Below are 56,876 nucleotides of genomic sequence, written 5' to 3'. Positions count from 1 at the left end.
GAGCGCGGACATCGTCGACGACCGCAACCTGTCGCTCGAGGTGTACTCGGCGGCCATGGACAAGACGGTGCACCTGGACGTGCTGCGCCCCGGCGACACCTCGAAGCCGCGGCCCACCCTGTACCTGTTCAACGGCACCGACGCCGGCTACGGCGTGAAGAACTGGAAGACCCAGGTGCCGGAGGTCTTCGACTTCCTCGGCGCCAAGGACGTCAATGTCGTGGTCCCCACCGGCGGCCTCGCCAGCTACTACACCGACTGGCGCGCACCGGATCCGCAGCTGGGCCTCAACAAGTGGAAGACCTTCTTCACCGAGGAACTGCCCCCGCTGATCGACGCGGGCCTGCGCACCAACGGCCGCAATGCCATTGCGGCGGTGTCGATGTCGGCGACCCCGGCGCTGAATCTCGCCCTCGCCAAGCCGGGCCTGTTCCGGGCCGCGGCCACCTACAGCGGCTGTGTGCAGACCAGCGACCCGATCGGCCAGGCCTTCGCCCGGATCGTCGTCGCCAGTGAGGGCGGCGACGCCGACAATATGTACGGCCCGTCCGGCGACCCGATGTGGGCGGACAACGACCCGTACCTGCACGCCGAGCGGCTGCGCGGCATGGAGCTCTACCTGTCCGCGGGCAACGGCCTGCCCGGGCAGTACGACGTGGTCGACGGCAAGTACGTCATCTTCCCGGGCGCGCTCGGCTTCATGGTGCACATGATCTACGACGGCACCATCGAGGCCGCCACCGGTTACTGCACCCGCAACCTCGCCGCCAAGCTCACCGAACTCGGTATTCCGGCCACCGTGGACCTGCCGGCCAACGGCACCCACTCCTGGGGCGTGTTCCGCGACGAGCTGCTGAAGTCCTGGCCGGTGCTGGCCAAGGGACTGGACCTGCCCGCCTGATCAGGACTGGTGCGCGGCACCGTCCTTCGCGGCGAGCAGGTCGGATTCGGCTGCGACGGCAGCGCGTTCGACGGTCATCAGACTCTCGGAGTGGTGCTCGGCGTAGTACTTGGCCGCGCCGCCGTTCAGGCCGAACAGGGACTTGCTCCACAGCAGCCAGATCACCGCGGCCAGGTTCACCAGCAGCGCGGCCACCCGCAGGAAGGTGACCTTCTCGGTCAACTCGTACACCTCGAGCGGCAGGAACAGGCTGGTGGCCACCACCGCGAAGTACTCGCCCCAGCGCTTGACCAGCCACAGGCCCACGGCCTCGACGAGCTGGATGGTGGCATAGGCGAACAGCGCGACCGCGATCCAGATCAGAATCGTCGGCGAGAGCGTGAACGCCGTGTCGATGCCCCGGATGATCTTGGAATGGTCGGGGTTGAAACCGATCTGGTCGGCCAGCTGGCGAATGAGCGGAAGATCCTTGTCCCAGCTGGCCTTCCAGTGCTCGCGCGAACCGCGCAGCTTCAGCACGCCCGCGCCGAGCAGGATCAGCACCAGCGCGCGGCCGACCCGCTCGGCCGCCAGCAGCCGCATGATGATGCGATCGCGCAGCAGATGCCCGCGCGGCACCTCCGGCGCGTCGTCGGCGGGACCGCTGCGGCGCGGCTCGCCCGGCACGAAATCGCCACAGCGCAGACAGCGCCAGGATTCGCCCGCCGGGGTGGCGACGTGGAGTCGTGCCTTCAGCTCGGGCTCGGTCGGGGCGTAGGTCTCGTGCCCTCGGGCAGCGCAGGTCCAGAGACTGAAGTCCATGCGCTGGAGCGTACCCAGGCCCCGCGGCGGCCGCCGTGGAACACGGCCGGGGCGCGCGGTCAGCCGGCGAGCGAGCGCAGCTGGTCGAGATAGGTTCTGGTGCGCGGATCTCCGGGGAAACGCGCGACCATCTCCCGGGCGGCCTCGCCCGCGATCCACATGAGCGAGGGCAGCGACCGCCGTTTACCCGCGAAGGCGCGCATGCCCTCGTCCACCGCGAGCTCCAGATTGCGATCGCGCACCGCGACCACGGCCAGGGTCAGATGCGCCTCGGAGACCCGCATGGGTTTGCGGATGCTGCCGTCGGGGCGGGTGGAGGTCGCGATCACCTGGCGGGCATAGGTTTCCGCGAGCCGGTCGTCCCCGGCGACCCGGCAGCAGTCCATGGCGTAGAAGTCGAACTTCTGCGGATCCACCACGAAGTGGTTCTCCAGATTGGCCGGGTGCTCGATCGCCTCGAGGATCGAACGGCCCTGGGTGAGCGCCTTTTCCACCTCGTGGCGGTCGCCCAGGCGGGCCCAGGCCTTGGCGCGCTGGGCGGCCAGCTGGACGCCCACTCCCAGGCGGCCGGTGGTGGCGTGTGCGGCCTCCGCGGCATCGATGGCGCCCCGGTAGTTGCCCTGGGTGAGGGCGAACCACGCGGCCATTTCCGCTCCCCAGCCGATGATTTCGGCGTGGTCGGCCTCCTGGCCCAGCGACAGTGCGGCGCGGCGGGTGGCCTCGGCGGCGGTACGCCAGCCCAGGTCGTAGTCGACACAGCCGACCAGCAGGGCGACCCATCCGGCCAGCACCAGCACCTCACGATGTTGGGCCAGTGTGAGTCTGCCGTCCAGCAGCGAGGTGATGCGGCGCAGCCAGGCGGTGCCCTCGGCGTGCAGGTCGTGCGGATCGGCGCACGGGTAGTCCGAGCAGAGCCGGTCGGCGGTGATGCGGATGGCGTCCAGTGTGGAAGCCGACACATCGGACATTCGTAGCCGCCCAATGAATTCCAGGGTGTCCAGTCCGGTTGCCGAGAGCATCTCGTCGTCCCGATTGGGCCGGGTCTTGGGGAAGAACGCCGCCGTCACGGTGTCGAAAGACGCCGCGATGATCGGGGCGTAGAAATCGTCGGGCCGCGATTCCCCGGATTCCCAACGCCGCCAGTTCCGTAACAGTGTGCTGTCGGTGGGGAGATTGTGGCTCGACTTGGCGCGCATCGCGCGCACCGCGTCGGCTTGTGACCACCCCCGAGCATCACGTTCGGCACGCATTCGGACAGCCCAGACAGGTCGATCGTCACCGGCGGACACGAGTTGTAGTATCTCACCAGTTAACGGCGGATGGACCCGGATAGGGCATCTGGATGTCAGTGGGTTGACATCTGCAATTGCATTCGCAAAAACGCCAAACTGTTTACCAGGGCACACGTCAGGACAGCGATCCCCAATCCAACGGAGGTTCGGGTGGAAGCGTTGATCTATGGGTACGTGCGTGACGATTTGGCCGACGGCCGCAGCGACGAGCTGGAGAACGCCATGTGCGGGCTCGCTCAGTCCGCGGGCCTCTGCTTCGCCGCCACCTTCCATGAATCGACCGCCGGCGATGGCACCGCGTTCGCGGAGCTGACCGCGGAACTCAAGCGCGCCGACGCCCATCACGTGGTGGTGCCGTCGCTCGAACACCTTGCGGGCCAGACCATTCCGCGCGACCTATTGATCGCGAAACTGGCTCACGAGGCTTCCGCTCAGGTCTGGACCGTCGAGCGCTAGCTCGACACGCCGCCCGAAACGCCGCCGCACCCACGTCGAGAACGCGGGTGCGGCAATGATTTTCGAGCTACTTCGGGACATTCACCCCGAAGCGGACCATTCAGCCTGAAACGGGCACGGTGGGATGCGGGGGTCAGAGGCCGAAGCCACCCCGACCACGACGGCGCAGGTACTTCTCGAACTCGGCGGCGATGGCATCGCCGTCGATCTTGGCCATGGCGTCGTTGATATCGACCTCGGCGTCGCCGCGCTCCTCGAGCGAGCGCACGTACTCCGCGATCTCCTCGTCGCCCGCGGTCATCTCGTTGACCGCGACCTCCCACTCCTCGGACTGCTCGGGCAGCGCGCCCAGCGGCACCTCCACATCGAGCACATCCTCGACCCGGTGCAGCAGAGCGATGATGGCCTTGGGGTTGGGCGGCTGCGACACGTAGTGCGGCACCGCGGCCCAGAAGGAGATGGCCGGCACACCCGCGCGCACGCACGCGTCCTGCAGCACTCCGGTGATACCGGTCGGTCCCTCGTAGCGGGTCTGCTCGAGGTTGAAGCGCTCCGCGGCTTCCTTGTTATAGGCGGTACCCGTGACGGGAACCGGGCGCGTGTGCGGGGTATCGGCCAGTAACGCACCGAGGATCACCACCGTGGACACCCCGAGCTGTTCCACGAACTCGAGAATGTCATTGCAGAAGCTGCGCCACCGCATATTCGGTTCCACCCCGCGCAGCAGCACCACGTCCCGGTCGCTGCCGGGGGGAGAGCAGACCGAGAGCATGGCCGAGGGCCAGACGATCTCGCGCGTCACACCGTCGACCTGACGCACGGTCGGGCGGTTGACCTGATAGTCGTAGTAGTCCTCGGAGTCGAGCTCGGCCAGCGGCTGGGAGTCCCAGATCAGTTCCAGATGTTCGACCGCGCCACTGGCGGCGTCGGCGGCATCGTTCCAGCCTTCGAAGGCGGCCACGAGCACCGGATCCCGCAGCGTGGGCAGGTCCGATTCGGGTGGCACCGGGGATTCACTGGCGTTCACCCGGTCAGCCTACGGTGTACGCAACCCCCGTGTGCATGCGACGCGCAATCGCACAATGAGCGCCGTGTGCATGATCGCCCGGTGGTTCGCGGCCCGTCTCGTTCTGGACCGAGTGGAGCGGGGGAGCGAAGCGGAGGAGCGGAGGGAGGGAAGAACGAGACCTTCAGGGCCGCGAACCCGCCGGAGCGGAGCGGAGGCAGTCAAATTCAGCTTGTCGCAGCTTCCCACTACTCTTGAGTACATGTCTGTACGCAGCCGCGCCGAATTCGACACCACCTTCTTGGACACGCTCAGACGGCGTGTCGTTATCGGGGACGGTGCGATGGGCACGATGCTACAGGCCGCGGATCTCACCCTCGACGATTTCCGCGGCCTCGAGGGTTGCAACGAGATTCTCAACGAAACCCGCCCCGACGTGCTGCGACACATCCACCGCGCCTACTTCGAGGCCGGTGCCGACGCCGTCGAGACGAACACCTTCGGCTGCAATCTGCCCAACCTCGCCGACTACGACATCGCCGACCGGATCCGCGATCTGTCCGAGCGCGGCACCCGCCTGGCCCGCGAGGTCGCCGACGAGATGGGCCGCTCCGTCGACGGCACCCCGCGCTACGTGCTGGGCTCGATGGGCCCGGGCACCAAGCTGCCCACCCTGGGCCACGCGCCCTACGTCTCGCTGCGCGACGCCTACACCGAGGCCGCGCTCGGCATGCTCGACGGCGGCGCCGACGCCATCCTCATCGAGACCTGCCAGGACCTGCTGCAGGTCAAGGCCGCGGTCACAGGCAGCCACAACGCCATGCTGAAGGCGGGCCGCCGGATCCCGATCATCACGCACGTGACGATGGAGACCACCGGCACCATGCTGGTCGGCTCCGAGATCGGCGCCGCGCTGACCGCGCTCGAGAAGCTCGGCATCGACATGATCGGGCTGAACTGCGCCACCGGCCCCGACGAGATGAGCGAGCACCTGCGCCATCTGTCCAAGCACGCGCAGCTGCCGGTGTCGGTGATGCCGAACGCGGGTCTGCCGGTGCTGGGCGCCAAGGGCGCGGAGTACCCGCTCTCGGCCGAGGATCTGGCGGTCTCGATGACCCAGTTCGTGTCCGAGTTCGGATTGTCGCTGGTGGGTGGCTGCTGCGGCACCACGCCCGAGCACATCCGGCAGATGGCCGAGGCGGTGCGCGAGGTCGAGCAGGCCAAGCGCAATCCCGTGCACGAGCCCAGCGTCTCGTCGATCTACTCGGCGGTGCCGTTCGAGCAGGACGCCTCGATCCTGATGATCGGTGAGCGCACCAATGCCAACGGCTCCAAGGCTTTCCGTGACGCCATGCTGGCCGGCGATTGGCAGAAGTGCCTCGATATCGCCAAGGACCAGACCCGCGACGGCGCGCACATGCTCGACCTGTGCGTGGACTACGTGGGCCGCGACGGCGCCGTCGACATGCGCGAGCTGGCCTCGCGGCTGGCGACCTCCTCGACGCTGCCGATCATGCTGGACTCCACCGAAACCCCGGTGCTGAAGGCCGGTCTGGAGCAGCTGGGCGGGCGTTGCGCCATCAACTCGGTCAACTACGAGGACGGCGCGGGACCGGATTCGCGGTTCCAGCAGACCATGGCGCTGGTCGCCGAACACGGCGCGGCCGTGGTCGCGCTGACCATCGACGAGGAGGGCCAGGCGCGTACCGCCGAGCACAAGGTGGCCATCGCCGAGCGGCTCATCGAGGACATCACGCACAACTGGGGTCTCGAAGAGTCCGACATCATCATCGACACGCTGACCTTCACCCTGGGCACCGGCCAGGAGGAGTCGCGCCGCGACGGCATCGAAACCATCGAGGCCATCCGCGAACTCAAGAAGCGGCACCCGGAAGTGCAGACCACGCTGGGTCTTTCGAACATCTCCTTCGGCCTGAACCCGGCCGCGCGGCAGGTGCTCAACTCGGTGTTCATGCACGAATGCGTCCAGGCCGGTCTGGATTCGGCGATCGTGCACGCGTCGAAGATCCTGCCCATGGCCCGGATTCCGGAGGAACAGCGCCAGGTCGCGTTGGATCTGGTCTACGACCGGCGCACCGAGGAGTACGACCCGCTGCAGAAGCTGATGGCGCTGTTCGAGGGCGTCTCGACCGCCTCCTCGAAGGCTTCCCGCGCCGAGGAGCTGGCGGCGCTGCCGCTGTTCGAGCGGCTCGCGCGGCGCATCGTCGACGGCGAGAAGGCCGGGATGGAAGCCGATCTCGACGAGGCCATGCAGCAGGTGCCGCCGCTGCAGATCATCAACGAGACGCTGCTGTCGGGCATGAAGACCGTCGGTGAGCTGTTCGGTTCGGGCCAGATGCAGCTGCCGTTCGTGCTGCAGTCGGCGGAGACCATGAAGACCGCGGTCGCCTACCTGGAACCGCACATGGAGGCCACCGACGATTCGGGCAAGGGTCGCATCGTGCTCGCCACCGTCAAGGGCGACGTGCACGACATCGGCAAGAACCTGGTCGACATCATCCTGTCCAACAACGGCTACGAGGTCGTCAATCTCGGTATCAAGCAGCCGATCTCGACCATCCTCGACGCCGCCGTGGACAAGAAGGCCGACGTGATCGGCATGTCCGGGCTGCTGGTGAAGTCCACCGTGGTGATGAAGGAGAACCTCGAGGAACTCAACTCGCGCGGGGTCGCCGAGCAGTTCCCGGTGCTCCTCGGTGGCGCGGCGCTGACCCGCGCCTACGTGGAGAACGATCTCACCGAGGTCTACGCCGGCGACGTGCACTACGCGCGTGACGCCTTCGAGGGCCTGCACCTGATGGACGAGATCATGACCCGCAAGCGCGGCGGCGGACTGGATCCCAACTCGCCCGAGGCCATCGCCGAACGGGAGAAGGCCGCCGAACGCAAGGTGCGCCACGAGCGTTCCAAGCGCATCGCCGCCGAACGCAAGGCGGCCGAGGCCCCGGTCGTGGTGCCCGAGCGCTCCGATGTGGCCGCGGACCTGCCGGTGCCGACGCCGCCGTTCTGGGGTTCGCGCATCATCAAGGGTCTGTCGCTGAGCGAGTACTCCGGGCTGCTCGACGAGCGGGCGCTGTTCCTGGGGCAGTGGGGCCTGCGCGGTCAGCGCGGCGTCGAGGGCCAGTCCTACGAGGACCTGGTCGAGACCGAAGGTCGTCCGCGCCTGCGGTATTGGCTGGACCGGCTGATCGCCGAGGGTGTGCTGCAGCATGCCGCGGTGGTGTACGGGTACTTCCCGGCGGTGTCCGAGGGCGACGATGTGATTGTTCTCACCGAGCCGAAACCCGATGCACCGGAACGCTTCCGGTTCACATTCCCGCGTCAGCAGCGCGACCGGTTCCTCTGCATCGCCGACTTCATCCGCTCGCGTGAGCGCGCGCTGGAGACCGGTCAGGTGGATGTGATGCCGTTCCAGCTGGTCACCATGGGCCAGCCCATCGCGGACTTCGCCAACGTCCTGTTCAAGGAGGACAACTACCGCGACTACCTCGAGGTGCACGGCATCGGCGTGCAGCTCACCGAGGCGCTCGCGGAGTTTTGGCACCGCCGCATCCGGGAAGAACTGACTCTGGACGGACATTCCGTCGCCGACGAGGACCCCGCCGATGTGCTCGACTACTTCAAACTCGGCTACCGTGGCGCACGGTACTCGTTCGGTTACGGGGCCTGCCCGGAACTGGAGGATCGGGCCAAGCTCGTGGAGTTGTTGGACGCCAACCGAATCGGCGTGATTCTCTCCGAGGAGCTGCAGCTACATCCGGAGCAGTCGACCGACGCGTTCGTGCTGCTGCACCCGGAAGCCAAGTACTTCAACGCTTAATATCTTCACCAGGTTTCGGGCTTTCGCGCAGGGTGGCAGGGCGCCCGGCGCGAAAGCCAGCAGGAGGGGTACAACCACATGAGCTCAGACCGGCTGATTGCGGGGCGGTACCGCCTGACGGATCCGATCGGCACCGGTGCGATGGGGGTCGTGTGGCGCGCGACCGACGTTCGGCTGCGACGCACCGTCGCGGTCAAGCAGCTGCTGCTGACGCCGGGCCTGACCCGGTCGCAGGCCGTGGAGGCCAGGATGCGGGCGATGCGTGAGGGGCGCATCGCCGCGCGCCTGCACCATCCCAATGCCGTCACCGTGTTCGACGTGGCGGAGGAGGACGGCCAGCCCTGGCTGGTCATGGAGTACGTGAACGCGGTCAGCCTGGCCGCGCTCATGCGGGAGAAGGGGCGGCTGCCGCCGGTCGAGGTGGCGCGGATCGGGGCCAAGGTCGCCGAGGCGCTGGCCGCGGCTCACAAGGCCGGTATCGTGCACCGCGATGTGAAGCCCGCCAATATCCTGGTCGCCGACGACGGGACGGTGAAGATCACCGACTTCGGCATCTCCCGGGCCACCGGCGACGTGACCGTCACCTCGACGGGGTTCCTGGCGGGCACTCCCGCCTACCTCTCGCCCGAGGTGGCGCGCGGCGAGAACCCGGAACCGACCTCCGACGTCTTCGCTCTGGGCTCGACGCTGTACGCGGCCGTGGAAGGCAAGCCGCCCTTCGGGGAGGGCGACAACCCGCTGGCCGTACTGCATTCGGTGGCGCGCGCACAGGTGCCGCGGCCCGCGCACGCCGCGACCCTCGCGCCGGTGCTGATGGATCTGCTCGCCGCCGAGGGGGCGGACCGGCCCACCATGGAACAGGCCGCCGAACGGCTGCACGCGGTGGCCGAGGGGCGGGCTCCGGCCGTGCCGGTCCAGCCGACCAAGGTGCTGCCGCCGGTGAATGCCGTTGCCGCCGTGGACGCCGCGGCGGCCACGACCGTGCTGCCGGGGTCGCGGACGGGTGCGCCGAGCAATGCGGCCGATCCCACCATGCACGTCGACATGTCGACCGGCGGGCGTGGTGCCGTGCCGCCGCCGGGAATCGGCTCGGGTGTGAGAACCGGTGGCGGGGAACGCAATCCGCGTCAGCTGGTGCTGGTGGCGGTCGGCGTCGTCGGCGCGATCGTGCTGGCCGTCGTGATCACCCTGGCGGTCAACGGCAACAACGGTGGCGGCGGGACCCCGCGGGCGGACAAGGGCGGTTCGGCCCCGGCGTCGATCCCGGCCACCTCGCCGGAGAACCTGGGCCCGGCCGACGGCGGGCAGCAGCCCACGCGCAACAGCGGCGCGGGCGCGGCCACCCAGGCCCCGACCACCACGCCCGCCCCGTCCTCGTCGGCGGCCCCGAGTTCCTCGGCGCATCCGACGACGACCCCGCCCACCACGACGCCGGCCGGTCCGCCGTCCGCCGCCTCGGTCACCTCGTTCGTCCAGGGCTACTACGGCATGCTGCCCGGCAATGTCAGCGGCGCGTGGTCGATGCTGTCGCCCGGCTATCAGGCGTCGACCGGCGGCTACAACAGTTACGCGCAGTTCTGGGGCAGCATCCGCTCGGTGAGTGTGGGCGCGGTGACGCCGCAGGGCGACAATCGCGCGGTGGTCGCGCTCACCTATGTGTCCAAGTCGGGGCAGGTGTCCTCCGAGAACCGCTGGATCCAGACCGACTCCTCGGGCGGGCGGCTGGTGATCGCGGCGTCGGGCCTGTAGACCGCGGGCCCGGGGCCGGTGACCGCGCCCCGATAGGCTGGACCGGCTCCGCGCGCGGCGGGGCCGGTGCGCCGCGTTCCGCGACGCTCCTGGATGAGGGTGTGTGGAAGGAGCTCGGGTCGGTGGCGCGGTTGGACGCGGTGTTGTGGGATATGGACGGGACGCTGCTGGATTCGGAGAAGCTCTGGGACATGGCACTGCGGGAGCTGGCGGGGGAGTACGGGCGCGAGCTGACCGACACGGTGCGGCACGCGCTGATCGGGGCGTCCGGGCCGAACGCGTATCGCATCTTGTTCGAGGGCCTCGACATCGAGCACACCCCCGAGGCGGTCGAGCGGGCCTCGGAGTGGATGGAAGCGCGGGTGACCGAGCTGTTCCAGGGGCCGGTGCCGTGGCGGCCGGGCGCGCGGGAAGCACTCGATCTGCTGCGGGCGGCCGGGGTACCGATGGCGCTGGTGACCAATACCAAGCGGTCGCTGGCCGAGTACGGGCTCGACACCATCGGGCGTGAGTACTTCGGGGCCACCGTGTGCGCCGACGAGGTGCCACACGGCAAACCCGCGCCGGACGTGTACCTGCCGGCCGCGCAACTGCTCGGTGCCGCACCGGAATTCAGCGTGGCCATCGAGGATTCACCGACCGGCTCGATCGCGGCGCAGGAAGCCGGATGCGCCCTGCTGGTCGTGCCGTGCGAGGTCCCGGTGCCGGACGCGCCCGGACGCACCTTCCGCGACAGTCTGGTCGGGCTCGAACTCGCGCACCTGAAGGACCTCGTGCGCGCGAATTCCTGACCCCGTTCCCATTCGTCCAAGGCGAGCCGGTCCGGGTCGCCTACCCTGCGGGTATGGACAGGGTGCTGGAATCGCTGCGCGGCGTGTGCGCCGGGCTGCCCGAGGTGAGCGAACGCGTCAGCCACGGCGAACCCGCGTGGTTCGCGGGCGGGAAGAAGATGTTCGTCATGTTCGCCGACCACCACCACGACGAACGGGTCGGATTCTGGTGCGCGGCACCGGCCGGGGCGCAGGAGGAACTGGTGTCGGCCGAACCCGGGCGGTTCTACCGGCCGCCGTACGTGGGGCATCGCGGGTGGCTCGGGGTGTATCTGGATGTCGACGTGGACTGGGACGAGATCACCGAGATCGTCGAGGACGCCTACCGGATGGTGGCGGCGAAACGCCTGATCGCGGAACTGGATCGGCGCATCGCCGCCACCTGACCGGGCTCAGCGCAGGGGACCGAAGAAGGCCTGGAGATCGGTGGCCAGGCCGGCCGGGTCCTCCATGGCCGGGAAGTGCAGGCCGCGTTCGAATTCCGACCAGTGGGCATCGGCCGGGGCCGGGACGACCCGGCGCACGGTCTCGTCCGCGCCGAAGATGGCGAACCCCTCGGCTCTGTGAGCAGGCCGATCAGGCCCAGGAATTCGGCGACCGAGCTGGGGAATCCGTGGGTGATCAGCAGTGGCCGTGCGTCCGGTCGCGGCGAGCGGACGTGCAGGTCGTCGATCTCGGACTGGGGGATGTCGAGGTGGACCAGCGCGCCGTCACCACCGCCGGCTGACTCAACCCCCGCGAAAATGCGCGTCCAGCACCGGAACCGGATCCAACTCCGACACCAGATGCCCCGCATTGCAGTGATCGGTCAGATCCTTCCCGTCCCGCGCCTGCACCACCCGGACCTGGGCTACCGCATCGACCAGCGACTCCGCCACGCGCGCCGCATGCCGATACCCCGGTGCGTCCCGATCCGCCACCACCCATACCCGCCGCGCGCCCCGCAGCCACTCCGCGTGCTCGGAATACCACCCGCTCGCGCCCCCGGCATTGCAGGTGGCCGTCAACCCGGCCCGCGTCGCCGTCAGCACATCCGCCTCGCCCTCGCACACGAAGATGTCGCGCCCCTCCGCCACCGCCTCGATCACCTCCGGCAGGTGGAACGGCACCCGCGCGAAACCCCCGGATTCCCAGCCGTTCTCGGTCAGCCGCCGCTGATAGAACGACTTCACATACCCCTGCCGATGCAACGTCCGCACCCGCACCACACACCCGGCCGCGCCCCCGTCCGGCCACCGGTACACGTACGCCGCCATTCGCCGCGGCCTCCCGATCCGCGGCCCGACATCCTTCCGATGCACCGAAAGCGCCAGTCCCGCCGCGAGAATCGCCCGATCCGCCACCGCCGGCTCCGGCGCGTTCCGCCGGTGTCCCGTCCTCGGCTCCGGGGGCGCGTCGAACAGATCCCGCACCCGCAATCCGATGCGCTCCAACACCTCCACATCCGAGCATCCGGCGAAACACCGCACCACGGTCCGCTGCCGCGACAGGTTGTAGACCACCCCCAGCGAGGCCCGATGCCGGCGGCCATCCGCCTCGTGCACCGGACACAGATAGGTCGTCCACTCGGTCCCGCGCCTCCCCGGCCCGGACACCCGATTCAGTGCCCGGTTGACGGTCTCCCACGATCCGTGACTGCCCATCCGACCGGTCCTCTCACTACCGGTGTACACCTCTGAACGCGGCTGTCAAACGGCGTGCGACACGTTGCGCCGCGGTGCTAATACCACATCAAAACTGGTGGGGCGCAGGAAAAGTGGCAATTCACAATCGGGGGGCTTTTCGGGCGTGTCGGGCGGTCGGTTCGTAAGAATGGGCCTATGGTTGCGGTTGGGCAGGGGAGCGTACCGGGGGTCGATGTCGGGCGGTATCCACTGGATTCGCCGGGGAGTGACGGGTGGCTGCGGGCGGTGGCGGGGGCGCGGGCCGAGCTGGCGGCGGGGGGATGTTGCGTCCTGCGCGGGTTCATCCGGCCCGAGCTGGTGGAGACGCTGCGGAGCGAGGGGGAGGAGCTGGCTCCGCGAGCCCACTACACCGTCGAGAACGTCAACGCGTACAACATTCCCTTCGACGCGGGGCTGCCCACCGATCACCCGGGGCGGATCGTGCTGCAGCGTGGAAACGCTTTCGTCGCACGGGATCTCATTCCGCGCGAGGCGCTGATCCACCGGCTCTACATCGACACCCGGTTCCAGCGGTTCGTGGCCGACTGCTTCGGGCTCGCCGAACTGCACGAGTACAGCGATCCGCTGGCCGGACTGTGCCTCAATGTGGTCGCGCCGGGGCAGTCGCATCCCTGGCACTTCGACACCAACGAATTCACCGTCAGCATGCTCACCCAGGAGCCGGAAGACGGTGGGGTGTTCGAGTATTGCCCGGGCATCCGGTCCCGGACGGCGGAGAACTTCGCCGACGTGCGCGCCGTGCTCACCGGCGCCGGGGAACGGTTCATCCGCCGGCTGGCCCTGCGGCCCGGCGACCTGCAGTTGTTCCAGGGAAGGTTCTCGTTGCACCGGGTCGCACCGGTACACGGTGCGGTGCAACGGCATTCGGCGATCTTCGCCTACAGCGACAGTCCGGGACTGATCGGCACCGCCGAACGGACCCGGCAGCTGTTCGGGCGGGTGACGCCGGATCATCTGGCGGTCGGCGAGATCCGCGGCGACCGATTGCTCGACTGAGAGGGGACCAGCGCGTGCCGGTTTCGTTGCACAGTTCCACCGGAAAAGCCTCCTTCGACGACATCTACGATCGGCCCGATCCCCGCCAGTACTACGCCCGTATGGCCGAATTGGACTACCAGATACCGGAATTGGCGAAGCCGCACTTCCAGAAACTGCTCGACGAATACCGGTCCGCCACCGGCATCGCCACCCCCGCGGTCCTCGACCTCGGCTGCTCCTACGGCGTCAACGCGGCCCTGCTGCGCCTCGACACCACCATGACCGAACTCTCCGGGCACTACCGCGGCCGCGACGCTGACGACACCGCCGCCCTGCTCGACCGCGACCGCGCCCTGCTGCGCTCCGGCGACCGGCTGCCCGGAGTCCGCTTCATCGGTATGGACGCCTCCCGCCCCGCCCTCGACTACGGCCACGCCGCGGGCTTCCTCGACGAGGTCGTGCACGCCGACCTGGAATCGGCCGAACCCACCGAAGCCCAGCGGCAGACGCTGGCCGGGGCCGACCTGATCATCTCCACCGGCTGCGTCGGCTACATCACCGAACACACCCTGCTGCGGGTGGCCCGCGCACACGGCGGGAAACTGCCGTGGATGGCGCATTTCGTGCTCCGCATGTTCGCCTTCGACCCCATCGCCGCGCACCTCGAGACCCTCGGCTATCACACCGAACGCGCTCCGGGCGTCTACCGGCAGCGCCGCTTCGCCTCCCCGGACGAACAGGCGCGGGTGCTGAACGCCCTGGCGGGCAAGGAAATCGACACCGCCGACGCCGAATCCGACGGCTGGCTCTACGCGCAGCTGTACCTGTCGCGCCCGAAACCCGGTACCGAGCGCGAACACTGATCCCGCGGACGCGGAAATCGCGGGATTCACCTCGAAGCGGGCGCTACGAGCTACGGTGAAGTCGTGGCACCAGCGAAGATCGTGATCATCGGCGGTGGATTCGCGGGCGTGGAATGCGCCCGCTATCTGGAGCGACGCCTCCGCCCCGAGGAGGCGTTCATCCAACTCGTCTCCCCGGACGCCGGACTGTTGTATCTGCCGCTGCTGCCGCAGGTCGCCTCCGGCACCCTCAACCCGCGCTCGGTGTCGGTGCCGCTGCGCCGGCTGCTGCGCCGCACCGAAGTGGTGCCCGGCATGGCCGTCGGCGTGGAGCCCGGCACCCGGCGGGTGGTGGTGCGCCGCACCCGCACCTCCGGCCGCGAAACCGCCCTCGAATACGACCAGCTCGTCCTGGCGCCCGGCTCCATCACCCGCGTCATGGACGTTCCGGGCTTGCAGGAGCACGGATTCGGCATGAAGACCCTGGCCGAGGCCATGTACCTGCGCGATCACGTGCTGCGGCAGCTGGATATCGCCGCCGTGCGCGGCGGCCTCGACGAGGACCGGGAACGGCTGAACTTCGTCACCATCGGCGCGGGCTACGCCGGAACCGAGACCGCCGCCGTCCTCAACAAGGTCTGCCGCGCCGCCGCCGGACGGTTCTTCCCCGAAGTCGAGTCCGGCATGGTGCGCTGGCACCTGGTCACCCGCGGCGACCGCATCATGCCCGAACTCGGCGACAAGCTCGGTGCCGAGGCGAAAAGGATTCTGGCCGAACGCGGCATCGAACTCATCACCGGCGCCTCCGCCGCGGAGGTCACCGCCAACGGCGTGAAACTGACCAACGGTCGATTCATCCCGTCGCGCACGGTGCTGTGGACCGCCGGGGTCGCCCCCAGCCCCCTGGCAGCGCATCTGGGCGCGGAAACCGACAAGGGGCGCATCATCGCCCAGGCCGACCTGTCGGTCCCGGGCCTGCCCGGCGTGTGGGCCATGGGCGACGCGGCCGCGGTCCCCGACACCGCCGAGGGCGATGGCCAGGTCTGCGCGCCCACCGCGCAGCACGCCATGCGTCAAGGACGGCACCTGGGCAAGAACCTGGTCGCGACGCTGCGCGGCGAAACGCCCGCGCCCTACCGGCATCCGGACCTGGGCATGGTGGTCGACCTGGGCGGGCGGGACGCGCTGGCCCGGCCGCTCGGCGTCGGATTGCGGGGCGTGCCCGCGCAATTCGTGGCTCGCGGCTACCACCTCATGGCTCTGCGCACGATCGTGGCCCGCGCCCGGGTGGCCTTCGACTGGGCCGTGCACGGCCTGGCCGGTGACGACTTCCTGCGCATCGGGTACGCCGACCACAAGGTCCACACCATCGGCGGCTTCGAACAATCCGGCTGCTACCTGCCCGCCGACGAGGTGCCGCGGGTGGTGAAGGAACTCGGCGACCCGGAGTGAACAAAACCGGTCGGTTCGGGGCAAACCGGATAGCCGCATGAAAACTGTTGTCGCGCAGTAAAACCACATCCTGGTCGGTCCGTGGCGGTTTCGCGCGAAAATGTGGCGCCCGGACGGCAACGATGGCAAGAATGGTGGCGTGACCGCCGGGGGACGGTGACACGTGTGCACAGCCAGGCTGCCCCAACCCCATCGACCATGAGGACACCCCTTGAGCGACAGCACCTTCGCCTTCGACGAGCAGCTGCCCCGCGTCCCGCTGCCCACCCTGGAGGAGAGCTGCACCCGCTTCCTGCACTGGTGCGCGCCGCTGCTGACCTCCGACGAGTACGCGGCCACCGCCGCCACCGTGGAGGACCTGCTGCGCCCCGAGGGCCCCGCCCGCACCCTGCACGCGGACCTGGAGCGCTTCGACGCCACCCCGGGCGTCGGCAGCTGGCTCGACGAGTTCTGGCCCTCCCGCTACCTGGGCCGCCGCGACCGAATCGCGTTGAACGCCAACTTCTTCTTCCTGTTCCGCGATGACACCGCCCTGGCCGGCTCCACCGGCTCCGACCAGAGCGAGCGCGCCGCGGCCCTGATCTCGGCGGCGGTGAACTACAAGCTGCGCCTGGACGCCGAGGAGATCCCGCCCGCCACCCAGCGCGGCACGCGACTCAATATGGCGCAGAACAAGTTCCTGTTCTCCGAGACGCGCATTCCCGGCGCGCCGCAGGACACCGTGCGCGTGCCCTACAGCGACGAATGGCCCGGGCACTCCGAAGCCCGGCACATCGTGGTCTTCTACCGCGGCAACATGTTCCGGATGGACGTCATCGGCGCCGGCGGCGCCCCGCACACCCCCGAGGACCTCACCGACGGCCTGCGCGCGGTCATGAAGGCCGGGACGCGCCGGGCCGCCACCAACTCCGCCGCCGGGCACCTCACCACCATGGCTCGCGCCGACTGGGCCCCGCTCTACGCCGCCCTGCGGCCCGCCAACGCCGCCGCCTTCGAGACCATCGAGACCGCGCTGTTCTGCGTCTGCCTCGAGGACTTCGCGCCCCGCGACACCCTGCACGCCTGCGACCAGCTGCTGCACGGCGACAGCGGCAACCGCTGGTTCGACAAGGCGGTGTCGTTCGTCGTGTTCGCCGACGGCGAGGCCGGCATCAATGTCGAGCACTGCGGTCTGGACGGCACCACCATCCTGTCCTTCGTCGACACCCTGCTCGAAGCGCCGGTCGGCGACCACGCGGCGCAGTCCGGCGCGCAGGCGCAGGGCCTGCCCGCCGTCGAACCCGTCGAGTTCACCTTCGGTCCCGAGGCCCGCACCGAGATCGCCACGGCCGCCGCCTCGTTCGCCCAGTTCGCCGCCGACACCGCCACCTCCACGGTGTCGTTCGACTTCGGCACCCAGCGTGCCAAGAAGCTCGGCATCTCCCCGGACGCGCTGGCCCAGCTGAGCTACCAGCTCGCGCACCGCCGCAGCAAGGGCCTCAACGGGGCGACCTACGAATCCATCGCCACCCGCCAGTTCCGCAACGGCCGCACCGAGGCCATGCGCGTCATCACCCACGAGATGCTGGATTTCGTTGCCGCCATGGAGGATCCGGCCGTGGACCGGGACCGCAAACTGGTGGCCCTGCGCACCGCCGCCGAGGCGCACGTGCGCCGCGCCCAGGAATGCCAGCGCGGCGAGGCTCCCGAACAGCATCTGTGGGAGCTGCAGTGGATCCAGCGCCGCCGCGGCGAACAGCTCGGCGCGACCGAGGCGATGCCGTTCTTCGACAGCCCCGGCTGGACCATCAGCCGCGACGACTATCTGAGCACGAGCTCCGCGCCGTCGGTGAACATCCAGTACTTCGGGTTCGGCTCCACCAGCCCCAAGTGCATCGGCATCGCCTACGTGCTGCTGCCCGACCGCTGGAACCTCTACCTGGCCACGCCCAAGCACGTCGCGCGGCAGATGCACGAGTTCGCCGACCAGCTGCGGGTGGCCGTGGCCGAACTCACCGAACTGCTCACCGTATAACCGATTGCGGGGAGTGTGCGCCCGTCTGAGAGAATCACTCCCCGTGAAATCTTTCGAAGCCCTGTTCGCCGAGCTGCAGGATCGTGCCGCCAACCGCCCCGAGGGGTCGGGCACCGTCGCCGCCCTGGACGCCGGCGTGCATGCGCAGGGCAAGAAGGTGCTCGAGGAAGCCGGCGAGGTCTGGATCGCGGCCGAGTACCAGAGCGACGACGAGCTCTCCGAGGAGATCTCGCAGCTGCTGTATTGGGTGCAGGTGCTGATGGTGGGCCGCGGGCTGCGGCTCGAGGACGTGTACCGACATCTGTGACGCACCGGTCGCTCCGCACACACCGTGCGGAGCGACCGTTCGTCCCCCCGTCGGCCACGTCTTCCCTTCCCATTCCGAAAGGACCTCCCATGCTTCGCGTCGCAGTCCCGAACAAGGGCGCCCTGTCCGAGTCCGCCGTCGGCATCCTCACCGAGGCGGGCTATCGCAAGCGCACCGACTCCCGTGAACTGAGCGTGCTCGACCCGGTCAACCAGGTCGAGTTCTACTTCCTGCGGCCCAAGGACATCGCCATCTACGTCGGCTCCGGCGAGCTCGACCTCGGCATCACCGGCCGCGACCTGGCCCTGGATTCGGGTGCGCCGGTGCAGGAACGGCTCGCCCTGGGCTTCGGCCGCTCCACCTTCCGCTACGCCGCCCCCGCCGGGCGCGAATGGAAGGTCGAGGACCTGCAGGGCAAGCGGATCGCCGCCTCCTACCCGAACCTGGTCCGGGGCGACCTCAAGGCGCGCGGCCTCGAGGCCGAGGTCATCCGCCTCGACGGCGCGGTCGAGATCTCCATCCAGCTGGGTGTCGCCGACGCCATCGCCGACGTGGTCGGCTCCGGCCGCACCCTGCGCCAGCACAATCTGGTCGCCTTCGGCGAGTCGCTGTGCGACTCCGAGGGTGTGCTCATCGAGGCCAAGGGCGCGGACCAGAACGACAAGGCCCGCAACCAGCTCGTCGCCCGCATCCAGGGCGTGGTCTTCGCTCAGCAGTACCTGATGCTGGACTACGACTGCCCCAAGGCGCTGCTGGACCGGGCCGTCGAGATCACCCCCGGCCTGGAGTCGCCGACCGTGTCCCCGCTCACCGATCCCGACTGGGTCGCGGTGCGCGCGCTGGTGCCGCGCAAGAACGGCAACGAGCTCATGGACCGGCTCGCCGACCTGGGCGCCAAGGCCATCCTGGCCACCGACATCCGGTCCTGCCGCGCCTTCTGATCCGCGTCGAGGTCAGGACGGGTCGAACTCCGGCTCGTCCTGACCCGATTCGACCGGACCGGACGGGAAAGGCGGTGGCGTGCCGCCGAATTCGGGGCATAGTCGCTTGAAATCGCAGTACTGGCACATCCAGCCCGGGCTGGGCGGGAACTCACCGGTCTCGGCGGCGGTGACGATGGCCGCCCACAGCGCCGACAGGATCCGCTCGAAACGCAGCAGCTCCTCCGGATCCGGGGCGTAGGTCAGGGTGACGCCGTCGGCCAGGTACATCAGCCGCAGCTGCGCCGGGGCCCGGCCCTGGGTGCGGAGCAGGACCAGGGCGTAGAACTTCAGCTGGAACAGCGCCCGGGTCTCGTACGCCAGGCCCGGGGCGCGGCCGGTCTTGTAGTCGATGACGTGCAGGTCCCCGTCGGCCGAGCGGTCGATGCGGTCCACGATGCCGCGCAGCGGGGTGCCGTCGGGCAGATCGGCCTCGATGAAGGTCTCGCACGACTCGGGCTCGAATCCGGCCGGATCCTCGAGCCGGAAGTACACGTCCACCAGCTTGCGCACCTCGGCCAGGAACCCGGGCAGTTCCTCGTCCGGGATCAGCGACTCCACCTCGGGCCGGGACTCGCGCACCCCGGTCCAGGCGGGTTCGATGAGCGCGGCCGCGGCCGCCACGTCGCGCTCGGTGGCGGGCAGCCCGAACAGCGACTCCAGCACGGCGTGCACCACCGTGCCGCGCACCGCCGCCCGCGAGGGCGGCTCCGGGATCTGGTCGATCACCCGCAGCCGGTACTTGAGCGGGCACTGCTTGAAATCGATTGCGCGCGAAGGGGACAGCGCGGGCCCCCGCGGCGCGAACCGCTCTGTCTCCGGGGTACTGATCGCGTCGACCGACATACCTGGCAGGCTAAACGCAGGCACCGACAAGGTGCGCACGAATTCGCCGCAGCACAATCGCAGCGACGCACGTTTCACGACAACACGCAGAACGGAGTTTCATGACGGCCAGACGGACCGGCCCTTTCCAGATCGGTGACCGGGTACAGCTGACCGACGCCAAGGGGCGCAAGTTCACGGTGATCCTGGAGGTGGGCAAGGAGTTCCACACCCACGCCGGCCACATCAACCACGACGACCTCATCGGCGCCGACGAGGGCTGCGTGGTGAACTCCGCCAAGGGCACCCCCTACCTGGCGCTGCGCCCCCTGCTCACCGACTACGTGCTGTCCATGCCGCGCGGCGCGGCGGTCATCTACCCCAAGGACTCCGCCCAGATCGTGCACGAGGGCGACATGTTCCCCGGCGCGAAGGTGCTCGAGGCCGGGGCCGGGTCGGGCGCGCTGACCTGCTCGCTGCTGCGCGCGGTCGGCCCCGAGGGCAAGGTCATCTCCTGGGAGATCCGCGAGGACCACGCCGAGCACGCCGTCAAGAATGTCGAGCGATTCTTCGGCGAACGTCCCGAGAACTGGGAACTGACCCTGGGCGATGTGACCGAGTACTCCGGCGAGCAGGTCGACCGGGTGGTCCTGGACATGCTCAAGCCGTGGGAGGCGCTCGAGGCGGTCTCCAAGGCGCTGATCCCCGGCGGCGTCTTCCTGGCCTACGTGGCCACCACCACGCAGCTGTCGGAGGTGGTCGAGGGACTGCGCCGCCAGGGCTGCTGGACCGAGCCCGCCGCGTGGGAGTCCATGGTCCGCCCGTGGCACGTGGTCGGCCTGGCCGTGCGCCCCGAGCACCGTATGCAGGGCCACACCGCCTTCCTGGTGAAGGCCCGACGCCTGGCCGACGGCGTCACCGCGCCGCGCCCGCAGCGCCGCCCCTCCAAGGGCTGACCCGAACGCACGAATGGCGCCTCGGGGCGGACATCACAGGATGTCCGCCCCGAGGCGCCACCGGTTTGCTCGCTCCCCGCTATTGGCAGGCGGCGCGGGCCATTCCGAGGACGGTGCAGGCGCCGGCGTCGGAGAGCTTCCAGGTGCCATCGGCGTACTGGAACGCCATCGGGACGTCGGGCATGGTGCCGTGCGGGGAGGTCACGCTGACCTTGGCATCGGCCTTGGTGCCGTCCTGTTTGATCTCGCCGACGGCGAAACTGACCTGGTAATGCGCGAGTCCCTGGTTCATTGTCTCGATATTTCCGAGACGCTTGTCCCCGTCGACGACTAGTTTGGCTTTGTCGGCGGCCGGTTTTGCCGGGTCGGCGAAGGCCGTGAGGACGCTCTGCAGGCTCTCCGCGGTCGGCGCGGGCGCGGCGGCGGCCGACGACACGGACGTATTCGTGGGCGAAGAACCCTTGTCGTCGGAGCTACATGCGGTCACAGTTGCGGTAGCGGCCGCGAGGGCCACGACGGTAGCCAAGGAAACACGAAGCGTCCGGGAGACGTTGCGCATACCAGGAGTACGACTGGTGGGAAGGAGCATCAACGGCACCTTTCGGCTCGGGCCGGCGTTAACTCGCCGGAAACAGGTTAGGGCAGGCTAACATGCCTGTCCGGCCCGTGGGCCGCAGCCTAGATGTGATCACGACGAAACCATGTCGGAAAGCGGGAACGGTTAGAGCCCGGTAGCGTTGATAGACCGGGACTGGGAGGAGCAGCATCATGAGCCCCATCGAACATTCGGATTCGGCAGCCTGGAGGGAACTCGAGGCCGTACGTGCCGAGGCAGCTGCACTCCGGAGGCAACTCGCCGACACACCCGATCGCACACGGGAATTGGAAGCGCGTGTTGATTCGCTGACGATTCGCAACACCAAGTTGATGGACACCCTCAAGGAAGCGCGCCAGCAACTGGTCGCTCTCCGTGAGGAAGTGGATCGCCTCGGCCAGCCACCCTCGGGCTACGGCGTTCTCATCGGTGTGTACGACGATCAGACGGTCGATGTGTTCACCTCCGGACGCAAGATGCGGCTGACCTGTTCGCCGAACATCGACACCACCACCCTCACCTACGGCCAGACCGTTCGCTTGAACGAGGCGCTGACCGTGGTGGAGGCCGGACACTTCGACGCCATCGGCGAAATCGGCACGCTGCGTGAGATTCTCGACGACGGCCGCCGGGCCCTGGTCGTCGGGCACGCCGACGAGGAGCGCGTGGTCTGGCTCTCCGGTCCGCTGTCCGCGCTGGTGGACGTGGACGACCTCGAGGATCCGGATCGCCCGATTCGCAAACTGCGCCCGGGTGATTCGCTGCTGGTCGACACCAAGGCCGGCTTCGCCTTCGAGCGGATCCCCAAGGCCGAGGTCGAGGACCTGGTGCTGGAAGAGGTCCCGGATGTCAACTACGAGGACATCGGTGGCCTGTCCCGCCAGATCGAGCAGATCCGCGACGCCGTCGAATTGCCGTTCCTGCACAAGGATCTGTTCCGCGAGTACGCGCTGCGCCCGCCCAAGGGTGTGCTGCTCTACGGTCCTCCCGGTTGCGGTAAGACGCTGATCGCCAAGGCCGTCGCCAACTCGCTCGCCAAGAAGATCGCCGAGGCGCGCGGTGAGGACGCCAAGGAAGCCAAGTCGTTCTTCCTCAACATCAAGGGCCCCGAGCTGCTCAACAAGTTCGTGGGTGAGACCGAGCGCCACATCCGGATCATCTTCCAGCGGGCCCGCGAGAAGGCGTCCGAGGGCACCCCGGTGATCGTGTTCTTCGACGAGATGGACTCCATCTTCCGCACCCGTGGTTCGGGCGTCTCCTCCGATGTGGAGACCACCGTTGTGCCGCAGTTGCTCTCGGAGATCGACGGTGTCGAGGGCCTGGAGAACGTCATCGTGATCGGCGCCTCCAACCGCGAGGACATGATCGACCCCGCGATCCTGCGGCCCGGCCGCCTGGACGTGAAGATCAAGATCGAGCGGCCCGATGCCGAAGCGGCGCAGGACATCTTCTCCAAGTACCTGACCGAGACGCTCCCGCTGCGCTCCGACGATCTCAACGAGTTCGACGGCGACCGCGGCAAGTGCGTGCAGGCCACCATCGAACGCGTGGTGGACCGCATGTACGCCGAGAGCGACGACAACCGCTTCCTGGAGGTCACCTACGCCAACGGTGACAAGGAAGTCCTGTACTTCAAGGACTTCAACTCCGGCGCCATGATCCAGAACATCGTGGACCGGGCCAAGAAGTACGCCATCAAGTCGGTCCTGGAAACCGGCAACCCGGGTCTGAGCATCCAGCATCTCTACGATTCGATCGTGGACGAGTTCTCCGAGAACGAGGACCTGCCCAACACCACGAATCCCGATGACTGGGCTCGCATCTCGGGTAAGAAGGGCGAGCGCATCGTCTACATCCGCACCTTGGTGACGGGGAAGAACGCCAGCGCCAGCCGCGCCATCGACACCGAGTCCAACACGGGTCAGTACCTGTAAGGTTCGGAAAAGCCAAGAGGCCCGTCTCCTTTCGGAGGCGGGCCTCTTCGTCTGCGCGGAAGCCGGAGCCGGGGCTCAGCTTCCGGGGATGAAGCCCGGGTAGACCCAGTGGCTGACCCCGCCGCCGGGGGCCAGGTAGCCGGTGACATTGGGGTAGTTCATCGCCAGTCGCTTGAGCTGGTGCGGGTTGCCGTCGGCGTCGGCCTGGAAGCAGCTGGTGGTGACGCCGTGGAAACCCGAGCACACGATCCGGGTGGAATTGCCGAATGGCGAGGTCAAACGGGCGCGGTCGACCAGGGGGTTCCAGTAGTCGAGGTCGCTGGGGGTCAGGAAACCGGTGGCTTCGAAGACGTAGATCGGGCTGTTCGGCTGCTGGACCGGCCAGTCGTCGGCCGAGGCGGTACCGGCGCCGAGGGTGAAGGCGGCCCCGGTGACGACGGCGGCCGCGGCCAGCCGGGTGACGCTGCGGGTGATCATGTTCATGTACCCCTCCATGGAACGTCGATAGACACTGCGCGCATCAGTATCACACCGGCGCGCGATCCTCGGTCCAGTCCCGGTGGCGGCGGCGTTCCCGGGAAACTGTTCCCCATTTGTCGCCGTGTTTTACCTGCCCGCCATCGCGGGAGGTGGAACATCAGTGGATGGCGAATGTGCGAGCGGCGCTGGTGCAGACGAGCTGGACCGGCGACAAGGAGTCGATGATCAAGGCGCACGAGGATTATGCGCGTCAGGCGGCCGCGGCCGGGGCGAAGGTGATCTGTTTCCAGGAACTGTTCTACGGGCCGTACTTCTGCCAATTGCAGGACACCAAGTTCTACGACTACGCCGAATCGGTGCCGGGCCCGACCGTGGAGCGATTCGCGGCGCTGGCCCGCGAACTCGGCCTGGTCATGGTGCTGCCGGTGTACGAGCAGGAACAGCCGGGCCTGCTCTACAACACCGCGGCGGTGGTCGACGCCGACGGTCGCTATCTCGGCAAATACCGCAAACACCACATTCCACACGTGAACGGGTTCTGGGAGAAGTTCTACTTCCGGCCCGGAAATCTGGGCTGGCCGGTCTTCGACACCGCGGTCGGCCGGATCGGCGTCTACATCTGCTACGACCGGCATTTCCCCGAGGGGTGGCGGGCGCTGGGCCTGGCGGGCGCGGAGATCGTGTTCAACCCCTCCGCTACCTCGCGGGGATTGTCGAGTTATCTGTGGAAGCTCGAGCAGCCCGCCTCGGCGGTGGCCAACGAATACTTCATCGGGGCCATCAACCGGGTGGGCATCGAGGAGTACGGGGACGACGATTTCTACGGCACCAGCTACTTCGTCGACCCGGAGGGGCAGTTCGTGGGGGAGGTGGCTTCCGACACCGCGCCCGAACTCGTCGTGCGCGACCTGAACATGGACCTGATCAAGGTGGTGCGCGATCGCTGGGCCTTCTACCGCGACCGCCGCCCCGACGCCTACGGAAAGCTGGTGGAGCCGTGAGCATCACCTTCATCCACGGCGGAACCGTGGTGTCCGCCACCGGAACCCAACCCCTCGACGTCCTCATCGACGGTGAGACCATTGCCGCGGTGGTCCGGCCGGGCTCCACCGCGCTGGGCGCCGACCTGGCCGCGGCCGCCGACACCGTCATCGACGCCACCGGCAAATATGTGATCCCCGGCGGCGTCGACCCGCACACCCACATGCAGCTGCCCTTCGGCGGCACCGAGGCCTCCGACACCTTCGAGACCGGGACCCGCGCCGCGGCGTGGGGCGGCACCACCACCATCGTCGACTTCGCCGTGCAGAAGCCGGGGGAGCGGGTGCAGGACAGCCTGGCGCTGTGGCACGAGAAGGCGGACGGGCGCTGCGCCATCGACTACGGGTTCCACCAGATCGTCGGCTCGGTCGACGCCGAATCCCTGAAGGGCATGAGCGAATTGGTGGCCGAGGGCGTCACCAGCTTCAAACTCTTCATGGCCTACCCGGGCGTCTTCTACTCCGACGACGGGCAGATCCTGCGCGCCATGCAGACCGCCGGCGACCTGGGCGCGATGCTGATGATGCACGCCGAGAACGGGATCGCGATCGATGTGCTCGTCGCGCAGGCCCTGGCCCGCGGCGAGACCGCCCCGGTGTATCACGGTCTGACCCGGCCGTGGCAGATGGAGGAAGAGGCGACGCACCGCGCGATCATGCTGGCGCAGTTGACCGGTGCGCCGCTCTACGTCGTGCATGTCTCCGCCAAGCAGGCCCTGGAACAGATCGCCGAGGCGCGGGGCAAGGGGCAGAACGTGTTCGGCGAGACCTGCCCGCAGTACCTGTACCTCTCCCTGGAGGAGAACCTGGCCGCACCGGGTTTCGAGGGCGCCAAATGGGTGTGCTCGACTCCGCTGCGCGCCCGCGCCGAAGGGCATCAGGACGAGCTGTGGCGCTACATCCGCACCGGTGACGTCTCCACCGTGGCCACCGACCACTGCCCGTTCTGCATGAAGGACCAGAAGGAACTCGGGCTCGGCGATTTCAGCAAGATCCCCAACGGGATCGGCGGCGTCGAACACCGCCTCGACCTGATGTTCCAGGGCGTCAAGGACGGTCGCATCTCGCTCGAGAAGTGGGTGGAGGTGTGCTGCACCGCCCCGGCGCGGATGTTCGGGCTGTACCCGCGCAAGGGTGTGATCAGCCCCGGCGCGGACGCCGATGTGGTGATATACGACCCGAACGGGCACACCGGCATCGGGGTCGGCAAGACCCATCACATGAACATGGACCACTCGGCCTACGAGGGCTTCGAGATCGACGGCCACGTGGACACCGTGCTCGCGCGCGGCCGGGTGATCGTCGACGGCGGGCAGTACCTGGGCAGCGCCGGGCACGGCCGATTCCTGAAACGCGGCCTGTCGCAGAGTCTCATCTGACCCATCGGCCAACGAGGGGAGAGTTCCGGTATGGACATCGGTGTGGTGTTGCAGTGCAACCCGCCCGCCTCCCGGGTGATCGAACTGGCCAGAATCGCGGAGACGCACGGGTTCTCGCACGTGTGGACCTTCGATTCGCACCTGCTGTGGCAGGAGCCGTACGTCATCCACAGCCAGATCCTCGCCGCGACCCGGCGGGTGGTGGTCGGGCCCATGGTGACCAATCCCGCCACCCGCGACTGGACGGTCACCGCGTCCACCTTCGCCACCCTCAACGACATGTTCGGTAACCGCACCATCTGCGGGATCGGCCGCGGCGATTCGGCCGTGCGCACCCTGGGCGGCCGGCCTGTGAACCTGGCGACGCTGCGCGAATCCATCGGCGTCATCCGGGAATTGGGCAATGGCCGCAGTGCGCGGATCGGGGACACGGTGATCCACTTCCCGTGGGCGAGCGAGTCGCGGCTGCCGGTATGGGTGGCCGGATACGGGCCGCGCGCCCTGGAACTCGCCGGGGAGGTGGGCGACGGGTTCATCCTGCAGCTCGCCGATCCCGACATCACCGCCTGGACCATCGCCCGCGTGCGCGCGGCCGCCGAACGTGCGGGCCGCGATCCGGGTGCGATCACCATCTGCGTGGCCGCGCCGGCCTACGTCACCGACGGCACGCCCGAGGCCCTGGCCCACGCGCGCGAGCAGTGCCGCTGGTTCGGCGGGATGGTCGGCAACCATGTTGCCGAGATCGTGGCCCGCTACGGCACGCACTCCGAGGTGCCCGACGCGCTGACCGACTACGTCGCGGGCCGCCGGGGGTACGACTACAACGAGCACGGCCGGGCCGGGAATCCGCACGCGGACTTCGTGCCCGACGAGATCGTGGACCGGTTCTGCGTGCTCGGCACCCCCGACCAGCACCTGGCCCGGCTGCGCGAACTCGAGGCGCTGGGCGTCGACCAGTTCGCGGTCTACCTGCAACACGACGCCAAGACCGCGACCCTCGACGCGTACGGCGAATCGGTCCTGCCGCGCCTCACGCCCGCGATCGAAGCCACAGTCCACCAGTCGTTGTGATGTAGATCACACTTTTATCAAATCGATATAAACGCAGATGGAACGCGTTCTACCGTGTAGTTCCGGTCGGGTTGCTGAAAGTTCTCCGGGCAAAGGCCTTCCCTTTGATTGTGAACCGTGGATGATTCACATACCCGACATGTCATGGATAGATGAGGAGTAGCAAGTGACCGGATCCGCTGAGGATTTCCTGGCTGCAGTTCTGATCAAGACCATCACGGGTCTGTTCAGCGGCAGCGCCGGTGGTAGCACCCAGCCGACCGCCTGAACGTAGCAAGACACCGAGAGCCCATCGAATCGCGCGGGATTCGGTGGGCTCTCGGCGTTTCCGGCGGACGCGCCGACGACGGTCGGAACGACACGACGCGACCGCGGCAGCCTCCCGCATTCGCGCGGTGTCATGTCGTAGCTTGAACGACCGTGAGGCAACTGACCGCGACGCTGGTGGTTCTGGGTCTTTCCATCCCCCTGGGGCAGGTCCCCGCGCAAGCGGAGCCGGATCCGCCGGCATCCGGGGTGGTGACGGTGGCGCCGTCCGCCGGGGCGCCGGAAGCGCCGAATCCGCTGCAGCAGTGGATCGATGAGCATGTGCCCGCGCCGATGAAGATGGTCCCGCGCGCGGCGCGGCCGCTGGCGGCACCGGGCGATCTGCCGCCGGAACTGACGGAGTTCTGGAAGGCCGTGCAGTCCCCGCCGACGGGCGACCCGCTGTTCGACGCCTGGCCCGCCGATCTCGAGCGCTACGCGCCCGGTGAGATTCTGGATTCGCGCGATGTGACGGACTCGGCGCGCCCGACCATGCTGTTGTTGAACCTCACCGGCATCTCGCGGGCCACGCTTCTGAAGTTCCGCACCACCAACTCCGCGGGCGAGCCATCGATCGGCACCGCGACCCTGGTCCTGCCGCCGAAGGAGTGGACCGGGCCCGGCCCGCAGCCGGTGCTGGTGAACGCGCCCGCCACCAATTCGCTCAACAAGCGCTGCACCCCCGGGTACGTGCTGGCCCACGGCATGGAGGTGCCGACCGGCAACGACTTCACGCCGTCACCGACCACCTGGGCGCTCGAGCACGGGTACGCGCTGATCATTCCCGACCACGAGGGGCCGCTGATGGCCTACTCGGAGCCGACGGTCGCCGGGCACAACGTGCTGGACTCGATCCGCGCGGTCCGCGAGTTCGCCCCGGATCGGTTCGGGAACAGTCGTTTCGCCTCGACCGGCTACTCCGGCGGCGCGATCGCGTCCAACGCCGCGGCCATGCTGGTGTCGGACTACGCGCCGGAGTTGCTCCCGTATTTCGCGGGTGCGAGCTTCGGGGGGCTGGTCAACGACTATCGCCGCTTCGCCCACACCTTCGACGGCTCCTACATCTCCGCGTTCCTGCTCAGCACCGTGCTCGCGCTCGGCCGCGAGCACCCGGAAATCCTCGGCCTCATGAACCACGCGGCGCAGTGGCTGGCGACCTCGCCCATCAAGGACAACTGCAGCGGCAGTTTCGGTGCGCTCGGGATCGCGCCCATCCCGGTCGACATCATGGCCAAGGTCGACAAGTCCCTGGACAGCGCGGCGGCCGAATCGGTGTTCCGGCAGCTGAGCATGCAGGACCGGAAATCGGGTGTGCCGCTGTTCATCTACCACGGCGTCCACGATCCGTGGGTTCCCGTGTCGGAGGCCGAGGAACTGTGGCGCGCGCAGTGCGAGCTGGGCGTGGCCGCGACGAAGAACATCGTCGGGGGTGAGCACCTCGCCGCCTACGTCAGCTCCTACGGCGCGACCATGGACTGGCTGGATCAACGCCTGCGCGGCGTCCCTACCTCGGGAAACTGTGCCGCGCCCACCGGCGGCCGGTGACGCCGGTTCAGCGCAGCAGATCCCCGATCAGCACCCGGGTGTCGGGGACAAACGGCCAATGCGGGTCCTCCACGTAGGAGCGCAGCTCCTCGTCGCTCCACCACCAGCCGTCCACGATCTCCTCGGGCTGATGGGTGATCGGGCCGTCGTAGCGCAGCTCGTAGGCGAACAAGTGACAGCGCATCGGCCGTCCCTCCCACTCGCCGTCCCAGGCCGCGGCCGCCAGCGGCAGCGGCCGGTCGTCGTGCGGGCCCAGCATGATGCCCAGTTCCTCGCCCAACTCGCGGACCGCGGCCTCGGCCGGATCCTCGCCCGGTCCCAGCACCCCGCCGGCCAGGCAGTCGTGCATGCCCGCGAAGACCGCCTTGGTGTCGGTCCGCTTGTGCACGTACACCTTCGACCCGTCGAGCGACCGCACCAGCACGCCCGCACTGGCATGCCAGAGGCCCCGCTCGTACACCACGGCGCGCTCCTGCGCGCCGACCTCACGCCCGACCGCGTCGTACACCGCGATCATCTCCGGCATGTACGGGCCCTCCTCGCTGCCGCGCCGCGGGACCCGGCGCTCTGAACAGCACTTTAGTGATGCCGCCGGGCGGACGAGCGGTACGGTCGAGTATCGCGGCGCGCCGCGGTTCCACCCGCTGTCGCGAGGGGGCCGCCGGGGTCCGCGCGGCGGCGTAGCCTCAGGGGCGCAACCGTTTTCGTCAGGGAGGACGAGACCATGCCACTGCCGCGGACATTGGCGAGGATCAATCGCCGGATCAGCAATCCGGTGTTGGGGATCGCGGCCCGCGTCACGCCGCTGTTCGGGGTCGTGGTGCACCGGGGACGCAAGTCGGGGCGGGTGTACCGGTCCCCGGTCATGGTCTTCCGGCGCGCGGACGGCTACCGGATCGCGCTGACCTACGGGCGGGACGTGGACTGGCTGAAGAACATTCGCGCCGCGGGCAGCTTCGAGTTCGAGACCCGCGGGCGCACCGTCACCCTCACCGATCCGGTCCTCGGGCACGACGCCAGCGCGTCCTGGGCGCCGCCGCTGGTGCGGCAGGTGCTGGTGGGCCTGAACGCCGCGGACTATGTCCAGGCCCGGCCCGTGGACCGCTGACCGGCGGCATGCTCGAAATTTGCCGGGGGTGGTTCGGGCCGGGTCGGCGACCGTTCAGCGCACCCGGAGCCGGATGATGACGCAGCCCTGCTGCCAGCTCTGGTAGGCGTCGGCCCGATTCGGAGCGCCGTCGGCGTCGAATCCGATGCCGTTGAACTTCGCCCACTGCTTGTTGTGGCGGGCGATGGCCTCGGAGAGCCGGATGACCGTGTCCTCGTCGGAGAGCACCTCCGCGTCGGCGCTGTGCGTCGGGCCGCCGAACGACACTTCCAAGGGGGACGTCCTCGCGGATATTGCTCACCCACGGGCGCTTGGCGGTGCCGATCAGGATGTCGCCCTCGTGGCGGGTGTAGGCCAGCGGCAGCGTTTCTGAAACTGGCGTACGGCGCGGTGCCGCGTCCGAAATTTGCTGGAAAGAAGCTGTAGATTTCGAGTGTTCGCAGCATGATCCGGTGGCGAGGAGCGCGCGTTGACCGATGTGGTGGATCGACCGGCCCGGTCGAACGGTGGTGGACGGCATGCCAAGCCCGTGGAGCGGCCGCCGTTCGCCTGGCTGACCGTGGCCGCGGTCGCGGTGCCCGCCGCCGTGGTGCTGCTGCTGTCCGCGCGCCGCTACGGCTACTTCGGCGACGAGCTGTACTTCCTGGCCGCGGGCCGCCGCCCGGCGTTCGGCTATGCCGATCAGGGCCCGGTGCTGCCCCTGCTGGCGCGGTTGATGGACACCATCGCGCCGGAGTCCTACTTCGTGCTGCGGCTGCCCGCGGTCGCGCTGACGGTGACCGCGATCGTGTTGTGCGCCCTGCTGGCCCGCGAATTCGAGGGCGGCCGCTGGGCGCAGCTGCTGGCGGCCATCGGCTACGCGAGCTCACCGTTCCTGCTGTTGCAGGGCACCATGCTCACCACCAATGCCGTCGACACCGCGCTGTGGGTCATCATCACCTGGCTGGTGGTGCGCTGGGTGCGGACCCGCGACGATTGGCTGCTGCTGGCCGCCGCCCTCGTCACCGCCGTCGACATGCAGGTGAAGTGGCTGATCCCGTTCTTCTGGATCGCGGTCGTGATCAGCAGCATGCTGTGCGGGCCGCGGGAATTGGTGCGCAGACCGCTGCTGTGGACCGGCGGCGCGATCGTGGTGCTGGCCACCGTGCCCGAACTCGTCTGGCAGGAACGCCATTCGTGGCCGCAGTTGAAGATGGGCGGGGTGATCGGGTCCGAGCAGGGCATCCTGGGCGGGCGGCTGCTGTTCCTGCCCATGTCGATCAGCCTGGCCGGATACCTCGGGGCGCTGCTGCTGCTGTGGGGATTGTGGGTGCTGCTGCGCTGGGATGTGCTGCGACCCTACCGGTTCCTGGGCGTCACGCTGCTGCTGTTGTTCGCGGCGTTCCTGATCACCGGCGGGCGGATCTACTACGCGGCGGGCATGTACGCGGTCATGATCGCGGCGGGCGCGGTCGGTGTGGTCGGCACGGCCGAGCGCATCGCACCGCTGTGGCGGCGGGCGCTGACCGCGGGCATAGCCGTACTCGCCGTGGGCGCAACGGCTTTCACGCTCTACTCGACGCCGTGGCGGCCCGCCGAGGAGGTGCATCCGCCCAAGGACGATGCCGAGGCGGCGATCAATATCGGCGTCTACGGGTCCTTCGGCTGGCACGAGCTCACCGACGAGGTGACCCGCGCCTACGACGCGCTCAGCCCGGCCGAGCGTGAGCGCGCCATCATCATCACCGACACCTATTGGCAGGCCAGCGCTCTGGACGAGTTCGGCCGCACGCACCTGCCGCCGCTCTACAGTCCCAGCCGCGGTTTCGGCTACTTCGGCACCCCGCCCGACGACGCCTCGGTGGTCCTGGCCGTCGGCGGCTACGAGGCGGTGCTGCGCAGCCAGTTCGAGCACATCGACCCGGTCGGCAAGGTCGACACCCGCCTCGGGTTCAAGGGCAATACCCAGGACGTCACCATCTGGAAGTGCTCGGGTCGGAAGAAGCCGTGGTCACAGGTGTGGCCGCAGTGGATGCACCTGTAAACGGCCGGACCACCGCCGCCGCAGCCGCCTCGCGGTCGCGGCAGGTGCGCACCGCCGCCGCCAATCGCGGGAGCGGCGCGACCAATTCGTCGCTCAGCGGGCCGTGCAGGCCGAGCTGACAGAGCACGCCGGTGGCGGCCAGGATGGTGCGCCCGATCGGCGCGTACTCCGGCCGGGTGGTGAGGTGGCGCGACACATTGGACAGGCTCGGCTCGGTGGCGCGCCGCACCTGGGCGCGCAGCCACGCCTGGGTCAGGTGGGCGTCGCGGTGCCGGTACAGGTCCACGATCGGGTCCACCATGCCGACCAGGTCGGCGATCGCGAAGTCCCGTTCCGGGCGCACGAATCCGTGCTCGCGCAGCGCCACCTCCAGGTCGGCGGGGCTGCCGTTGAGGGCCGCCTCGCCGATATCGCCCACCAGCGTGGGGAATTCGGCTGGGAACGGTGAGCACGCGCCGAAGTCCAGGACGCCCAGGCGGCCGTCGGGCAGCATCCGGAAATTGCCCGGATGCGGATCGGTGTAGAGCAGCCCGGTCCTGGCGAAGCTCGACATGACGAATCGGGTCACCAGCAGTCCGGCCCGGGTGCGCTCGGCGGGCGTGCCCGCGGCGATCACCCGGTGCAGCGGGACGCCGTCGAGCCATTCGGTGACCAGCACGTCGCCCTGCTGATCCACCACCGCCGGGAGGTGGAAGTCGGGGTCGTCGGCGAACGCGGCGGCGAAGATCCTTTGCGTGGCGGCCTCTTCGGCGTAATCGAGTTCCGCGCCGATGCAGGCGGCGAACGCCTCGGTCACCGCCCGGGTGTCGAGGTCCGGGGCGAAGACCTTGGCCAGCGGCGCGAGCCGGCGCATGTGCTCGAGATCCGCCGCGACCGCCGCCCGGGCCCCGGGATACATGAGCTTCACCGCGACCCGCCGCCCATCCGGCCACACCGCGCGATGCACCTGTCCCACCGAGGCGGCGGCCGCCGCGCGAGTGTCGAACTCGGCGAACCGGTCCCGCCACCGGTCGCCCATCGACGCGGCCATGGCCCCGTCGACCGCGGCGGGCAGCATCGCGGGCACCGAATCCTGGAGCCGCGTCAACGCCTCCCGATACGGCTCGCCCAGCTCCGGCGGCAACGCCAGTTCGTAGAGCGCCAGCAGCTGACCCAGCTTGGCCGCGACGCCCTTGAGCTCGCTCAGCACCTCGAACATGTGCTGGGCGGTGCGCGCCTGGATATCGAGTTCGACCTCGCGGGACGGTGTTCCGAGCGCCCGCCGCCCGAGCCCGCCCACCCGGCGCGCGGCATAGGCCACCGGCAGCGCGGTGATCTTGGCGGTCCGGGCCGCGGCGCGGGTCGGCAGGCCGTCGGCCGAGCCGGTCGAGCGGCGGCGCGCACCCCGCACACCGCCCTGGCGCGGTTCGAGCATCGAGAACCTCCGAAACGTCGAGAGCCTCACTGTGTCACGGTGTCGATCTTCGCGGCTGGGCGGCGGTGACCGCAAGGACCGGACAGGCGACCGCGACGGGCCTAGCGCCCGAACGCCGTGGCCGGACCGAGCGGCACCACCAGCGCCGACGGATACGCGGCGGTCCGCTGGATCTGCTGCGCGGTGCCCAGCAGCCGGCCCAGATCGGCCGGATTCGGGATGGTCGACGGGAACGTGCCGCTGGTGATGCGCAGCCGCAGCGCGTGGCCGGGTTCCAGCCGGTGGAAGGCGGGGCGGATCTTGATCTCCATCCGCACCACGTCGCCGGGGGAGAGCAGCTGCTCGTTCTCCTTCAGCACGGTGTGCTCGGGCGCATACACGGTGCCGTCGCCGCTGCGCCAGGTCTTGCCGTCGTCGAGGGTGCGCTGACTGGCCAATTGCGAACCGCCGGTGATGTTCACGGCCGTCCCGTCCGGCGCGACGTCATCGAGCCACACCTGGAAGGCGGCGTCCGAACCGGTGGAGGAGGCGTACAGGGTGACGGACGACGGCCCGGCCAGCATGGTCGGCTCGGTCACCGGGTCCATGGTGTAGCGCAGCCCGGCGGTCGGGTTGCGCACCCACTCGGTGCACGGGTTGGAGACGGTGAAGACCCGGAACACGAAGTCGAACAGGCCCGCCGCCCACTGGCCCAGCGTCTCGCGATTGCAGATATTGTCGATTCCGGTGTAGTTCAGGCGATCCGAGGCGTCGACGGCCGTCGGCCTGTCCGCGACGAGGCGGTCGCCGTCGAAGTAGCGCTGCTCGACAGCGGCCTGCTCGAACGGATAGCGCGCGGTGTCGGCGGCGGTGTTGTTCGCGTCGATGACGTGCAGCGGCGTGCGGGTCTCGTCGATGCCGTTGGGAATGTCCTTGAGCCACCGGTCGAACCAGGCCAGGGTGATCTGGTCGGTGTCCATCCGCGAGCCCGGGCCCAGGCCGAGGCCGACGTGATACCAAGGGCCCATGAGCAATTGGTAGCGCCCGTCGGCCTGCTGATCGGCGGCCATCGGCGCGAACTGGTCGCGCCCGGCGGCCAGATTCTGCAACTGCGCGTAATTGCGCACCGCGCCTTCCTGATACAGGTCCCACCAGCCGTCCACCTGGTACATGGCGATGCCGTTGTCGACCAGGTTGTGCAGATCGGTCTCGAAACGCCGTTCACGCCACCAGGAGTTGTCGTAGGCGGTGGCGCCGCCGGTGTAGGCGTCGAAGAGCAGTTTCACGGTGCTGGTGTCGGGGCCGACCAGGGCGGCGAGGTGATCACCGAGGGACTTCAGGAAGGTCTGCGGCGACAGCGGCGCGGTCAGGAACGGGCCGATCAGGCTCAGGTACGGGACCATGAGCGAGATGACGGTCAGCAGCAGCGGGCTCATCATGCCGTCGTGGTTGAGCACCTCGTCGAAGATATTGTTGGGCACCGCGAACGGCACGATCGCCTTCAACGGCGAATCGGGGCCGATGCTCTCGGCGGTGCGCATGGCCGACAGGCCGGGGAAGGAGTAGCCGTACATGCCGACCTTGCCATTGGAGCCGGGCAGTGTGGCCGCCCAGTCCACCAGCTCCACACCGTCCTTGCCGTCCTGCTGCGAGGCCGGGCTCCACGCGCCGGTGGAGCCGCCGGTGCCGCGCACATCCGCGGTCACCTCGATGTAGCCGTGCCGGACCAGCATGTCCTGCATGGAAGTGGCCTGATTGATGACCCGTCGCGCATCCTTCAACTGATCGGGCAGCTGGATGTGCAGCTCGTCGATGACCGAGGTGATGGCGGCGGTCAGCGCGCTGGCCACCGCACCGTAGGTGGTGAAGTTGACGACCACCGGGAACTCGCCCGCGGCCCGCTGCCCGGTCGCCGGATCGGTCGGATACCGCACCTCGGCCTGCAACTGGGTGCCGTCCGACAGGGAAACCACTTGTCCGAGTTGATAACCCACGCCGTACCGCTCCGGTGTGGGCCGGTAGTCCGAGGGCAGGCCGAAGTTGGCGGGCGCGTCGGGCACCGGCCCGAACACGGGCGCGGCCCCCGACGGCGTGGTGGCGGCGATGGTCATGGCGAGCGCGGAGAAGCCCGCCACGGCCCAGGGGGCCAGGCGGCAGCGGCGCGGCCGGAAGGTGCTGCTCAACGAAGTACCTCTGCGGATGGTCGGGAGGTCCCGGCGGGCGCGGACCGGATGCCGCGCCGCATGACCTCGTCGTCGGTGTTCAGCACACCGCACAGTGCCCGCGCGCCGGTATCGGCAATCGCCAAGAGAGTAGCCGAGGGCATTGTGCAGCCGACCAAACCGCGGGCTCGGGGGAACGGGCAGGAGGAACGACAGTCCACCACGCGGGTACGTTGCGGACCGCGACCAGGAGCCGTGTGCGACGGACCGGGATGCGCGGCGTGCGGCGCGGACCGGCGGCGTGCAGCCACCCGGCGTGGGATCGGTGGCGGCGCCAACTACGGTGCGAAGCAGGCGGTTTCGAGCCGCCGGGCGATCCGGGCGGCCGACAGGGTCATGGCGTCGGTCGGGCGGTGCGGATCCAGGCCCGTCAGCTCGTGCACCCGGGCCAGGCGATAGGTGACGGTATTGCGGTGGACGTTGAGCAGCCGGGCCGTGGCCAGCTGGTTGAAGCCGGTGTCCACGAACACGTCCAGGGTGTCGGTCAGCACCGTCTGACTGTCGAGCGGCTCGAGCACGGCCGCCAGCCCGGGGCGCGCGGAACCACCTGCGGCGACGGTGTATTCGAACATCAGGTCCGCGCGGCGGCACACCGGCTGCGGGCGGCCCAGGCAGCGGCCGAGCTCGGCCAGCGTGCGCACCTCGGCGAACACCTCGGGGATCGCGGCGCGGCTCGCCGCGGTGGCGACGCCGACCCAGAACGGGGCGGGCGCGGCCGAGCGCGGCTGCTCGGCCGGTGCGGAGTGCCCGAGAGCGAGCCGGCCCGGCAGGCGCGCGGTGAGCGCCGCCAGGGTCGCCGTGCCGTCGTCGCCGGAATGCAGTGGCAGCAGGGCTGTCCAGCCGCCGCTGTCCAGGCGCAGGAACACACCCGGGATGGCTTCGATGCGGTGGCGCAGTTCGCTCGTGTCGCCGCCGCGGGCGGACCCGAGCCGGAAGGCGGCGAGCAGGAACGCGTCGGGCACCGCCACCGCGGGTTCGCCCGCCCACTCGACGGGGTCGCGGCCGGTGAGCAGCGCGTCGGCAATGGCCCGGCGGCGTTCCAGCAACTCCCAGCGCGGGTCGTGGGCGCGCTGCGCGCAGGCGGTGGCGATGCGGGTGGTGAGCAGGGTGATGTAGCGCAGCAGCGAGATCGCGGCGTCGTCGAGGAGTTCGCGTTCGGGTCCGTGGGCGGTCTCGCGCACCCGCGACCAGATCAGCTCCGCGCCCAGGCTGTATCGGTTGAGCACTTCCTCGAGCGTCTCGCCGTCGCGGATGCGGCTCAACGCGATCTGCACGACCTCGGCGGTGTCCTCGGGCGAGGGCGCGACACCGGTGCGCAGGAACTCGAAGAACAGGTCCACGTTCAGGGCCGTGCCGCGCTCGAAACCGCTGGTCACCAGGGATTCCGGGAGCTTGGGGTAGGGCGGCGCGAGGGCGGGGAATTCCGCGCGCGCCACGACGGCGCGTCGGTACAGCTCCTCGAGCGTCCGATCCCGTAATCGCGCGTGCATAACTCTCCTACTACCCGTACAGCGACTCGATAGTAGCGGCGTAGGTGATAGCTATGGGTTTGCGCCTGAGTTTTCCGGTCGCCGTGAGGTGATCGGAGCCCGGGATCCACACCTCCGGCAGCACCGCGAACTTCTTGATCTGCTCCACCCGTGAGAGCTTGCCGTTCGCCGCGTCCACGCCTTCCTGGAGGGTGGCGAGCACGCGCGGATCGCGGGCCAGGGCCGCGATGTCCCGCTCGGTTAGCTGATGGCGCTCGGCGAACGCGGCGGCCAGGTCGGGGTCCAGGCAGATCAGCGCGGTGTTGTAGGCGCGACCCTCACCGATCGCCACCACCGCACCCGCCAGGGGAGTGTGCTCGGTGACGGTGTTCTCGATAGTGGTGGGCGACATGTTCTTGCCGGCCGCGTTGATGATGAGTTCCTTCTTGCGGTCCACGATCCGCAGGAAGCCCTCGGTGTCGAGTTCGCCGATATCGCCGGTGTGCAGCCAGCCGTCGGCATCCACGGTCTCGGCGGTCTTGGCGGGCTCACCGCGATAGCCGCGCATCACGCTGCCGCCGCGCACCAACACCTCGCCGTCCTCGGCGATGGCGACTTCGGTGCCGGGGAACGCGGTGCCGACGGTGCCGATCTTGATGCGGGCCGGGCGGTCCATGGTCGCGCCCGCGGTGCACTCGGTCATCCCGTAGCCCTCGCACAGCGGCAGGCCCAGGCCGAGGAAGAACTCGTGGGTGTCCTTCGGGATCGGGGCGGAGCCGGTGACGGCGATGCGAATCCGGTCCAGGCCCAGCTGCGCTCGCACGGCCGACAGCACCAGGCGATCCGCCAGCCGGAACCGCCAGGTGTCGAGGACGTTCAGCGTGCGTCCCTCCGACGCCGCGCGGGCTCGCGCCCGGCCGCTCGCGATCGCCCAGGCGATGAGGCGGCGTCTGATCGAGCTCGGCTCGGCGGCGAAGCGTTCCTCCAGCGCCGCTTTGACTTTCACCCACACGCGCGGCACACCCATGAACACGGTCGGATGCACCTCGGACAGCGCCGCGGCGACCTGTTTCAGGTCCGGGCAGGTGGTGATCTGGCCGCCGGTCAGGATCGAGAGATAGTGCGAGAGCCAGCGATTGGCGGCGTGCGCGTCGGGCAGATAGGAGATCACCCGGTCGGCGGGGGTGCCACCGCCGAACTCGTCCACCACACGGGCGTTCTCGAGGAAATTGGTGTGGGTGAGCTCCACGCCCTTGGGCGGGCCGGTGGTGCCGGAGGTGTAGACGATGGTGAGCAGATCCTCGGGAGCCACGGCGCGCCAGGCGGATTCGAAGTCGAACCCGCCCGGCGTGGCGGCCTCGATCTCCGTCAGTACGACGCACCCCGCGAGCGCCTCGTCGACACAGATCACGTGTTCCACGGTCGCGCCCTGCTCGGCGGCCCGTGCCACCGCGGCGCGGACCTGCGGCGCGAACTGCGCCTCGCAGATCACGGCCTTGTTGCCCGCATTGGTGAACTGGTAGGCGAGCACCTCCACCGGATTGGTGTTGTACACCGAGAACGGGGTCGCGCCGGTGTGCAGGATCGCGGTGTCGCACAGGTGGAATTCGGGCCGGTTGGTCATCATCAGCGCCACCGTGTCGCCCCGGCCGACGCCGAGCGCCGCGAGGCCGGTGGCGATGGCGCGCACCCGGTCGGCGTACTCGCGCCAGGTGATCGAGACCGCCCCGCCGAGGGTGCGCAACGCGATCGCGTCCGGATAACGGGCGGCGGTGGCCTGGAACGCCTCGACCATGGTGCGCGGGGTCGTCCCCGCTACCGATGTTGAACTCACGGTTCCAGCAGATCGCACAGCGTGTGGGGCGGACCAGGGGCAATGGAGAAGAACTGGGACAGGCGAGTTGTGCACTGTGCCAAAACACAGGGGGAGCGGCAGGGCAGGCCGGAGCCGTGGATCCCGCGCCGACGTCTGCACGCTGACCATTGTAGCGAATGATCTTGGTGCACAAGCTCATTCGTCTCCGTCCGGGTGTCTCCGCGACGTAACCTGTTAGCACGACAGGACCGCCGGACCCCGACCGGGCCGTCCGATCGGGTAGGCGTGCGCGGCCACGAGGAGGCAGCGGTGATCACCCCTACCACCAATGGAGTACAGGACTACATCGACGCCGAGGACGTCGAGTACGTCGACATCCGCTTCTGCGACGTCCCCGGCATCCAGCAGCACTTCTCGATCCCGGCGAGCATGTTCGGCCCGGAGCTGGTCGAGGACGGCATCGCCTTCGACGGCTCCTCGGTGCGCGGCTTCCAGGCCATCCACGAATCCGACATGCTGTTGCTGCCGGATCTGCGCACCGCGCAACTGGATTCGTTCCGCGCCGCCAAGACCCTCAATATCAGTTGTTTCGTGCACGACCCGCACACCCGCGCCGCCTACAGCCGCGACCCCCGCAATGTGGCCCGCAAGGCCGAGGAATACCTGCGCTCCACCGGAATCGCCGACACCGCCTATTTCGGCCCCGAAGCCGAGTTCTACATCTTCGACACGGTCCGTTACGACACCGGCATGAACCGGGCCTTCTATGAAGTGGATTCGTCGTCGGCGGACTGGAATACCGGCGAGAGAGTCAATCCCGACGGAACTCCCAACCGCGGCTACAAAGTCCGGCCCAAGGGCGGCTATTTCCCCGTCGCCCCCTACGACGCCGACGTCGATCTGCGCGACGCCATGTGCACGCACCTGCAACAGGCCGGATTCGAATTGGAGAAGGGCCACCACGAGGTCGGCACCGCCGGACAGGCCGAGATCAACTACCGGTTCAACACCCTGCTCGCCGCCGCCGACGACCTCATGCTCTACAAGTACATCATCAAGAACACCGCCTGGGCGGGCGGCAAGACCGTCACCTTCATGCCCAAACCGCTCTTCGGCGACAACGGGTCCGGCATGCACGTGCACCAATCCCTGTGGAAGGACGGCGCGCCGCTGTTCTACGACGAGGCGGGCTACGCCGGACTGTCGGATCTGGCCCGGCACTACATCGGCGGGCTGCTGCACCACGCGCCGTCACTGCTGGCCTTCACCAACCCGACGGTGAACTCCTACAAACGCCTCGTCCCCGGCTACGAGGCCCCGGTGAATCTGGTCTACAGCCAGCGCAATCGCTCCGCCGCCGTACGCATCCCGGTGACCGGCACCAATGCCCGCGCCAAACGTCTCGAATTCCGCTGCCCCGACTCCTCGGGCAACCCGTACCTGTCCTTCGCCGCCATGATGATGGCCGGACTCGACGGCATCACCAACAAGATCGAGCCCGCCCTGCCGGTCGACAAGGACCTCTACGAACTCACCCCCGAGGAGTCCGCCGAGGTCACCCAGACCCCGGCCGGCCTCGACGCGGTCATCGACCGTCTCGAGGCCGACCACGACTACCTCACCCAGGGCGGGGTGTTCACCGAGGACCTCATCGACACCTGGATCCGCCTCAAGCGCGACACCGAGATCGCCGAGATCAACCTGCGCCCCCACCCCTACGAATTCGAGCTGTACTTCGACGTGTAGAGCCCGGTCAGGGCACGCGGGAGCGGGCCCCGGTGCAGGACGCCCAGGCGCTGGGTGGCGCGGGTGAGGGCGACGTACAGTTCGGCCGCGCCGCGGGGGCCGTCGGCGAGGATGTGCTCGGGCTCGACCACCAGGACGGCGTCGAACTCGAGGCCCTTGGTCTCCGAGGCGGGGACCGTGCCCGGCATACCGGGCGGGCCGATCACGATACTGGTGCCCTCGCGGGCGGCCTCGTCGCGGACGAATTCCTCGATGGCCGAGGGCATGTCGTCGGTGGAGAGCTGCCGGGCCCAGGGTTGGACGCCGCAGGCTCGGACCGAATCCGGCGGGGTGACGTCGGGGGAGAAGTCGGCGAGCACGGCCGCGGCGACGGCCATGATCTCCGCCGGGGTGCGGTAGTTCACGGTGAGCGAGCGGTACTGCCAGCGGCCCGGAACGTAGGGGTCCAGCATCGCGCCCCACGAGGTCGCGCCCGCCGCGGAACGACGCTGTGCGAGATCGCCCACCACGGTGAAGGAATGGCCGGGGCAGCGGCGCATCAGCACCCGCCAATCCATGGCCGACAGCTCCTGGGCCTCGTCGACCACGATGTGCCGGTAGGTCCAATCCCGGTCCGCGGCAGCGCGTTCGGCCAGTTCACGGGTGTCGCGTTCGATGAACCGCTCGGCCAGGTCCTCGCCGTAGAGCATGTCGGTGGCGAACAGATGGTCCTCGTCGTCCATGTGGTCGGCGCGGCTCACCAGCAGATCCAGCACGCCCTCGGCGTAGGCGGCCTGCGCCTTGCGTTCCCGCTCGGCGGCGGCTTCCTCGGCGGAGGTGTCGCGGCCCAGCAGGTCGGCCAGCTCGTCGAGCAGCGGGACATCCGACACCGTCCAGGCCTCGCCCTCGGCCCGCCAGAGCGACTGGTCGGCGCCCGCCGCGCGCAGCCGGTCGGTCGACGACAACAGTTCCGCCAGTAGCTGTTCCGGCGTGAGCGTCGGCCACAGTTCGTCGAGCAGGGCGGTGAAGCCCTCGTGCTCGGCGAGTTCGGTGCGCAGGTCGGTGCGCATGTTCTCCCACGCCTCGCGGTCCTCGCGGGTGAGCCAGCCCCGACCGATGCGGGCGATCGCGCGCTCGGTCAACGCCCAGGTGAGCACCTCCACGAAAGTGGCGCGGGCCAGATTGTGCGGCAGACCGCTCTCGCGGGCCTCCGACCGCGCCCAGTCCGCGATGTCCGCGCCGATGCGGACCGTCACATCCGAGAGCTCCAGGGACGCCGGCTCCGCAGGCACCCGCTGCCGGTCCGCGATCGCCGCTTTCAACACCTCGAGGATGCCCAGCGCACCCTTGAGCCGGGCCACCTCCGGAACATCCTCGGCGGTCGCGTGCACGCCGGGCATGAGATCCGCGGTGGTGGTGAACACCACGTTGGTCTCGCCCAGCGACGGCAGCACGCGCCCGATGTGCTTCAGGAAGGCCGTATTCGGGCCCACCACGAGCACGCCGTTGCGTTCCATCTGCTCACGCTGCGTGTACAGCAGATACGCCACCCGGTGCAGCGCCACCACGGTCTTGCCGGTGCCCGGCCCGCCCTCGATCACCAGCACGCCCGGGTGATCGAGCCGGATGATGCGGTCCTGCTCGGCCTGGATCGTCGCCACGATGTCGCGCATGCCCTCGCCGCGCGGCGCGTTGACCGCCGCCAGCAGGGCCGCGTCACCGCGCTCCCCGTCCCCGGGACGGCCGAACACCTCGTCGGTGAAATCCACCACGTCACGGCCCCGCGTGTGGAATTGGCGACGCCGGCGCATGCGCTCCGGGGTCGCGGCGGTCGCGGTGTAGAACGCCTGCGACGCCGGGGCCCGCCAATCCTGCAGCAGCGGCTCGAATTCGTTGGTCTCGTCGTAGATGCCGATCCGGCCGATGTAGGCGTGCTCGCCGGTCTCGCTGTCGAGACGCCCGAAGCACAGGCCGTTGTCGGCCACACCCAGCCGGGTCATCTCCTTGGCCAGCGCCCGCGCCTCGGCATCCCGCTCCACCAGCACCGTCGCATTGCCGCGCACCGTCAGCGTCTCGCCGTACCGGCCGCGCACCCGCGCCCGCTCGGCGTCCAGCCGTTCATACAGCCCGGCCACGTAGTCGCGCTCGGACCGCAGTTCGTTCTCGTATCCCTGATCAGACATCAGCACCACACCTTCCGCCCAGCCGGTCCCCGGCCGCCGCCCGCGCGCCATCCGCGCAGGCCGCAGCCCTCGGCCAGCGATTGTGCGCCACCACGGGGGCCTTGCCGCAAGCCCCCCACTGCGATATATGTTGAAAGGGGAGAGAGGTACAGCCCTCCCCGATTCCCCTTCGCGCAGCCGCTACGCGGCGGTCGGCCGCTGCCCGCCCGACACCAGGTTCATGATGTCCTTGTTGCCGTCGGCCCACTGCGCGGACATCACCATGGCCTCGACCTTCCACACCGGCCACCAGGCGCAAGCCGATCCGGTAGGTGCCGCCCAGCGTCCAGCGCGGCGAACCGAGCGGATTGGCCAGCAGATGCACCGCCTGGAAGACGGCGGTCACCTCGGCCCGATCACCGTCGACGGTCACCAGATGATTGCCCAGCAGATGCTGCGTGGCGTCGAACGCGCCGATCAACTTCTCCCAATCCGCCCGAATCTGACCAGGATTCACCGTCGCGGGCTCACCACCCCACACGCTCGAGTAGTCGAGGGTGACCACGTCGGCGAAGACGCCCGGGAAGGCGTCCCAGTCGCGAATGTCGATGAACCAGAACAGGCGGGTGACGGCCTCGATGATGTCGGCGCGCTGCTGAGCGGTGGCGGTCATGGCAAAACTCCTCCGGTGCAAGGGAATCGGTGGTGAACTCTCGCCACCGAGCCTGCTCGCCCGCGCCGGCGGCAACCAGTGCACGCCGTGCCTCGTACTCGCGGGGCCACCCGGGTCCTGTGTCACACTGCGGACATGGCCGTGCGCGAGGATCTGGCGGAATTCCTGAAGTCCCGGCGGGCGCGCGTCGATCCGCGAGACACCGGACTGCCGCCCTCGGGGCCACGCCGGGTCCCCGGTCTGCGCCGCGCCGAACTCGCGCACCTCGCCGGAATCAGCGCCGAGTACTACCAGCGCCTCGAACAGGGCCGCGCCGCCAACCCCTCCGCCGAAGTCCTCGACTCCCTAGCCGCCGCCCTGCGCCTCAACCCCGTCGAAACCGAGCACCTGCACGCGCTCGCCCGCCCGCCCCGGCGCTCCGAAACCACGTCCGCCGCACCGCGTCCCGAACTGCTGCGCATGCTCGACCTGATCGACAAGGCTCCCGCCGCGCTCATCACCGACCTGTTCGACGTGCTCGCCGCGAACCCGCTGGCGCACTACGTCTTCGGCGATCTGATCGGCGACAATATGGCCCGCTCACTGTTCTTCGCCCCCGCCGCCCGCGCCTTCTATCTCGACTGGGACGACGTGGCCGCCGCCACCGTCGCCCAGCTGCGCCGCGTCGCCGGCCGCTACCCCGACGACCCCGCCACCACCGCCCTCATCGACGAACTCGCCACCGGCAGCCCCGCATTCGCCGCCCTCTGGCGCGCCGGCGACGTCGAACACCGCACCCACGGCGGCAAACGCGTCCGCCACCCCCACTCCGGCGATCTCACCCTCGCCTACGAGAACCTCGAACTACCCGGCGATCCCCGCCGCCGCATCGTCACCTTCACCCCCGCCCCGGACACCACCCTGCCGGTCCTGTGACGGACCGCGCGGTCACTCCGCGGTTCCGCGCGGAACGATCCACTGGTGTCGCAGTGTCGGGAAGACGCCGGCGATCAGTTCGAAATGCCTGTCGTAGTGCAGAACCGTGGCGTCGTAATGGACCGCGGTCGCCGCGATCAGGACATCCGTCGCCTGGGCGGAACGGCCGTGGCCGTGCGCCCAGAGTTGTTGCCGGATCGTGCGTACCAACCGGTCGATCGCGGGATCCATCGGGAGGAAACGGAACACTCCCGTATAGATCGTGATGATGCGTTCCAGGTCCTGGGCATTGCGGGCGCTATAGCAGGCCTCGTCCAGCGTGACGGCATTCGAGCACAGGACGCCGACGGCGGCGTTGAGGCGGTCGAATGCCGCGCGCACGGCCGGGCGGGTTTGAATTCGGGATACCGCGCTGTGATCGGCGAGGTACAGCGCGAGATTTCCGCCGCCGGTCATCGCGGCTGCTGCGGCTCGGCCTCCCCGGTCGGTTCGGCCTCGGGTAGGAAGGGCGCCGAGTCGGCGAACCACGCGATGGCGTCGTGCTGCTGACGTTGCTGGACCAGCAGGCGCAGCGCCGTGCGGACGGTCTCGGTTTTCGTGGCCCCACCGGTGACCCGCCGGGCCTGTTCCATGAGGTCATCCGGAATGTCGATCAGGGTTTTCGTCATGGTCACCTCCACGGGGATATATAAATCGTCCCTGAAGTATATCCGAGCCGGTGCGCGGCGGCTCGCCGATCAGGAATCGCCCAACGAGACGCGCCGAGGGTGGTTACGGGTTCGTTCGGTGTGTTGTCGTTAGATTGGGGGCAGGACGGATCGACCGCGACGCGAGAGTGGCCCGCAGGGAGGCGGGTTCGTGTCGAGGTGCGGGAATACCGTTGTGACACAACGTGCCACGCGAATGACAACGCGTGGTCATGTGGGGTGGCGTCAAACTATGACCTTGACCTCAGTGACCGCGCGGGGTCGTGGTGCGGTCATACGATCCGGGGCTGACATATGCGGGAAGGCGAGTAGGCCATGGATCGAAATGCGTTCGTCGAGGTGATGAACGAGGCGAGCGGCATGCTGGAGACCGGCCGGGCCGAGGAGGCGCTGGCGCGGTTGTCGGCGTTCGACGACGAGCTGGCCGGGGTCCCCGATCCCAAGGAATACGGCTGGATCGTCTCCTACCGCTTCCGATCCGCCTTCGCCGCGGGCGATTACGCCCAGGCCCTGCACCTGGCCGAACACGGCCCGGCCCGCTACCCGGCCGACATCCCGCCCGCCACCCTCGCCACCATGTACTCCATGGCCGTCGAGGCCGCCACCCAGCAGGACCTGCCCGACAGCGCCGTCCTCATGGCCGACCGCTGCATCGACCTGCGCCGCGCCCACGGCGAACACGCCGAAGTGCTGATGGCGGCCATGACCGCCTGCACCCTGCTCGGCGACATCGAAAGACACGACCTGGCAAGCAGATATGCGCAACTGCTGATCACCGAGGGCGTCGGCCACGACGACTACCGCGGCTACGGGTACTACGCGCTGTGCGCCGCCATCGAACAGGGCGTCGGCGGACACCTCATCGACACCCTGCGGGCCGGGCGCGAATGGCTCGAGACCCAGGACAACGAATTCGCCCGGGTGGCACTGGAATATCTGCAGACCGCCCCCGCCCTGCGTGACCCGCTCGCCATCGACCTCGGCCTCGAGGACCCGCTCCGCAATGGCGCGCCGCTGGTCGAACCCGGCGCCATATCGCCCGGACCGGGCGCACCCTTTCCCGACCCGGGCACACTGTTCCCCGACCCGGGCGCACTGTTCCCCGAACCGGGCGCGGCCTTCCCCGAACCCGGCTCGGCACAGCCTGATCAGGCGTTCTCGCCGCTGGAACCCGCTGGCGCGCAGCCCGAACCCGGTGCGCCGGGAGCCGATTTCGGTGCCGCGCAGTCCGGCCCGGTGCCGGGCCTGCCGCCGCTCGATCCCGCCGTCGCGCCCGACGCCATGGCGACCCAGTACCTGCGGGTCGGTGACGGTGCGCCGCAGCTCGCGACCGGTCCGGCGCAGCCGCCGGCCGAGCAGCTCGCGGGCGGCGCGACCGCCGACGCGCTGATGGACGCCAACCGTCCGGGCATCGCCGCCGCCGCCTACCGGGCGCTGATCGACGACGCCGTCGGCACCGGGCGACCGGACCCGCTCATCATGGGCAAGGCCACCCTGGGCCTGCTCACCGCGCTCATCTTCGACAATCGGGTCGGCGAGGCGCATTCGGTGTGGATCGACGAGCAGGGACCCACCTACCTGGGTATCTGGTCGCTCGAGAACGGCCAGACCTCGGTGCACGACGCCATCGCCTACAACCTGGTGGCCGCGTTCCTGCACTCGCTGAGCACCGGCGACCCGAACGCCGCCAACCACGCCGTCGACAGCCTGATGACCCGAAACATGGAGTGGGCCTACGAGAACGACCGTCAGGTCGTCCCCGCCATGATCGGCAGCTGGCGGCGGCACCTGCTCGAGATCCACGGCGGTGAACCCGCTCCCGAATACCGCTGGCAGCTGACCCAGGCCGAACAGCGCTGGGGCGCGCCGATTCCCGACGGCGGCCTGTACTGGATGCGCCCCTACCGCTGGGTCGTCGACTGGCTGTGACCGTCCGGCCGCCCGTGCCCTGACCGTGCCGGTCGGTACGTCCTGACCCGTGCCGGTGACCGGGGGAGCCGGCGCCGCCGCCTAGGCTGGCGGCATGGCGACCGAAATCTGGCACAACCCGCAGTGCTCCAAGAGCCGCACCGCCAAAGCGGTGCTCGAGGAAACCGGCTCGGACTATGTCGAGCGCCGCTACCTCGACAACCCGCCCTCGGCCGACGAAATCCGCGCCGCCCTGACCAAACTCGGCCTCGAACCGTGGGACATCACCCGCACCGCTGAGGCCCAGGCCAAGGAACTCGGCGTCGCCTCCTGGGGTCGCACCCCCGCCGACCGCGACCGCTGGATCGAGGCCCTGGCCACGCACCCCCGCCTCATCCAGCGCCCCATCGTCTTCACCGCCGACGGCCGCGCTTTCGTCGCCCGCGACAACGAAACCCTCGACGAACTGCGCTGACGCCGGTCGGCGAGATCCCGTACGGCGGCCTGCCGACACCGGGCGGTCCGCTGGGATCGCGCCACTCCGGGCCCTGCCGGTACGGCACCTGTGAACAGCTCCCGCTCGTTCTCGATGCGCCGCTGCTGGGCAGGCCCGGCCGCGGCCTCACGCACCGACAGCGTCCCCTGGTCCGGCGGGCCGCTGACATCGCCGGACAGGAGTGGTCCGGCAGTCCACCGGCACGAGCGCATCCGCGCCCGGGCATGAAATCGCCCCGGCAAGGCGCAGGCCTTGCCGGGGCGAGGTGTTCTCGGGTCGAAGCTCGAGGCGGTCGACAGCGGGACAGACGTCGTGGTGGACGGCTGGACTGCGGCCCGGCCTTGATGTCAGCGTCGGGCAGGGAGCCGGGGTGGGTCAGTGCAGGACGAAGACCGGGAATCCCGGTGCGATGTCCGCCAGTTCGGCGTCGGTGGCGTTCTTGGTGACGCCCTCGAAGAAGCGGCCGACCTCCCAGCCCCAGCGGTCGAGGTAGGCGCGCAGGACGGGGATCTTGTCGGCGTCGGGGAGTTCGGTGGCGGTGAAGGTCTCGGACTTGCGGCCCAGGCGGAGTTCGCCGGTCCCGGCGACGCGCAGATTGCGGACCCACTGGGTGTGGCCGCGCGGGGCGACCAGGTAGCGGGTGTCGTCGATGGTCAGGACATTGACCAGGGTGGTGCGCCATTCGCCGGATGTACGGCCGCGCACCGCCAGCAGCCGCGAGCCCGCGACGCTGATGCCGAGCTTGGGGAGCATATTGAAGAAGCGGTTCATGTAGGGGTCGAGACCGGTGGGGCCGATGTAGCGGGTGGCGGCGGTGTGGGCGTCCATGGGGTCTTCCTTCACTCTTTGAGAGCGGTGCTCTCTGTTGTGATCAGTGTGCATGCACGCCTCACGGAATGTCAAGAGCAGTGCTCTCGAAATATTCAGGTGATCCGAAACGTGGCACACTATCGGGATGAGCGTCCCCCGAACCGCCCGCGCCCGGGCCAGAGCCGAGATCACCCGCGAGATCACCGACGCCGCGCGCCGGCAGCTCGCCGAATCCGGCGCCCCCGCGCTGTCGCTGCGGGCCATCGCCCGTGAACTGGGCATGGTGTCCTCGGCGCTGTACCGCTACTTCCCCAGCCGTGACGACCTGCTGACCACGCTCATCATCGAGGCGTACGACAGCATCGCCGACGCGGTCGAGAACGCGGTCGCCGCCGCGGACACGCCCCGGGCGCAGTGGCGGGCGATCTCCCATGCGGTCCGGGATTGGGCCAAGGCGCACCCGCACGAGTACGCCTTGGTCTACGGCTCGCCCGTGCCGGGCTATCGGGCCCCCGAATCCACGGTCGGCCCCGCGTCCCGGGTGCCGGTGGCCGCGCTCGGCGTGGTCAACCGGGCGTGGAAGTCGGCCAGTCTCACGGTGCCCGACGAATCGGTCGATCCGGTGCTGGCCGCCCAGTCCGCGGGCATCGCCGAGCAGGTCGCGCCCGGTCTGCCCGAGGTCGCCGTGGTGCGCGGGGTCATGGCGTGGACGCAGCTCTACGGCACGGTCACCTTCGAACTGTTCGGCCAGCTCGACAACAGCATGGATCCGGCCGGACCGTTCTTCGCGTACTCCGTCGAGGCCATGGCCGATTTCATCGGCTTGACCCGCTAGCGACCCGAACGGCGTCGCGCTACAGCGTGAACGGCGGCGCGCCGATCCCGGTGATGCGCAGATTGCCCCACGGATCACGCTCCTGGAGCACGCCGGGCGCCGGGGACCGGCCCGGCACGGTCAGGAAGACCTGACCGCGCCCGGGATCGGGCAGAGTTGCACCGTCGTCGGTGGAAATCCTTCCGTACCAATGGAACTGGCCATCGGTGGGATCGAGGTGGCCGGTCAGCGCGACTCGCACCGCGACTTCGACGCCCGGCGCGTCCAGTAGCGCCGGGCCCGAATAGTCCGGCGCCGGTTCGGGTTCGGCGAAGTTCTCCGGGTCGGCCGGTGGCCGGGGATCGCGGCGGTCCCGCCGGAACCTCACAGCAGCCCTCGGCGTCGCCACACGCGCTTGCCGATCGGCCCCATCAGCCCCTGTTCGTCCAGGTACGCGCCGAGATTCGCCGCGCCCAGCCCCAGTGCGCGCCGCGAATGCGGGTTGGCGCGGGCCATCCGCCGTGCCGCCCGCCCGTCCTCGATGCCCGCGCGGACGTATATGTGCCAGTTGGTCATCAGGTACACGAACAGGGGAGCGGCCACCGCCACACACAGTCGCGTGTACAGCGTTTCGGCCTTCGACATGCTCGGCGCCCGGTGCGCCAGGGCGTCGCGGGCGAACCCGATGTGCCGCGCCTCCTCGGTGACGTGGATGCGCATGGCCCGCGCGACCAAGGGCTGCAACTGCGGATCGTCGAGGGTGCGGCGCTGCAGCGCGTCGAAGATCTCCTCGCCGACCAGCGCGCCCACCCACACCATGGACCCGCGCAGCAGCTGCTGCAGCGCGCTGATGGTCCAGCGCTCGAACCGGTTGGGCCAGTAGGGCCGCGCCTCGATGCGGTCGATGAGCTTGCCGAACATCATCATGTGCCGGCATTCGTCGCCCATCTCGGTGAGCGTGTAGTGCGCGTGCCGCGAGGTCGGGTCACCGGCCATGAGTTCGCGCAGCAGCAGGCGATTGAGCAGGTTCTCGAACCAGATGCCGACCGAGAGCACATTGGCGAGTTCCTGGCGGGAGAGTTCGCGGCGCTGCTCGGGCGTCATGGCGTCCCAGAGCGGGGTGCCGAAGAGCGAGATGACCTCGGGCGGCAGGAAGAGCTTGTCCGGGTCCAGCGGGGCGTCCCAGTCCAGATCGACGACCGGGTCGTAGGACTTCTTCACCGATCCGGCCAGCAAACGCTGGGCGAATGATTCGCGCCCGGAGAGGCCGCGCGCAGGCGTGGAGACCGCGTTGTCGCCCATGACAGCTCCCGACTATTACTGATACAGGCTGTTACACTCAGATTAGTGGTACATGCCGTCACGGTCAATGTCGGAGGTGGGTATCGTAAGGCGCGTGACCGGGACCCGACGCAGCACACCCGCGCCGCCGGGCGCCGACGGCCGCAGTACGCGCTGGGACGACCACAAGGCCCGCCGCCGCGTCGAGATGCTCGACGCCGCGCTGACCGTGATCGAGGAGCACGGCACCGAGATCTCCGTCCAGCAGATCGCCGACCGCCTCTCGGTCCCGCGCCCGGTCGTCTACCGGCACTTCGACGGCCGCACCGACCTCGACGAAGCCATCCGCCGCCACATCCTCGACGGCCTCACCGCCGAACTCATGCCGCGCCTGCACCCCGACGGCACCGTCCGCGACCTGGTGCGCGGAGCCGTCGGCACCTACGTCGGCTGGGTGGAACGCCACCCCAACCTGCACCGCTTCCTCACCGCCGCCGACCCGCACGGCGAATCCTCCACCGCGCTGGCCGGGGCCCGCGACCGGATCGGCGGGCGGCTCGCGGACCTGTTCGCCGACGCCCTGCACCGTTTCGGCATCGACCGGAACCGGGCCCGCCCCATGGCCTTCGGCACGGTCGGCTTCGTCGACGGCGTGGTCAACAGCTGGCGCGCGGCCCCCGGACTGTCCTCGGACCACATCGAGGGCATCCTCGCCGAATCGGTGTTGTCCCTGCTCGAGGGCAATGCCCGTAGTCTGGACGTGCCGCTGACCCGCGACACCGTCGTCGCCGACCTGCTCTCGCGCACCGAGGCGGCGCGGGCGTGACGTCGATCGACCCGAGGACTCCGATGGCTGCACGCACTCTCGCCCGGCTGGCCGTGTTCACCGGAATCGCCGGGGCCGCACTGGCTCCGGCCGCCTCCGCCGGCGCCGACGCCGAACTTCCCGCCGGACTGCACTGCGACGTCCTGGACTGCCGCAACGACACCGACACCGAATACGTGGTCTCCGGCTACATGCAGTGCGAGTACCACGACTCGGACGGCGGCGGCTCCTCCGGCAGCGAGCAGTTCGTCGATTTCGTACCGGCCCATTCGCTCTACCGGCTCTCGTCCTGCATCGACGGGCAGGCGCCCTACCTGCGCTCCATCGACGAGGTCGACTAGCCCCTCGCCGCACCGGTGAGGGCCAGATAGCTGCGATTCCACAGCCACTCGACCGGTCCGCGCTCGACGCGGCGCAGCCAGAAGTGGGCGAAGACCAGCATGAGCGCGCACACCAGCACGTAGATCCCCACCGTGAACGGCACCCGGGCGTTGGCCGACACCAGGCTCGCCAGGCCCAGACCCCATCCGTAGCACAGGAATCCCGCCACCAGGTTCTGGAGGATGTAGCAGCTCAACGCCATTCGCCCGACCTCGCCGAAACGGCGGCCCACCCAGCCGGGCCGGGGCCGATGCGCGTACACCTCGGCGACCAGGGCGAGCAGGCCCAGCGAGACCACGGGCGCGGTGCCGTAGCGGGCCAGCAGGATCAGATCGCCGCCGATCAGGCCCAGCGCCAGGTCGACGGGCGCGGCGATGCCGAACCCGATCAGCATGAGCCGCTTGCGGATTCGCGCCCCGCCCGGCTCGAAGATCCCGGCCCGGAACAGGCGCGCACCCAGCAGGAACAGGGCGATGGACATCGGGAAGATGAGCAGCGGTTCGAGCCGGAACACCAGCAGGTGCTCCCACCGGAACGCCACCAGATCCCAGAACGAGCCGTCCGCGTACGGATTCGGATCCAGCGTCCGGCGCGGGCCGGAATCATCGGGAGATCCGACCGCGATCGCCACCGCGAACAGCGACAACAGGGTGAGATGCACGCTCGCCTGCGCGATGAGCCAGCGCCGCTGCGCCTTCGGGCCGGTGGCCAGGATGAACGCCACCACCAGGCCGGTGATCGCGTACCCCATCAGCACGTCGAACTCGGCGACGAGGAAGAAGTTCAGCAGGCCGTCGAGGAACAGCAGCCCCGCCCGCACCGGATAGCTGCCCGGCCAGGCGCGCCCGCCCCGCACGGCCGATCGCTGCTGGATAGCCAGCCCGATGCCGAACATGATGGTCAGCAGCCCCAGGAACTTGCCCTGCGCGAGCTGCTGCAGGAATCGCTCGATCCACAGCCACGCCCCATGCGGCTCGTCGCTGCGCGCGATGTAGCCGAGCAGCCCTTCGGCATTGGTGAAGATCCAGACATTGGTGCCCAGGGTGCCCAGGATCGCGATGCCGCGCAGCACGTCGAGCGCGGCCACCCGGCTCGAAACAGGCTGGGCGGGTGCGGGATCGGGGTCGTCGGCGACGGTGGTGACCGGGTGCGGCGGGCGGGGGAGGGGAGCCGATTCGACCATGCAGGTGATTGTGCCGTCGCGCCGGTCCCGGGCGGATCGCCCGCGAGGACGATCCGGCGTACGACTCGCGAATGAGACCGACCCGGACAGTCCGGCCGCGTCCGGGCCCGCCTTTCGCCTAGGCTCGAAGCCATGCAGCGCATCATCGGAATCGAGGTCGAGTACGGCATTTCGACGCCGACCGAGCCGTCAGCCAACCCGATTCTCACCTCCACCCAGGCGGTGCTCGCCTACGCCGCGGCCGAGGGCGTGCCGCGCGCCAAGCGCACACGCTGGGATTACGAGGTGGAATCGCCGTTGCGCGACGCGCGCGGTTTCGATCTCGGCAGGCTCAACGGGCCCGCGCCGGTGATCGACGCCGACGAGGTCGGGGCGGCCAACATGATCCTCACCAACGGGGCCCGCCTCTACGTCGACCACGCCCACCCGGAGTACTCCGCGCCCGAGGTCACCGACCCCCTCGATGCCGTGATCTGGGACAAGGCCGGTGAACGGGTCATGGAGGCCGCCGCCCGCTACGCCTCCAGCGTGCCGGGCGCGGCCCGCATGCAGCTGTACAAGAACAACGTGGACGGCAAGGGCGCCTCCTACGGCACCCACGAGAACTACCTGATGAGCCGGGAGACCCCGTTCAATCAGATCATCGTGGGCCTGACCCCGTTCTTCGCCTCCCGGCAGGTGGTGTGCGGGTCCGGGCGCGTGGGCATCGGCCAGTCCGGTGACACCCCCGGTTTCCAGCTGTCGCAGCGCGCGGACTACATCGAGGTCGAGGTCGGTCTCGAGACCACCCTCAAGCGCGGCATCATCAACACCCGCGACGAGCCGCACGCCGACGCCGACAAGTACCGGCGCCTGCACGTCATCATCGGCGACGCCAACCTCGCCGAATGGTCCACCTACCTCAAGGTCGGCACCGCGGCGCTGGTGCTGGACATGATCGAGGCCGGTGAGGACTTCTCGGATCTGCAGCTGGCCCGCCCGGTCACCGCCGTGCACACCATCAGCCACGACCCGACTCTGCGTGCCACCGTTGCCCTTTCCGACGGCCGCGAACTGACCGGCCTTGCGCTGCAACGCATCTACCTCGACCGGGTCGAGAAGTTCATGGACCGCACCGGAAACGACGACCCGCGGGTGCTGGACGTCATCGAGAAGTGGGCCCACGTGCTGGACCTGCTCGAGCGCGACCCGCTGGAATGCGCCGACCTGCTGGACTGGTGCGCCAAGCTGCGCCTGCTCGAGGGCATGCGCTCGCGTGAGGGCCTGTCCTGGGCCGCCCCCAAGCTGCACCTGGTCGACCTGCAGTACTCCGACGTGCGCCTGGACAAGGGCCTCTACAACCGCCTGGTGGCGCGCGGCTCCATGCAGCGCCTGGTCACCGAGCAGCAGGTCACCGACGCCATGACCAACCCGCCCACCGACACCCGCGCCTACTTCCGCGGCGAGTGCCTGCGCCGGTTCGGCGCGGATATCGCGGCGGCCAGCTGGGATTCGGTGATCTTCGACCTGGGCGGCGACTCGCTGGTGCGGATCCCCACCCTGGAACCGCGTCGCGGCACCAAGTCCCACGTCGGCAAACTCCTGGACGGCGTGCACACCGCCTCGGAACTGGTGCGCCAGCTGACCCACTAGGCCCACGTGAGAGGGGTACGGGAACTGAACCCCGTACCCCTTTTTCGTGTCCGCGACATGGCGGCGGAGAGATCGCGGGCACAGCACAATGACGTTTAATCCGGCATGTTGTCCCCGCTGGTGGGTACTGTTGACGGCACGAGCATCGGGTCTTCTCCGGTGCTCGCCGATGATCACAGAGGAGGTCGGCTGCTATGGCACAAGAGCAGACCAAGCGCGCCGGTGGCGGCGACGAGGACGAGGGCCCGGTCGGCGACGGTGGGGCGGGACAGGAGCGTCGCGAGAAGCTGGCGGAGGAAACCGACGACCTGCTCGACGAGATCGACGACGTGCTCGAGGAGAACGCGGAGGACTTCGTCCGCGCATACGTGCAGAAGGGCGGCCAGTGACCCAAGGTGACCCCCTGCGGCTCCAGTTGGGGTTCGCCCAATCCTCTTTCTCCGAGTACCTGCGTTTACACGCTCCGGAACTGTTGCCCGGCAACGGATTCGGATCCGGCGGCACGCACCCGAATCCGGGCGTGCCGTCGGATATCGCTCCGCACGGCACCACCATCGTCGCGGTCAGCTACCGCGGCGGTGTGCTGATCGCGGGCGACCGTCGCGCCACCCAGGGCAACCTGCTGGCCCAGCGTGACATCGAGAAGGTGTACATCACCGATACGTACTCCGCGGCCGGCATCGCCGGTACCGCGGGGATGGCGATCGAGATGATCCGCCTGTTCGCGGTGGAGCTCGAGTACTACGAGAAGATCGAGGGCGTGCCCCTCACCTTCGACGGCAAGTCCAACAAGCTGTCGAAGATGGTGCGCGACAACCTCCCCGCCGCCCTGCAGGGGCTGGCGGTGGTCCCGCTGCTGGTCGGCTTCGACCCGGACGCGCCGGACCCGGACAAGTCCGGGCGGATCGTGTCCTACGACGTGGTCGGCGGGCGCAGCGAGGAGCGGTTCGGGTACACCGCGGTGGGGTCGGGTTCCCTGTTCGCCAAATCGTCGCTGAAGAAGACCTACGCGCGCGGCCTCGACCAGGACCGGGCGCTGCGGATCGCGATCGAATCGCTCTTCGACGCCGCCGACGACGACACCGCCACCGGCGGTCCCGACACCATGCGCAACATCTACCCGACGGCCATCGTCATCGACTCCGAGGGCACCGTGGAGGTCACCGACGAGCGCCTGAAGGAGATCACCCGGGCGATGGTGGAGGAGCGGGCCGCGCTGGCGGCAGAGGGGATCGGCGAAGCATGACACTGCCGTATTACGCGTCGGCCGAACAGATCATGCGCGACAAGACCGAGCTCGCGCGCAAGGGCATCGCGCGCGGCCGCTCGGTCATCGTGCTGGTCTACGACAAGGGCGTGGTGTTCGTGGCCGAGAACCCCTCGGCCACCCTCCACAAGATCAGTGAGCTCTACGACCGGGTCGGTTTCGCCGCGGTCGGCAAGTACAACGAGTTCGAGGCGCTGCGCCGCGGGGGCATCCTGCAGGCCGACCTGCGCGGCTACCAGTTCGACCGCCGCGACGTGACCGGCCGGTTCCTGGCCAACCTGTACGCGCAGAGCCTGGGCACCATCTTCACCGACCAGCTCAAGCCCTACGAGGTGGAGATCTGCGTCGCCGAGGTGGGGTACCCGGAGCAGTCCACGAACTCGGTGCTGTACCGCATCAACTTCGACGGATCCATCGTCGACGAACGGGAATTCGTGGTGATGGGCGGCAACACCGACCCGATCACCACCGCCCTGAAGGCTTCCTACAAGCCGGGCATGGACCTGCATTCGGCCATCACCACGGCGGTGGCCGCGCTACAGAAGGCCGTGCCCGAGGGCGACAAGGACAAGCAGCGCACCGTGGGCGTCTCCTCCCTGGAGGTGGCAACCCTCGAGCAGTCCCGGCCGCGGCGGGCGTTCCGCCGGGTCCAGGGCGCCGCGCTGTCGGAGTTGATCACCGGCAAGGCGCCGAACGCGAAAACGGCCGCCGAGGCCGACAAGCCGTCGGGCGGGGACCCGTCCTAAGGCCCCGGCGACGTCGGCAAATCCCGCTATTCGGGATAAGGCTCCTTTGCACTC

At 69.1% G+C, this 56,876-nt stretch carries 53 protein-coding genes (1 of these 53 only partly in view); 31 read left to right on the top strand and 22 right to left on the bottom strand.

Going from position 1 to position 56,876, the window contains the following annotated elements; all coding sequences use genetic code 11:
* Positions 1-901, top strand: partial view of an alpha/beta hydrolase gene (locus ACFRAQ_RS34270; protein WP_379107186.1) — the 3' portion only. Its footprint begins 173 nt before the window's first position; only the last 901 of its 1,074 coding nucleotides appear in the window; the start codon falls outside the window, past its left edge; it ends in the stop codon at positions 899-901.
* Here the strand turns inward: ACFRAQ_RS34270 and ACFRAQ_RS34265 are convergent, their stop codons facing one another.
* Both ACFRAQ_RS34265 and ACFRAQ_RS34260 read right to left on the bottom strand, forming a co-directional pair.
* Positions 902-1,702 (bottom strand): DUF2127 domain-containing protein, encoded by an 801-nt coding sequence (locus ACFRAQ_RS34265; protein WP_379107184.1) that lies wholly within the window; start codon positions 1,700-1,702, stop codon positions 902-904.
* Between the two features lie 59 nt (positions 1,703-1,761).
* Positions 1,762-2,898: an XRE family transcriptional regulator gene (locus tag ACFRAQ_RS34260; RefSeq protein ID WP_379107182.1), complete on the bottom strand. Its 1,137-nt coding sequence runs from the start codon at positions 2,896-2,898 to the stop codon at positions 1,762-1,764.
* 246 nt (positions 2,899-3,144) lie between these two features.
* Between ACFRAQ_RS34260 and ACFRAQ_RS34255 the strand changes: the two genes are divergently transcribed.
* Positions 3,145-3,450: a hypothetical protein gene (locus tag ACFRAQ_RS34255; protein WP_379107180.1), complete on the top strand. Its 306-nt coding sequence runs from the start codon at positions 3,145-3,147 to the stop codon at positions 3,448-3,450.
* A gap of 133 nt (positions 3,451-3,583) precedes the next feature.
* Here the strand turns inward: ACFRAQ_RS34255 and ACFRAQ_RS34250 are convergent, their stop codons facing one another.
* Positions 3,584-4,477, bottom strand: a complete 894-nt coding sequence (locus tag ACFRAQ_RS34250; protein WP_357085358.1) for a PAC2 family protein — start codon at positions 4,475-4,477, stop codon at positions 3,584-3,586.
* 241 nt (positions 4,478-4,718) lie between these two features.
* Between ACFRAQ_RS34250 and metH the strand changes: the two genes are divergently transcribed.
* The 4 genes from metH (at position 4,719) to ACFRAQ_RS34230 (ending at position 11,262) form a co-directional block, all read left to right on the top strand.
* Positions 4,719-8,297 carry a methionine synthase gene (metH, locus tag ACFRAQ_RS34245; RefSeq protein ID WP_379107177.1) on the top strand — a complete coding sequence of 1,193 codons (3,579 nt, stop codon included), beginning with the start codon at positions 4,719-4,721 and terminating at the stop codon, positions 8,295-8,297.
* Between the two features lie 78 nt (positions 8,298-8,375).
* Complete coding sequence (locus tag ACFRAQ_RS34240; protein WP_379107175.1) at positions 8,376-10,046, top strand: serine/threonine-protein kinase; 1,671 nt, start codon at positions 8,376-8,378, stop codon at positions 10,044-10,046.
* A 101-nt stretch (positions 10,047-10,147) separates the two neighbouring features.
* Entirely contained in the window at positions 10,148-10,837 is a 690-nt protein-coding gene (locus ACFRAQ_RS34235; RefSeq protein ID WP_379107173.1) for an HAD family hydrolase, read from the top strand.
* Positions 10,838-10,890: 53 nt separating this feature from the next.
* Positions 10,891-11,262 carry an MmcQ/YjbR family DNA-binding protein gene (locus ACFRAQ_RS34230; protein WP_379107171.1) on the top strand — a complete coding sequence of 124 codons (372 nt, stop codon included), beginning with the start codon at positions 10,891-10,893 and terminating at the stop codon, positions 11,260-11,262.
* On the opposite strand, the gene ACFRAQ_RS34225 is transcribed toward ACFRAQ_RS34230, so the two are convergent.
* Together ACFRAQ_RS34225 and ACFRAQ_RS34220 are read right to left on the bottom strand one after the other, a co-directional pair.
* Complete coding sequence (locus ACFRAQ_RS34225) at positions 11,199-11,540, bottom strand: epoxide hydrolase N-terminal domain-containing protein (protein WP_379107226.1); 342 nt, start codon at positions 11,538-11,540, stop codon at positions 11,199-11,201. The genes ACFRAQ_RS34230 and ACFRAQ_RS34225 overlap by 64 nt on opposite strands.
* A 64-nt stretch (positions 11,541-11,604) precedes the next feature.
* Positions 11,605-12,420, bottom strand: coding sequence for a toprim domain-containing protein (locus ACFRAQ_RS34220; RefSeq protein ID WP_379107169.1), 816 nt, complete (start codon positions 12,418-12,420; stop codon positions 11,605-11,607).
* Between the two features lie 276 nt (positions 12,421-12,696).
* Between ACFRAQ_RS34220 and ACFRAQ_RS34215 the strand changes: the two genes are divergently transcribed.
* The 6 genes from ACFRAQ_RS34215 to hisG all read left to right on the top strand — a co-directional run bounded on the left by ACFRAQ_RS34215 (position 12,697) and on the right by hisG (position 19,095).
* Complete coding sequence (locus ACFRAQ_RS34215; RefSeq protein WP_379107167.1) at positions 12,697-13,557, top strand: arpA protein; 861 nt, start codon at positions 12,697-12,699, stop codon at positions 13,555-13,557.
* A gap of 14 nt (positions 13,558-13,571) precedes the next feature.
* Positions 13,572-14,402 (top strand): class I SAM-dependent methyltransferase, encoded by an 831-nt coding sequence (locus tag ACFRAQ_RS34210; protein WP_379107165.1) that lies wholly within the window; start codon positions 13,572-13,574, stop codon positions 14,400-14,402.
* 63 nt (positions 14,403-14,465) lie between these two features.
* The gene (locus ACFRAQ_RS34205) at positions 14,466-15,833 is read left to right on the top strand and encodes an NAD(P)/FAD-dependent oxidoreductase (RefSeq protein ID WP_379107163.1); all 1,368 of its coding nucleotides are present in this window, start codon (positions 14,466-14,468) and stop codon (positions 15,831-15,833) included.
* A 211-nt stretch (positions 15,834-16,044) separates the two neighbouring features.
* Positions 16,045-17,847, top strand: coding sequence for a choline/carnitine O-acyltransferase (locus ACFRAQ_RS34200; RefSeq protein WP_379107161.1), 1,803 nt, complete (start codon positions 16,045-16,047; stop codon positions 17,845-17,847).
* A 43-nt stretch (positions 17,848-17,890) separates the two neighbouring features.
* On the top strand, positions 17,891-18,154 hold the full coding sequence (locus tag ACFRAQ_RS34195; RefSeq protein WP_357085381.1) for a phosphoribosyl-ATP diphosphatase: 264 nt from the start codon (positions 17,891-17,893) through the stop codon (positions 18,152-18,154).
* An 89-nt stretch (positions 18,155-18,243) separates the two neighbouring features.
* Positions 18,244-19,095 (top strand): ATP phosphoribosyltransferase, encoded by an 852-nt coding sequence (gene hisG, locus ACFRAQ_RS34190; protein ID WP_379107159.1) that lies wholly within the window; start codon positions 18,244-18,246, stop codon positions 19,093-19,095.
* 12 nt (positions 19,096-19,107) lie between these two features.
* On the opposite strand, the gene ACFRAQ_RS34185 is transcribed toward hisG, so the two are convergent.
* A complete protein-coding gene (locus ACFRAQ_RS34185) occupies positions 19,108-19,980 on the bottom strand; it encodes a RecB family exonuclease (protein WP_379107157.1) in 873 nt (290 codons plus the stop codon).
* 101 nt (positions 19,981-20,081) lie between these two features.
* Here ACFRAQ_RS34185 and ACFRAQ_RS34180 point away from each other — a divergent pair, with 101 nt between their 5' ends.
* Entirely contained in the window at positions 20,082-20,915 is an 834-nt protein-coding gene (locus ACFRAQ_RS34180; RefSeq protein WP_379107155.1) for a tRNA (adenine-N1)-methyltransferase, read from the top strand.
* Positions 20,916-20,994: 79 nt separating this feature from the next.
* Here ACFRAQ_RS34180 and ACFRAQ_RS34175 read toward each other — a convergent pair whose 3' ends face one another.
* Positions 20,995-21,351 (bottom strand): hypothetical protein, encoded by a 357-nt coding sequence (locus ACFRAQ_RS34175; protein ID WP_379107153.1) that lies wholly within the window; start codon positions 21,349-21,351, stop codon positions 20,995-20,997.
* A 332-nt stretch (positions 21,352-21,683) separates the two neighbouring features.
* Between ACFRAQ_RS34175 and arc the strand changes: the two genes are divergently transcribed.
* The gene (arc, locus tag ACFRAQ_RS34170) at positions 21,684-23,444 is read left to right on the top strand and encodes a proteasome ATPase (RefSeq protein ID WP_357085391.1); all 1,761 of its coding nucleotides are present in this window, start codon (positions 21,684-21,686) and stop codon (positions 23,442-23,444) included.
* 75 nt (positions 23,445-23,519) lie between these two features.
* On the opposite strand, the gene ACFRAQ_RS34165 is transcribed toward arc, so the two are convergent.
* A complete protein-coding gene (locus tag ACFRAQ_RS34165; protein ID WP_379107151.1) occupies positions 23,520-23,927 on the bottom strand; it encodes a hypothetical protein in 408 nt (135 codons plus the stop codon).
* A 161-nt stretch (positions 23,928-24,088) separates the two neighbouring features.
* On the opposite strand from ACFRAQ_RS34165, the gene ACFRAQ_RS34160 reads away from it, so the two are divergent.
* The 4 genes from ACFRAQ_RS34160 (at position 24,089) to ACFRAQ_RS34145 (ending at position 29,265) form a co-directional block, all read left to right on the top strand.
* The gene (locus ACFRAQ_RS34160) at positions 24,089-24,925 is read left to right on the top strand and encodes a nitrilase-related carbon-nitrogen hydrolase (RefSeq protein WP_379107149.1); all 837 of its coding nucleotides are present in this window, start codon (positions 24,089-24,091) and stop codon (positions 24,923-24,925) included.
* Entirely contained in the window at positions 24,922-26,343 is a 1,422-nt protein-coding gene (gene hydA / locus ACFRAQ_RS34155; RefSeq protein WP_379107146.1) for a dihydropyrimidinase, read from the top strand. The genes ACFRAQ_RS34160 and hydA overlap by 4 nt, the downstream gene beginning before the upstream one ends.
* 30 nt (positions 26,344-26,373) lie before the next feature.
* Positions 26,374-27,414 (top strand): TIGR03842 family LLM class F420-dependent oxidoreductase, encoded by a 1,041-nt coding sequence (locus tag ACFRAQ_RS34150; protein WP_379107144.1) that lies wholly within the window; start codon positions 26,374-26,376, stop codon positions 27,412-27,414.
* Between the two features lie 420 nt (positions 27,415-27,834).
* Positions 27,835-29,265, top strand: a complete 1,431-nt coding sequence (locus ACFRAQ_RS34145) for a lipase family protein (protein ID WP_379107142.1) — start codon at positions 27,835-27,837, stop codon at positions 29,263-29,265.
* Positions 29,266-29,272: 7 nt separating this feature from the next.
* Here ACFRAQ_RS34145 and ACFRAQ_RS34140 read toward each other — a convergent pair whose 3' ends face one another.
* A complete protein-coding gene (locus ACFRAQ_RS34140) occupies positions 29,273-29,791 on the bottom strand; it encodes an NUDIX domain-containing protein (protein WP_379107140.1) in 519 nt (172 codons plus the stop codon).
* Positions 29,792-29,989: 198 nt separating this feature from the next.
* On the opposite strand from ACFRAQ_RS34140, the gene ACFRAQ_RS34135 reads away from it, so the two are divergent.
* Positions 29,990-30,373, top strand: a complete 384-nt coding sequence (locus tag ACFRAQ_RS34135) for a nitroreductase family deazaflavin-dependent oxidoreductase (protein WP_379107138.1) — start codon at positions 29,990-29,992, stop codon at positions 30,371-30,373.
* A 54-nt stretch (positions 30,374-30,427) separates the two neighbouring features.
* On the opposite strand, the gene ACFRAQ_RS34130 is transcribed toward ACFRAQ_RS34135, so the two are convergent.
* A complete protein-coding gene (locus ACFRAQ_RS34130; RefSeq protein WP_379107135.1) occupies positions 30,428-30,646 on the bottom strand; it encodes a hypothetical protein in 219 nt (72 codons plus the stop codon).
* A 205-nt stretch (positions 30,647-30,851) separates the two neighbouring features.
* Here ACFRAQ_RS34130 and ACFRAQ_RS34125 point away from each other — a divergent pair, with 205 nt between their 5' ends.
* Positions 30,852-32,396, top strand: a complete 1,545-nt coding sequence (locus tag ACFRAQ_RS34125) for a glycosyltransferase family 39 protein (RefSeq protein WP_379107225.1) — start codon at positions 30,852-30,854, stop codon at positions 32,394-32,396.
* Here the strand turns inward: ACFRAQ_RS34125 and ACFRAQ_RS34120 are convergent.
* The 4 genes from ACFRAQ_RS34120 to ACFRAQ_RS34105 all read right to left on the bottom strand — a co-directional run bounded on the left by ACFRAQ_RS34120 (position 32,326) and on the right by ACFRAQ_RS34105 (position 39,275).
* Positions 32,326-33,810, bottom strand: a complete 1,485-nt coding sequence (locus tag ACFRAQ_RS34120; protein WP_379107133.1) for an ABC1 kinase family protein — start codon at positions 33,808-33,810, stop codon at positions 32,326-32,328. The two genes, ACFRAQ_RS34125 and ACFRAQ_RS34120, sit on opposite strands and share 71 nt — an antisense overlap.
* A gap of 101 nt (positions 33,811-33,911) precedes the next feature.
* The gene (locus ACFRAQ_RS34115; RefSeq protein WP_379107131.1) at positions 33,912-35,972 is read right to left on the bottom strand and encodes a CocE/NonD family hydrolase; all 2,061 of its coding nucleotides are present in this window, start codon (positions 35,970-35,972) and stop codon (positions 33,912-33,914) included.
* Between the two features lie 317 nt (positions 35,973-36,289).
* Positions 36,290-37,501, bottom strand: a complete 1,212-nt coding sequence (locus tag ACFRAQ_RS34110) for a PucR family transcriptional regulator (RefSeq protein ID WP_379107129.1) — start codon at positions 37,499-37,501, stop codon at positions 36,290-36,292.
* A gap of 10 nt (positions 37,502-37,511) precedes the next feature.
* Entirely contained in the window at positions 37,512-39,275 is a 1,764-nt protein-coding gene (locus tag ACFRAQ_RS34105; RefSeq protein ID WP_379107224.1) for an AMP-dependent synthetase/ligase, read from the bottom strand.
* A 330-nt stretch (positions 39,276-39,605) separates the two neighbouring features.
* On the opposite strand from ACFRAQ_RS34105, the gene glnA reads away from it, so the two are divergent.
* Positions 39,606-41,042, top strand: coding sequence for a type I glutamate--ammonia ligase (gene glnA / locus ACFRAQ_RS34100; RefSeq protein WP_379107127.1), 1,437 nt, complete (start codon positions 39,606-39,608; stop codon positions 41,040-41,042).
* Here glnA and helR read toward each other — a convergent pair.
* Positions 41,012-43,204 carry an RNA polymerase recycling motor ATPase HelR gene (helR, locus tag ACFRAQ_RS34095; protein ID WP_379107124.1) on the bottom strand — a complete coding sequence of 731 codons (2,193 nt, stop codon included), beginning with the start codon at positions 43,202-43,204 and terminating at the stop codon, positions 41,012-41,014. The genes glnA and helR overlap by 31 nt on opposite strands.
* The gene (locus ACFRAQ_RS34090; RefSeq protein WP_379107122.1) at positions 43,197-43,856 is read right to left on the bottom strand and encodes a nuclear transport factor 2 family protein; all 660 of its coding nucleotides are present in this window, start codon (positions 43,854-43,856) and stop codon (positions 43,197-43,199) included. Before ACFRAQ_RS34090 ends, helR begins: the two co-directional genes overlap by 8 nt.
* A gap of 135 nt (positions 43,857-43,991) precedes the next feature.
* Here ACFRAQ_RS34090 and ACFRAQ_RS34085 point away from each other — a divergent pair, with 135 nt between their 5' ends.
* Entirely contained in the window at positions 43,992-44,771 is a 780-nt protein-coding gene (locus ACFRAQ_RS34085; protein WP_379107120.1) for a helix-turn-helix domain-containing protein, read from the top strand.
* A gap of 12 nt (positions 44,772-44,783) precedes the next feature.
* On the opposite strand, the gene ACFRAQ_RS34080 is transcribed toward ACFRAQ_RS34085, so the two are convergent.
* Both ACFRAQ_RS34080 and ACFRAQ_RS34075 read right to left on the bottom strand, forming a co-directional pair.
* Entirely contained in the window at positions 44,784-45,227 is a 444-nt protein-coding gene (locus ACFRAQ_RS34080) for a PIN domain-containing protein (protein WP_379107118.1), read from the bottom strand.
* Positions 45,224-45,439 (bottom strand): type II toxin-antitoxin system VapB family antitoxin, encoded by a 216-nt coding sequence (locus tag ACFRAQ_RS34075; RefSeq protein ID WP_379107115.1) that lies wholly within the window; start codon positions 45,437-45,439, stop codon positions 45,224-45,226. The genes ACFRAQ_RS34080 and ACFRAQ_RS34075 overlap by 4 nt, the downstream gene beginning before the upstream one ends.
* 354 nt (positions 45,440-45,793) lie before the next feature.
* Between ACFRAQ_RS34075 and ACFRAQ_RS34070 the strand changes: the two genes are divergently transcribed.
* Complete coding sequence (locus ACFRAQ_RS34070; RefSeq protein WP_379107112.1) at positions 45,794-47,407, top strand: hypothetical protein; 1,614 nt, start codon at positions 45,794-45,796, stop codon at positions 47,405-47,407.
* Positions 47,408-47,501: 94 nt separating this feature from the next.
* Complete coding sequence (locus tag ACFRAQ_RS34065; protein ID WP_357283966.1) at positions 47,502-47,861, top strand: arsenate reductase family protein; 360 nt, start codon at positions 47,502-47,504, stop codon at positions 47,859-47,861.
* Positions 47,862-48,257: 396 nt separating this feature from the next.
* Here the strand turns inward: ACFRAQ_RS34065 and ACFRAQ_RS34060 are convergent, their stop codons facing one another.
* Positions 48,258-48,710 carry a nitroreductase/quinone reductase family protein gene (locus tag ACFRAQ_RS34060; protein ID WP_379107110.1) on the bottom strand — a complete coding sequence of 151 codons (453 nt, stop codon included), beginning with the start codon at positions 48,708-48,710 and terminating at the stop codon, positions 48,258-48,260.
* Positions 48,711-48,837: 127 nt separating this feature from the next.
* Here ACFRAQ_RS34060 and ACFRAQ_RS34055 point away from each other — a divergent pair, with 127 nt between their 5' ends.
* The gene (locus ACFRAQ_RS34055) at positions 48,838-49,527 is read left to right on the top strand and encodes a TetR/AcrR family transcriptional regulator (RefSeq protein ID WP_379107107.1); all 690 of its coding nucleotides are present in this window, start codon (positions 48,838-48,840) and stop codon (positions 49,525-49,527) included.
* 19 nt (positions 49,528-49,546) lie between these two features.
* Here ACFRAQ_RS34055 and ACFRAQ_RS34050 read toward each other — a convergent pair whose 3' ends face one another.
* Together ACFRAQ_RS34050 and ACFRAQ_RS34045 are read right to left on the bottom strand one after the other, a co-directional pair.
* A complete protein-coding gene (locus tag ACFRAQ_RS34050; RefSeq protein ID WP_379107105.1) occupies positions 49,547-49,894 on the bottom strand; it encodes a DUF4873 domain-containing protein in 348 nt (115 codons plus the stop codon).
* Entirely contained in the window at positions 49,891-50,808 is a 918-nt protein-coding gene (locus ACFRAQ_RS34045; RefSeq protein WP_379107102.1) for a diiron oxygenase, read from the bottom strand. The genes ACFRAQ_RS34050 and ACFRAQ_RS34045 overlap by 4 nt, the downstream gene beginning before the upstream one ends.
* 94 nt (positions 50,809-50,902) lie before the next feature.
* Here ACFRAQ_RS34045 and ACFRAQ_RS34040 point away from each other — a divergent pair, with 94 nt between their 5' ends.
* Both ACFRAQ_RS34040 and ACFRAQ_RS34035 read left to right on the top strand, forming a co-directional pair.
* Positions 50,903-51,613: a TetR/AcrR family transcriptional regulator gene (locus tag ACFRAQ_RS34040; protein ID WP_379107100.1), complete on the top strand. Its 711-nt coding sequence runs from the start codon at positions 50,903-50,905 to the stop codon at positions 51,611-51,613.
* A 23-nt stretch (positions 51,614-51,636) separates the two neighbouring features.
* A complete protein-coding gene (locus ACFRAQ_RS34035) occupies positions 51,637-51,954 on the top strand; it encodes a hypothetical protein (RefSeq protein WP_379107098.1) in 318 nt (105 codons plus the stop codon).
* Here the strand turns inward: ACFRAQ_RS34035 and ACFRAQ_RS34030 are convergent.
* Positions 51,951-53,177, bottom strand: a complete 1,227-nt coding sequence (locus tag ACFRAQ_RS34030) for a DUF418 domain-containing protein (protein WP_379107096.1) — start codon at positions 53,175-53,177, stop codon at positions 51,951-51,953. The two genes, ACFRAQ_RS34035 and ACFRAQ_RS34030, sit on opposite strands and share 4 nt — an antisense overlap.
* Positions 53,178-53,309: 132 nt before the next feature.
* Between ACFRAQ_RS34030 and dop the strand changes: the two genes are divergently transcribed.
* The 4 genes from dop (at position 53,310) to prcA (ending at position 56,822) form a co-directional block, all read left to right on the top strand.
* On the top strand, positions 53,310-54,809 hold the full coding sequence (gene dop / locus ACFRAQ_RS34025) for a depupylase/deamidase Dop (protein WP_379107094.1): 1,500 nt from the start codon (positions 53,310-53,312) through the stop codon (positions 54,807-54,809).
* 194 nt (positions 54,810-55,003) lie between these two features.
* Positions 55,004-55,198: a ubiquitin-like protein Pup gene (locus ACFRAQ_RS34020; RefSeq protein ID WP_033089305.1), complete on the top strand. Its 195-nt coding sequence runs from the start codon at positions 55,004-55,006 to the stop codon at positions 55,196-55,198.
* Positions 55,195-56,055, top strand: coding sequence for a proteasome subunit beta (prcB, locus tag ACFRAQ_RS34015; protein ID WP_379107092.1), 861 nt, complete (start codon positions 55,195-55,197; stop codon positions 56,053-56,055). The genes ACFRAQ_RS34020 and prcB overlap by 4 nt, the downstream gene beginning before the upstream one ends.
* Positions 56,052-56,822, top strand: coding sequence for a proteasome subunit alpha (prcA, locus tag ACFRAQ_RS34010; RefSeq protein ID WP_379107090.1), 771 nt, complete (start codon positions 56,052-56,054; stop codon positions 56,820-56,822). The genes prcB and prcA overlap by 4 nt, the downstream gene beginning before the upstream one ends.
* Positions 56,823-56,876: the final 54 nt, after the last annotated feature.

The organism is Nocardia sp. NPDC056611, assembly GCF_042792755.1.
GTDB lineage: Bacteria > Actinomycetota > Actinomycetes > Mycobacteriales > Mycobacteriaceae > Nocardia.
Note: the sequence above shows the minus strand (reverse complement) of the source record. Positions and strands in the feature narration are given on the sequence as shown.

Excerpts from the sequence above, each read along its gene's own strand:
- ACFRAQ_RS34165 (WP_379107151.1), bottom strand. The coding sequence starts at position 23,927 with ATGAACATGATCACCCGCAGCGTCACCCGGCTGGCCGCGGCCGCCGTC.
- ACFRAQ_RS34065 (WP_357283966.1), top strand. The coding sequence starts at position 47,502 with ATGGCGACCGAAATCTGGCACAACCCGCAGTGCTCCAAGAGCCGCACC.
- ACFRAQ_RS34265 (WP_379107184.1), bottom strand. The coding sequence starts at position 1,702 with ATGGACTTCAGTCTCTGGACCTGCGCTGCCCGAGGGCACGAGACCTAC.
- helR (WP_379107124.1), bottom strand. The coding sequence starts at position 43,204 with ATGTCTGATCAGGGATACGAGAACGAACTGCGGTCCGAGCGCGACTAC.
- ACFRAQ_RS34020 (WP_033089305.1), top strand. The coding sequence starts at position 55,004 with ATGGCACAAGAGCAGACCAAGCGCGCCGGTGGCGGCGACGAGGACGAG.
- ACFRAQ_RS34120 (WP_379107133.1), bottom strand. The coding sequence starts at position 33,810 with ATGCTCGAACCGCGCCAGGGCGGTGTGCGGGGTGCGCGCCGCCGCTCG.
- hisG (WP_379107159.1), top strand. The coding sequence starts at position 18,244 with ATGCTTCGCGTCGCAGTCCCGAACAAGGGCGCCCTGTCCGAGTCCGCC.
- ACFRAQ_RS34110 (WP_379107129.1), bottom strand. The coding sequence starts at position 37,501 with ATGCACGCGCGATTACGGGATCGGACGCTCGAGGAGCTGTACCGACGC.
- ACFRAQ_RS34140 (WP_379107140.1), bottom strand. The coding sequence starts at position 29,791 with ATGCCGGAGATGATCGCGGTGTACGACGCGGTCGGGCGTGAGGTCGGC.
- ACFRAQ_RS34160 (WP_379107149.1), top strand. The coding sequence starts at position 24,089 with ATGGCGAATGTGCGAGCGGCGCTGGTGCAGACGAGCTGGACCGGCGAC.
- ACFRAQ_RS34260 (WP_379107182.1), bottom strand. The coding sequence starts at position 2,898 with ATGCGCGCCAAGTCGAGCCACAATCTCCCCACCGACAGCACACTGTTA.
- ACFRAQ_RS34075 (WP_379107115.1), bottom strand. The coding sequence starts at position 45,439 with ATGACGAAAACCCTGATCGACATTCCGGATGACCTCATGGAACAGGCC.
- ACFRAQ_RS34045 (WP_379107102.1), bottom strand. The coding sequence starts at position 50,808 with ATGGGCGACAACGCGGTCTCCACGCCTGCGCGCGGCCTCTCCGGGCGC.
- ACFRAQ_RS34035 (WP_379107098.1), top strand. The coding sequence starts at position 51,637 with ATGGCTGCACGCACTCTCGCCCGGCTGGCCGTGTTCACCGGAATCGCC.
- ACFRAQ_RS34085 (WP_379107120.1), top strand. The coding sequence starts at position 43,992 with ATGGCCGTGCGCGAGGATCTGGCGGAATTCCTGAAGTCCCGGCGGGCG.
- ACFRAQ_RS34185 (WP_379107157.1), bottom strand. The coding sequence starts at position 19,980 with ATGTCGGTCGACGCGATCAGTACCCCGGAGACAGAGCGGTTCGCGCCG.
- ACFRAQ_RS34230 (WP_379107171.1), top strand. The coding sequence starts at position 10,891 with ATGGACAGGGTGCTGGAATCGCTGCGCGGCGTGTGCGCCGGGCTGCCC.
- ACFRAQ_RS34090 (WP_379107122.1), bottom strand. The coding sequence starts at position 43,856 with ATGACCGCCACCGCTCAGCAGCGCGCCGACATCATCGAGGCCGTCACC.
- ACFRAQ_RS34055 (WP_379107107.1), top strand. The coding sequence starts at position 48,838 with ATGAGCGTCCCCCGAACCGCCCGCGCCCGGGCCAGAGCCGAGATCACC.
- dop (WP_379107094.1), top strand. The coding sequence starts at position 53,310 with ATGCAGCGCATCATCGGAATCGAGGTCGAGTACGGCATTTCGACGCCG.
- ACFRAQ_RS34030 (WP_379107096.1), bottom strand. The coding sequence starts at position 53,177 with ATGGTCGAATCGGCTCCCCTCCCCCGCCCGCCGCACCCGGTCACCACC.
- ACFRAQ_RS34150 (WP_379107144.1), top strand. The coding sequence starts at position 26,374 with ATGGACATCGGTGTGGTGTTGCAGTGCAACCCGCCCGCCTCCCGGGTG.
- ACFRAQ_RS34240 (WP_379107175.1), top strand. The coding sequence starts at position 8,376 with ATGAGCTCAGACCGGCTGATTGCGGGGCGGTACCGCCTGACGGATCCG.
- ACFRAQ_RS34215 (WP_379107167.1), top strand. The coding sequence starts at position 12,697 with ATGGTTGCGGTTGGGCAGGGGAGCGTACCGGGGGTCGATGTCGGGCGG.
- ACFRAQ_RS34135 (WP_379107138.1), top strand. The coding sequence starts at position 29,990 with ATGCCACTGCCGCGGACATTGGCGAGGATCAATCGCCGGATCAGCAAT.
- ACFRAQ_RS34060 (WP_379107110.1), bottom strand. The coding sequence starts at position 48,710 with ATGGACGCCCACACCGCCGCCACCCGCTACATCGGCCCCACCGGTCTC.
- arc (WP_357085391.1), top strand. The coding sequence starts at position 21,684 with ATGAGCCCCATCGAACATTCGGATTCGGCAGCCTGGAGGGAACTCGAG.
- ACFRAQ_RS34180 (WP_379107155.1), top strand. The coding sequence starts at position 20,082 with ATGACGGCCAGACGGACCGGCCCTTTCCAGATCGGTGACCGGGTACAG.
- ACFRAQ_RS34105 (WP_379107224.1), bottom strand. The coding sequence starts at position 39,275 with ATGGTCGAGGCGTTCCAGGCCACCGCCGCCCGTTATCCGGACGCGATC.
- ACFRAQ_RS34080 (WP_379107118.1), bottom strand. The coding sequence starts at position 45,227 with ATGACCGGCGGCGGAAATCTCGCGCTGTACCTCGCCGATCACAGCGCG.
- ACFRAQ_RS34070 (WP_379107112.1), top strand. The coding sequence starts at position 45,794 with ATGGATCGAAATGCGTTCGTCGAGGTGATGAACGAGGCGAGCGGCATG.
- prcA (WP_379107090.1), top strand. The coding sequence starts at position 56,052 with ATGACACTGCCGTATTACGCGTCGGCCGAACAGATCATGCGCGACAAG.
- metH (WP_379107177.1), top strand. The coding sequence starts at position 4,719 with ATGTCTGTACGCAGCCGCGCCGAATTCGACACCACCTTCTTGGACACG.